Here is a 54597-nt window from a genome sequence, read left to right as displayed (position 1 = left end):
TCGCCTTCTGCCCGTTCTTGATCTCGTAGCTGCGCGAGTAGCTGTGGTCGTGGCCCTGCAGGACCAGGTCGACCCCGAGGTTGGAGAACGCGGTGGGGAAGTCCTGGCGGCGCTGCTGGTTGTCGGCGTCGTTGGCGTGGTCGGCGGGCGAGTAGATCGAGTGGTGGTAGACGAGCACGATGTGCTTGGCGTCCTTGCCGTGCTTGTTGACCACGTCAGTGACGTAGTCGATGTGCGCCTCGTCCGAACCGGCGGCGTAGGCGTTGCTGTTCAGGTCGACGAACAGCACGTCCTTGTAGATGTACCAGTAGTCACCGCCGGAGCGCGCCGCGGCGTCACCGTTGTAGAACGGCGCGGAGCGGTCCGTGTTCGGGGTCCAGAAGTGCTGCTCGTAGGCCTTGCCGCCGACGTCGTGGTTGCCGATCGTCGCGGCCCACGGGTACTGGCGCAGCTTGTCGGAGGCGAGGAACGCGTCCCACTGCGTCTCGTTGTTCGCCGACTCGACCTGGTCGCCGCCCGACACGAGCAGCTCGGCGTCCGGGTTCGCGGTCAGTGCCACGTTCAGCGTGTCCGCCCAGCCCGCGCCGTCGCGGGCGGTGTCGCCGGACGAGCCGATCTGCGGGTCGCCGAAGAACAGGAAGTCGAAGTCGCCCTTGAACTTCTGCGTGCGGAACGTGTAGACGGGCGACCAGCCGCCCTCGGTGCCCACCCGGTAGGCGTACTCGGTGTTCTGCTTCAGGCCGTCGATGGTGGCGTGCCCGTTGAAGCCGCCGTTGACCGTGTTCGCCGCGACGGTGGCCGGGAACGTGGTGGCGTTGCGGGGGAATTGCCCGTTGCGCACCTTCGACGCCGGGGCGACCTGCACGACCTGGGCGGTGTTCGCCGAGGCGTACCAGCTCACGACACGCTGCGATTCGGTGGCGCCGACGCCGAGGACGATCCCGGCCGGCTTGGCGGTTTCGGCGGCGCCGGCCGTGGTGACCAGACTGCTGCCGAAGACCACCGTGACGCCGAGGACCGCCGCGGCGGCGCCGCGGGCCACGCGACGCCGATCGCCCGATCTGGAGTTTTTCATCAGTTCCGTCCGTTTCGGATTCGACGGGGTTGGGAAGATCGACTGGAGCGTCGTCCGCCTCCGTGTGCCGCAGGTGAACGGAACCGGTCGCACCGGTGTCCGGTCCTCGAAGAACATGAGGTCACAGACCGGAAATCCGCTCGCCGAACCACAAAAGCCCCATCACCGTCACGCCCATGGCGATCGCCCCGGTGGCCCAGCGGCCGACGACCGGCGAGCGGCGGCGCAGCAGCGCCAGCAACGGGAAGGCGACGGCGATGATCGCCAGCTGCACCACCTCGATGCCGACGTTGAACACCAGCAGCGACCACAGCAGCGGCCACGACCACGCCTGCTCGATGCCCAGCGCACCGGCGAAACCCAGCCCGTGCACGAGTCCGAAGCAGAACGTCACCCCGAGCCGTGCCCAGCCGGTGCGGTCCAGCGCGAAGCGGCCGGACGCCTCCAGGTCGATCGCGTCCGCGCCGCGCCGCCACCAGCGCCACAACGGCCAGGCGGCGACGATCGCGATCGACAACGCGATCGCCGGCTCGACGAACGCGTCCGGCAGCCGCACGGCCCCGAGCGCGGCGAGGATGAACGTGATCGAGTGGGCGAGCGTGAACGTGGTGGCCGCCAGCACGATCTCCCGCGGACGGCGGGAACCGGCGATCAGCGCCAGCAGGAACAGGATGTGGTCGATCCCGGTGAGCAGGTGCTCGGCGCCCAGCCGGAAGAACTCCCAGAACCGCCGCGCCCCGGACTGTTCCGTGGAGAACGACGGGTGCGCGGCGTCCAGCCCGGCGCTGCCCGAGGTCAGGTCCAGGTCGTAGGTCACGATCGTCTTGGTGTCGCGGACGTAGCCCTCGGCGTCGGGAAACAGTCCACTCCGGACCTCGTGCACGGTCGACACCGGACACCGGACATCCAGGACGAGACGGGCGTACGGGACGCCTTCCCGTTCCTCCATGGTGAATCCGCCGTCCCGCACCGGGGTGCACGCGCTGCCCTGCGCGGTCACGGCGAAGCGCTCCGCCACGTACTTCAGCACGGTGCCGGCGTGCGCGTCCAGCGCGGCGGCCTGCGCGACGGGGTCGCGGGCCTCGAACGCCGCGGTGCCCTGGCGGAACAGCGGGTCGTCGTCCTCGTAGTCGGCGGCGGAGACGACCAGCAGGTCGTACTCGAGTCCCAGTTCGACGCGGACGTGCCCAGGGCCGGGCGACGTGAACCCGGCGTAGACGGTCGAGGTGAAACCGTGCGCGGCGCCGGGCGCGGCGGTCAGGACGAGAGCCACGGCCGCGGCGGCGAAAGCGAAAGCGGCGCGTCTGAGGGGGCGGGACATGCCCGCACATTGCTCGCCGGAGGTGAACGGCCGACGGCTGCCGGGCGAACAGGCGGCGGACGGATCCCGACGACAGCCGCCGCGCCGCCGGTGATCGGGTAGGAATGAGACATCCCCTGTCCCCGTGGAGGAAGATTCCCGTGCGCGTTCCCGCTGCCGGCGCGATCGCCGCGATCGCCGTGCTGCTGAGCGGATGCGGCCCGGCCGACGACTGGTCCGGACCACACGCGGCGCCCGGTGCGGTCGGGACGCTCGCGCCCGGCTTCGTGACCGCGCCGCCCACCCCGGAGGCGACGATCACCCCGAGCCCCGGCTCGTGGGACGGCGTGCACCCGGCGCCCGGCTACCGCGTCGTCCTGCTCACCGCGGGGGACGACGCGCCGACGAAGACGCTCGCCGACGCCGTGACCGCGTGGGCGGAGGCGGAAGACGTCAGCCTGAAGACGGTCACGGCCACCGGACCGGACGACTACGTGCCGGGCATCGGCCGGGCGATGGACCTGAAGCCGGACCTGATCATCGCGGCGGGCAACGGGCTCGTCGACCCGCTCGCGCTGGTCACCGCCAACCACCTGGACCAGCAGTTCCTGGTGCTCGGCGCCGAACTGGCCGAGCCGACGGAGAACGTGACGGCGGCGAACTGGCCCGGCGCCTCCTTCCGCGGCGAAGGCCTGGACATGTCCTCCTCCTACGACGCGGCGTCGTTCACGCCCGCCCGGGCCGCTGCCGCGGTCCGGGCGGGCGTGGCGAGCGTGCTCAACCACCTGACGGGCATCGTCGTCCGGCTCCCGTAGGGTCACCGCCGCAGCTCGGCCACCCGGTCCAGCCAGCCCAGCTTGTGCGGGTTGTTGATCCCGTAGATGCGGGTGATCCGGCCGTCCTCGACGACGAGGCTCAGCGCGGCGGCGGAGCCCGACACGTCGAGCCGGACGCCCGGCATGCCGTTGACCCAGGTCGCGCTCGCGGTGAAGCCGGTGAGCTCCGCGGCGCGCGCGAGCAGCGCCGCGACCCGCTCGGCGCCGACGACCGGCTTGCGCGCGGCGGGCACCACGCCGCCGCCGTCGGAGATCACGACCACGTCCGGGGCGAGCACGTCGACCAGGCCCTGCACGTCGCCGTTGGACACGGCGGCCAGGAAGCGCTCCACGGCCGCCTCCTGCTGCGCCCGGTCGACCTGCATGCGCGGCCGCCGCGCGGCGACGTGCTCGCGGGCGCGGTGCGCGATCTGCCGCACCGCGGACGTGCTCTTGCCGAGCGCCTCGGCGATCTCGCCGTAAGGCACGTCGAACACGTCGTGCAGCACGAACACCGCACGCTCGGCCGGCCCCAGCGTCTCCAGGACGGTGAGCATCGCGATCGACACGTTCTCCGCGAGCTCCACGTCCTCGGCCACGTCGGGGGTGGTCAGCAGCGGTTCGGGCAGCCACTCGCCGATGTAGTCCTCGCGTCGCCGGGACACCGAGCGGAGCCGGTTCAGCGCCTGCCGCGTCACCACCCGGACCAGGTAGGCCCGCGGGTCCCGCACCTCCGCCTGGTCCACGTCGGCCCAGCGCAGCCAGGTCTCCTGCACGACGTCCTCGGCGTCGGCCGCGGAGCCGAGCATCTCGTAGGCCACGGTGAACAGCAGGCTGCGGTGGCTGACGAACGGGTCGGTCAACGTTCCTCCTCTGGTCGTTGCCCATGCAGACACCGGCCGCCGCCCGGATGTGACATCACCGGTCCCGCCAGCCGCGCTGCCCGTCCGCGATGATGTCCGGCTCCGTTCAGTCGTCGCTCACCCTAATGAGCACCTCCGACTACAGCACCACCCGCACGATCGACGCCCCGGTCGGGAAGGCTGGCGACGCTCGCCGTGGACGGCGGCAGGTCCCGCTCTAACGGCGGGCCCGCCCGCCGCGACGTAGGAGCATGGACGACGCCGACCGGTGGCGGGCCGTCGACACCCAGCGCGTGGCGATCGCGGACCTGCTGGACGACCTGACCGACGACGAATGGGCCCATCCGTCGCTGTGCGAGGGGTGGACGGTGCGGGACGTCGCGGCGCACCTGGCGAGCCAGTACCGGATCCGGTTGCGGGACGCGCTGGCCGGGGCGATCCGGGCGCGCGGCAACATCGACCGCGCGATCCACGACGCCGCCTGCGCCTACCGCAAGCCCACCCCCGAGCTGGTGGCCGAGATCTGGGACCTGGCCGGGTTCCGCCGCATCCCGCCCGGCATCGGCCTGGAGGAGGTGCTGATCGACATCCTCGTCCACGGCCTGGACATCGCACTGCCGCTGGGCCGTCCCCTCGCCGTGCCGCCGGACGCCGCCGCGCACGTCGCGCAGCGGTTGTGGGACAAGCCGCGCATGTTCCACGCGCGCCGGCACTTCGGCGGCCGCCACTACCGGGCCACCGACACCGGCTGGTCGGCGGGCGACGGCCCCGAGGTGAGCGGCCCGGCGTGGGCGATCATGCTGCTGTTCGCCGGGCGCCCGGCCGCGCGGGCGCACCTCACCGGCCTGCGGTAGTCAGCCGGTGACGTCGAGCGCGGCGCGGACGATGCTGTCGCTGTCCAGGCCGTGGTGCCGGTAGACGTCTTCGAGCGAGCCGGACTGGCCGAAGCCCGTCACGCCGAGCGCCGTCGTCCGGACGCGGTTGATCGTGGCGAGGAACGCCAGCGTGTGCGGGTGCCCGTCGAGGACGGTCACCAGCGGAGCGGCGCGGTCGGCGGGGAAGACGGCGTCCAGGATCCAGGTGTCGGCCCGCTCGTGGCCCTGCCGGGCGCGGACCGCGCGGTGGAGCAGGTCGGGGCTGGTCACGCACACGACGTCGGCGGGCACGCCGATCTGGTCCAGCCGGGCCGCGGCGTCGAGGGCCTCGGGGACGAGCGCGCCCATCACGGCGATGGTGACGGCCGCGGCGTCCGCGCGGCGCAGCGGATACGCGCCGGCGACGACCTGGCGGCGGCGCCGTTCGCGGGCGGCCGGGTCCGCAGGCACGTCGGCGAGGGTCTGGTCGACCGGGCGGGTGGACAGCCGCAGGTAGGCCGAGCTGCCACCGGGCTTGCCGAGCTGGGCCATGGCCGCGAGCAGCGTCCACTCGGCGTCGATCGCGAACGCGGGCTCGTAGGTGAGGCAGCCGGGCTGTTCCAGTCCGATCGACGGGGTCTTGATGGACTGGTGCGCGCCGCCCTCGGGGGCGAGGGTCACGCCGGACGGGGTGCCGATGAGGATGGACTGGCCGCCGGCGTAGATGCCGTAGGACCACGGTTCGAGCGCGCGCTCGACGAAGGGGTCGTAGAGCACCCCGATGGGCAGCAGCGGCTGGCCCCAGCGGCTCCAGGTGGCGCCGAGCTCGCCGAGCAGGCCGACGAGGTTGGTCTCGGCGATGCCCAGTTCGATGTGCTGACCGGTCGGCCGTTCCCGCCAGTGCAGGATGGTTTCGCTGTCGTCGGCGAACCAGTCCGGCCGTTCCTGCACGGACCAGACGCCGACCTTGTTGACCCAGCCGCCCAGGTTGGTGGTGGAGCTGACGTCGGGGCTGACCGTGACGACGCGGCGGGCGGTGTCCGGCGCTTCGCGCGTGAGGTCGAGCAGTGCGCGGCCCAGCGCGGCCTGGGTGGTCGCGGTGCCGGTGGGGGTGCGGCCGAAGTCCGACGGCACCGGCGGGGGCGTCGCGGCCGGGATTTCCGGGCGGCGCAAGCGTTTCGCTGTGGCCCGGCACAGCTGTTGTTCGGGGCTGCCGTCGGCGAAGGCGCGCCAGGGGTCGTCGAGGTCGGTGCCCAGGCGGTCGGCGAGTTCCCGCATCTGGGCGTCGGTGAGCAGGGCGGAGTGGTTCTGCGGGTGGCCCTTGGTGGCCAGGCCGTGGCCCTTGATCGTGTAGGCGAAGACGACGGTCGGGCGGGTGTCGTCGATCGCCGCGAACGCCTGGTCCAGCGCGGTGAGGTCGTGGCCGCCGAGATTGGCGATCGCGTCGGTGAGGGTGGTGTCGTCGAGCTCGTCGAGCAGGGCCGTGATCGCGGGGCTGTCGCCGGGGAGGCGGCGGCGCAGTTCGGCGGCGTCGCAGCGCAGCAGGCGCTGGTACTCCGGGTTGGTCATGGCGTCGATGCGCTGCCGCAGTTCCGCGCCGCCGGGGCGGGTGAACAGTTCTTCCAGCAGGCGGCCGTACTTGAGGACGATGACCTGCCAGCCCGCGGCGGCGAACATGCCCTGCAGCTTGTCGGCGGCGATGTTCGGCACGACGCGGTCCAGGGACTGGCGGTTGAGGTCGACGATCCAGACGATCTCGCCGAGCTCGGCCACGCCGGGGTCGAGGACGGCCTCCCACACCGCGCCCTCGTCCAGTTCGGCGTCGCCGACCAGCGAATACTGGCGGCCGGTGCCCGCGCCGCCGAACTTCGTGTCGACATAGCGCCGGGAGACCGCGCCCCAGATCGGGGCGGTGGCGCCGATGCCGACCGAGCCGGTCGAGTAGTCGGCCGGGTCGGGATCCTTGGTGCGGCTGGGATAGCTCTGCAGCCCGCCGAACTCGCGCAGCCGCGGCAGGTAGGACGCGTCCAGCTCGCCGAGCAGGTAGTTGATCGCGTGCAGCACGGGCGAGGCGTGCGGCTTGACCGAGACGCGGTCCGCCGGGCGGAGGTGGTTGAACCACAGGGCGGTCATGATCGAGACCATTGACGCCGACGACGCCTGGTGGCCGCCGACCTTCAGCCCGGACGGGTTCGGCCGCACGCGGTTGGCGTGGTGGATGATCGCGCTGGACAGCCACAGCACCCGGTCCTCGACCGCGCGCAGCACGTCGATGGCGGGCGGGGAGACGGCAGGCTCGGTCATCGGTTCGTCCTTGCTCCGGGGTGCAGGTTGCTCACAGTGAAACAACCTGCTGAACTGATGCTCAACACCCCGGCCGGAAATTGAGCAATCTGCCCAGCACCGGAGCTGGTGTGCGAGGGAGAGGCGAGCACAATGCCCCAGGACGGCTTCGTCGACGCGGTGGACGCCCGGATCCTGCTGGAACTGGCCGAGCACCCGCGCGCGACGACGCTCGCGATCGCCGACCGGGCCGGGATCTCCCGCAACACCGCGCAAACCCGGATCGCGCGGCTGGAGGCCGGCTCGCTGGACTCGTTCGAACGGCGGATCTCACCGGCCGCGCTCGGGTACCCGCTGACGGCGTTCATCACGGCCCAGGTGACGCAACGGCTGCTGGACGAGGTGGCCGCCGCGCTCGCCGGGGTGCCCGAAGTGCTGGAGGTGCAGGGGATCTCCGGGCCGGTCGACCTGATGGTGCACGTGGTGGCGCGGGACGCCGACGACCTCTACCGGATCGCCGGGCTGATCCTCGCCATCCCCGGCGTCGAGCGCACCAACACGGCCCTGGTGATGCGCCAGCTGGTCGACTACCGGATCAAGCCGCTGCTCCACCAGGCGGCGGGGCCTGGCTAGCGCCCCGGGCGGCCGCGCTCGCGGCGGATGCGCAGGAGTACGCCGAGCACGAAGCCGAACACCGCGCTGCTCGCGACGGGCAGGAACCACGGGGCGCTCGGGTAGATGCGGAACCCGAGGATGACGCAGACGACCAGCACCACCGCGCCCACCGCGCCCACCGCGGCGGCCGTGAATGAGCGCCGTCGAGCCACGTGCCCTCCCGCGCCTGGGCTACCTCACGCGGGCTCGGCGGAAACCAGCGCGGCGGCCGGGTGTGCGCGAGGGCGAGCCACCTGCCCGGGTGGTGTCACGCCAGCTCGGCGGAAACGACCGCGGGCAGCTCGCGCAGGCGGGCCAGCAGCTGGTCGATCTCCTCGCCCGGCAGCAGGACCGCGCAGACCATGCTGCTCTCCCGGACGCCCTCGCGGATGTCGACCGACAGTTCGTGCACCGGGCGGCCCTGCTGGGACAGGGCGCTGATCAGGGCGGGAACCTGCGTGGCGCCGCCGGTGAAGTAGGTGGCGATGCGGCGCCGGACGAGCATCGTCGAACGCGGGGCCGGGGTGTGGAACGTGCTGACGGACATGGCGGATCTCCAGGAAGATCGAGAAACCGGACGGATCCGGGCCAGGTCCCGAAAAGAGCGACCGCCGACACTGCGCGCCGGCGACCTGGGTTCAGCCGGCGCGCCGGGCTACGAGTCGCTGGGACGTCAGGCGCTGCACGGCGACAGGCTAACACGACACCTCTCGGATCGACGAGACCCTTGATCGTGAACGCCGCGTGGGGCAGGTCCTGGTCGGCCCTCGGCCACCACCCAGGACCGGGCCACGCGCCGAGCCACGCGCCCGCCCTGGTCAGCGCACCACCTGGTAGCGCAGGTGGGTCGCGTCATGGCCGTCGAGCCGGCGGACCAACCGTAGTTCGGCGGCGTGGCCGTCGAACAGGCGGCGGCCCTCGCCGAGCAGGACCGGCACCAGGTGGATCTCCAGTTCGTCGAGCTGCCCGGCGGCCAGCAGCGCCTGCGCCGCGCCCGCGCCGTGCACCAGGATCGCGTGATCGCCCGCCGCGGCACGGGCGTCGGCGACGCAGGCGGCCACCTCGGTGTAGTAGCGGGCGCTTCCCGGGGGCTCGTCGTCGGGGTGGTGGGTCAGGACGTGGATCGGCACGCCGTCGTGGTGGTCGCCCTGCCACCGGCCGGCCAGCTCGAACGTCCGCCGCCCGGTGATCACCGCCCTGGTGGCCATCGCCTCGGCGACCACCTGGCCGTCCGGGCCGGGTTCGTTCCGGTGGTCCAGCCAGTTGAACAACCGCCCGCCGCCGCGCCCCAGCTCCTGGCCGGGGCGATCGTCGGGGCCTGCGATGTAGCCGTCCAGCGACATGGCCATGTACAGCCGGGTCAGTGCCATCGGACCGTCCTTCCGCTCGGGTGTCTCACCACCACGTCGGACGGCGGCGCCGGTTTTCGACAGCCCGCTACGCCTCGTTGCCGGGGGAGAGGTCGCGCACCGACTGGAACCCGAGCTGCGGGCCGAGGCCGGTCGCGCTGGTGCCCTCGACCGGGCGCAGCAGCAGGCCGACGTGGTCGCCGGTGTCGTGCCGGGACAGGATCTCGCCCGCGAACCAGCCGGCGCAGTCGTCGAGCACGGGGACGCCGCCCGGGCCGGGGTGCCAGGCGCAGCGGGTGAACTTGTCGGTGTCGAAGCCGGTGTGGCTGCCGAACAGCTCGGCCAGCCCGGAGACCGAGGTGTCGAGCCGGTGCACGACGACCGTCGACGCCCCGACGGCGACCTCGAAGGTGTGGTTGTTCTTCGACAGCCACACCATGAACCGCGGCGGATCGATGCTGCACTGCGCGGCGAACCCGACGAGACACCCCGCGCGCCGCCGCCCGTCGGTCGTCGTCACGACGAACATCGGGTAGTCCAGCGCGCCGACGACCGTCTCGAACCCCTCAGCTGCCACGGCTCAGTTCTACCCGACCGGACAGGTGGCGGGGCGCCGCGCACCCCGCCACCCGGCACGTCAGCGGCCGAGGAAATCCAGCAGCGCGGTGTTGACCTCGTCCGGGTGGGTCCACGCGATGTTGTGCGGCCCGCCGGGCACGGTGACGAACTCGAGGTCCTTGACGAGCCCCGGCAACCGCGCCGCGGTGGCCTCGTACGGCAGGATCCGGTCGGCGTCGCCGTGGATGAGCAGCACCGGCACGTCGATCCTGGGCAGGTCGTCCCGGAAGTCGGTCAGCCAGGTGTCGACGCAGGCGTACGCGGCGTGCGCCGAGGCGGCGACCGCCACGTTGAAGCTGTTCTGCCACGCCTGCTCGCTGATCCGGGTGCCGGCGTAGGTGTCGACGTTGTAGAAGTTGTCGAGGAACTCCTTGAAGTAGGCGGGCCGGTCCTTGACTACTGCCGCCTTGATGTCCTCGAACACCGACTTGTCGACACCCTCGGGGTTGTCGTCGGTCTTGAGCAGGTACGGCGGGATCGCGCCCATCAGGACGGCCTTGCGCACCCGGTCCGAGCCGTAGGTCCCGAGGTAGCGGGTGACTTCGCCGGTGCCCATCGAGAAGCCGACCAGCACCACGTCGTCGAGCTCCAGGTGGTCCAGCAGTGCCTTCAGGTCCGCGGCGAAGGTGTCGTAGTCGTAGCCGACGGTAGGCTGGCTGGACTGGCCGAACCCGCGCCGGTCGTAGGTGATGACCCGGTACCCGGCGGCCAGCAGCACCCGTTCCTGCTTCTCCCACGAGTGCCCGTTGAGCGGGTAGCCGTGGATCAGCACCACGGGCGTGCCGGTGCCGTGGTCCTCGTAGTGGATCTCGATGTCCTCGGAGTTCTCACGGCCGACGGTGATCTTCGACATGGTGTTCTTCCTTCCTGTGACGGGACTTTCAGGCCACCGGGGGCACGTACGGGAATCCGGCGGTGGGCTTGCTGGTGACCGATTCGCGGCCGATGCCGAGGCGGATCGGGGTGTTCGCGGCGGTGGAGAACATGACGTCCGGCGCGTTGTCCGTCAGCGCGCGGCCGTTCCACTCCGCGAAGCCGAACGACGCCGGCGTCCCCACGGTGTAGGGCAGGACGTTCGGGAAGAACCGGTGTGCCAGCTTCTCCCCGTAGGCCTGGGGGTCCTCGGCCGTGCCGTACGCCGCGACGACCCCGGCGATCTCCTTGCCGACCAGGTCGCCGTAGGTGGTGTAGTCGTCCGCGGGCACACCGGCGTTGAGGCGGTCGCCCAGGTCCTCGTTGTACTGCGTGAACAGCGGGTGGATCATCGGCAGCCCGACGCGGTTGATCGAGCGCCAGCCCCCGGCGTCGGTGGCCAAAGTGGACACCGCCCACACCCCGACGCGGCCCGCGCCCAGCTCGGCGTCCGGCACCTCCAGCACGATCGAGTACACGGTGTGCCCGGCGAACAGGTTGGCCGCCCGTGCCTCGGTCCAGTCGCCGAGGTCGACCGTCGTCCCGTCCTGGAACGCGTGGCCCACCGCGTGCAGCACGTCCGGCTCGATCCAGAACGGGTCGCCCGCCTTGCCGGTCCACACGCGCAGCCCGCCCGCGCCGGTGACCGTCTCGCCGGTCACCCCTTCCGCCACGACCTCGCCCGGCGCGAACGGGTCGGCGGCCGCGGCGCCGGTGATCCGCCGTAGCACCCAGGTCTGGCTGCCCTGCTCGTCCCGCTCGCCGAACACGAACCGGTACGTCAGGTCCTCCACGACGTCACCGTTCGTGTCGACCTTGAACTCGTACATCCCCTCCGGGTGGTAGCCCGGCTCCGGGATGTCGCCGGCGATCGAGTGGCACACGTTGATGACGAACACGGTGCCGGTTTCGCCCCGGAACACGTACAGGTCGGTGATGTCGAGGCGGACGTCCTGACGGGCGATCGGCGAATCGAGGTGGTGCGACATGAGTTTTCTCCTTTGTGGACTTTCGGGTGACGGTGGTCAGGCGCGCGGCGACCAGCGCTGCTCGATGCGGCCGTACCGCCAGATCAGGGCCGCCACCAGCCAGGTGATGGCGAACAGGCCCGCGACGGCGAACCCGAGTGTGTTGAGGTCGAGGCCGGCGTTCCACGACCAGAACCCGCCCGACCAGCCGAACTGCCCGGCCAGCACGGACAGCAGTTCGGCGGCGCCGATCAGCACGGCCACCGCGACGGACAGCCCGGTGACCGTGAGGTTGTAGTAGATCCGGCGCACCGGGCTGGTGAACGCCCAGCCGTAGGCGAGGTTCATGAACGACCCGTCGATCGTGTCGAACAGGGTCATGCCGGCGGCGAACAGGACCGGCAGGCACAGGATGGCGTACCAGGGCAGCCCGGCGACGGTGGCGCTGCCGGCGAGGACGAGCAGGGCGACCTCGGTCGCGGTGTCGAACCCGAGCCCGAACAGCACCCCCAGCGGGTACATGTGCCACGGCCTCGAGATGGCCCGGGTGAACCGGCCCAGTAGCCGGTTGAGCAGGCCGCGGTGCGCCAGCTCGCGCTCCAGCGCAGCCTCGTCGAACTCGCCGGACCGCAGCCCGCGCAGCACCTTCAGGATGCCGGCCAGGATCACCGCGTTGACCGCGGCGATCAGGACCAGGAACGTGCCCGACACCGACGTGCCGATCAGCGACGTGTAGCGGTGCAGCGCCGAGCCGTCGTCCCGCAGCGGTCCGGCGATCGTCCGCACGCCCAGCGACAACAGCAGCGCGAGCCCGAACACGACCGTGGAATGGCCCAGCGCGAAGAAGAACCCGACCGACAGCGGACGGTGGCCCTCCTGCATCAGCTTGCGGGTCGTGTTGTCGATCGCCGAGATGTGGTCGGCGTCGAAGGCGTGCCGCATGCCCAGCGTGTAGGCGGTGACGCCGACCCCGAGCCCGAGTGCGGGCGCACCGGCGTGACCGTGCGCGACCAGGAGCAGGGCGCCCCAGCCCAGCACGTGCAGCGCGGCGATCACGGCGGCCATCCCGCCGGCGCGGCTCCACTCCCGCCGCGACAACGGTCGCCGGGACACCCGGGTCAGCGTGGTCGTCATGCTCTTCCCTCCGGCCGATCCACTTCGGACTCGATGACTCCGAGCCTGCTCGCCGGCGGCCGCCGGAGCCATGACGCCGCCTCCACAACGCGGTGTGGGGTTTTCCCCACACCGCAGCGGAGCCCGCCCGACCGGGCTCTCGGGAGCACCTCATGGCGCGCCCCGGCCGCCGCGGTGACGCTGAGGAGGAGACGGGCAGACGCCCGCGCGAACCGGAGGTAGTCATGACCCGAACAACCGAGAAGACCCGGCGGATCCCCGCCGCGGGAGCCGTGGGCTTCACCGCCTCGCCGGCGCTGGCCCGCGACCTCCAGCTGGTGCTGGCCGACCTCGTCGAACTGCACCTGCAGGCCAAGCAGGCGCACTGGAACGTGGTCGGCCCCGGCTTCCGGAGCCTGCACCTGGAGCTGGACGACATCACCGCCGCGGCACGGGAAGCGAGCGATCTGGTGGCCGAGCGGCTGCGCGCGCTGCACGGTGTGCCGGACGGCCGGTCCGGCACGGTGGCCGCCACCACGACGCTGGCCGCCTTCCCAGGCGGCGAGCGGTCCACCGGGGAGGTGATCGAGGCGATCACGAACCGGCTGCACGGTGTCGCGTCGACGATCCGCGTGCTGCGGGGTTCGGTCGACGCCGAGGACCCGGTCACCACCGATCTGCTGCACACGGTCGTGGAAACGCTGGAGAAGCACGCGTGGATGCTCGGCGCGGCGGGGCGGGAACCGCGGCGCTGACCGGAATCCGTTATATGCTCGGCAAATGAGGACGGACATCACGGTCGTCGTCGGCGAGGACCAGGCGCTGGTGCGCGAAGGCATCGTGCGGATGCTCGAACGCGCGGGCTGCACGGTCCTCGCCGCGGTCGGCACGGCCACCGAGCTCGTGCACGAAGCCCGGCGGCACAAGCCGGACGTGGTGATCACCGACATCCGCATGCCGCCGCAGTTCGACGAGGCAGGCCTGCGCGCCGCGATCGAGATCCGCGCGAGCGAACCGGGCATCGGCGTGATCGTGTTGTCGCAGTTCCTCGACGACACCTACGCCATCGACCTGGTCGGCGATCGCGCCGAGGGTGTCGGCTACCTGCTCAAGGAGAAGGTGGCGAGCCCCGAGCTGCTCGTCGACGCGGTCCGCCGGGTGGCCGACGGCGGTTCGGCCCTCGACCCGGACGTGATTGCCCGTCTGGTGGGCCGCAAACGGGTCGACAGCCCGCTGGACGGCCTCACCCAGCGCGAGCGCGAGGTGCTCGCACTGATGGCCGAAGGCCACTCGAACTCCGGGATCGCCGCCCGGCTCGTCGTCACCGTGCCCGCGGTCGAACGGCACGTCACCGGGATCTTCAGCAAACTCGGCCTGACCGACGCCGCCTCCGGGCACCGCCGCGTGCTCGCGGTGCTCAGGTACCTGGGGCAGTGAACAGCGCGGCCAGATCGGTTCCGACCAGCTGGTCCTTGGGCACGAACGCGCGCACCCCGGCGCCGGTGAGGGTCTGTTCCGGATAGCCGTGGTGGTCGGTGGAGGTCAGGACCACCGCGGGCGGCGCGGGTTCCCGGTGGATCTCCCGCGCGAGGGTGAGGCCGTCGGTGTCGGGCAGGTTCACGTCCAGCAGCACCCCGCCCGGACGGTGCGCGCGGATCGCGGCCATGGCCTCGCTGCCGTCGGCGGCGGCGTCGACCACCTCGAACCCGCGCACGGCCAGCAGACGGCCGGCGACGCGGCGGAAGGCCGCGTCGTCGTCGACCACCAGCACCGTGAATCCCATACCGCAAGCCTCGCCCGCCACCGCCCAACCCGCAATGGGGAAAACCCCACGATCATGGAACCGGGATCCGGGCGCGCAGCCGGGTGCCCCGGCCGGCCGGTGAGGACACCGCGAACTCGCCGCCGAGCGCGGCGATCCGGTCCGCGAGCCCGGGCAGGCCGCTGCCGGTCCCGGTCGTGCCCGCGCCGCCGATCCCGTCGTCGCTGACGCCGATCTCCAGCACGTTCCCGTCCGCAGTCAGGGCGACGGTGGCCCGGGTGGCGCAGGCGTGCTTGACCACGTTGGTGAGCGCCTCGGAGACGAAGAAGTAGGCGTGGGCCTCGACCGCGGGCGGCAACCGGCCGGGCAGCGTGCTCACGACGTCCACGGGCAGCGGCAGGCGGCGGCCCAGCGCCTCGGCCGCCGCGGGCAGACCGCATTCGGCCAGGACGGCGGGGCGGAGACCGGCGACCAGATCGCGCAGTTCGGCGATCGCCGTCCGCGCCTGTTCCACGGCCTCGTCGATGAGTTCCGCTTGACGCGGCGGCACGCGCTCGCGCGTCAGCTGCAGTGCGATGAGGACGTTGACCAGCCGGGCCTGCACGCGCTCGCGCAGCTCACCGGCCAGTCGCAGGCGGAACGCGGCCGTGGACTCGGCGATCCGGTGCTGTGCCACACAATCCGGCACCCGAGGTCGTGTTGCTCCACTGTGGACCGCGCTCGTCTCCGTCAGCTGCATGCTCCAAGCCTCCACCGTGGCGGGGCGGCCGGGTAGCGGGCGAGTCCTATCAGCTCATAACCGCTGCCTATGTCCCGCCGGTGAGCGGGATGGTGGCCCGCAGCGAGGTGCCGCTTCCCGGCGGCGAGGACAGGGCGAAGTCGCCGTCGAGCGCCGTGACGCGGTCGGCGAGGCCGATCAGGCCGCTGCCCGTGCCGTCGAGGTTCGCGCCGCCCGCGCCGTCGTCGCTGACGTCGAGGGTCAGCGTCGCGCCGTCGCAGCGCAGGTCGACCGTGATCCCGGTGGCGCCGGCGTGTTTCACCGCGTTGGTGATCGCCTCGGACACCACGAAGTAGGCGTTGACCTCGATCGTCGGCGGCAGCCGCCGGGGGAGGTTACCGGTGATCACCACCGGCAGCGGGGTGCGCGCCGCCAGCGCCTCGACCGCGGGCAGCAGCCCGCGCGAGGTCAGGATCGCGGGGTGGATGCCGGCGACGAGGTCCCGCAGGTCGTCGATGGCGGCCTGCGCCTGCCCGACCGCGTCGTCGACCAGGTCACCGACGCCGGGCGGCAGCTCCTCCCGCGCCAGCTGGAGTCCGATGAGGAGGGCCACGAGCCGTTGCTGCACACCGTCGTGCAGGTCGCGCGCCATCTGGCGGCGCACCTCGGTCGTGGTCTCCACGATCCGCCGCTGCGCCGCCCTGGACTCCACCGCGCGCACCTGCGCCGCGTCGCGTTCCCGGACCATCCGCTCGGTCGCGTGCCGCTCGGTGAGGTCGGTGAAGGCGTAGACCAGGCCGGGCCCGTCGTCGAGCTGGAGCGGCGCGGACCACCACGCGATCGGGAACATCGTCCCGTCCCGCCGCACGAACCAGTCGTTGTCGCCGTGCGCGGTCTCGCCGGTCAGCCGGGGCCGGAGCATCGGGCACTCCGCCGCCGGGTACGGCTCGCCCGTCACGCGCTTGTAGTGCACGGTTTCGTGGCTCGGCCGGCCGCGCAGCTCCGACACGTCGTCGTAGCCGAGCGCGTCCAGCGCGGCCTGGTTGGCGAACATGATCAGGCCCTCGGCGTCCACCACCCACACCGGTTGCGGCACGCTGTCGAGGACCAGCGGCAGCAGCGCGTCAACCGACCTCATGGCCACGCCCGCGCGCCCGGTCGCCGTCGGCGCTCTCGGTGGTCCGCAGCGAGCCCAGCAACGCGAGCCGCTCCTCGGTCGCGCTGCCCGGCTGAGCCTGGAAGACCTTGAGCTGCTGGCCGGGCGCGCTGTTCACGGTGAACGAGTGGTAGCTCAGGTCCAGCTCGCCCACCTGCGGGTGCCGGATCCGCATCGGCTCGTGCTTCTTCTCGCGCACGTCGTGCCGGGACCACAGCCGCACGAACTCCGGGCTCTTCACGGTCAGCTCGCCGACCAGGTCGGTCAGCCGCTGGTCGTCCGGGTCCGCACCGGCGGCCACCCGCAGCGCCGCGACACCCTTGGCCGCCACCGAGTCCCAGTCGCGGTAGAACTCCCGCGCCGCCGGGTCGAGGAAGCAGAAGCGGCCGAGGTTCGGCTCCGGCCCGGCCGGCGCGTACAGGGCCTGGCCGAGCGGGTTCGCGGCGAGCACGTCCAGCAACGGGCCCACGACCATTGCCGGGGTGTGCGTCCAGGTGTCCATCAGCCGCCGCAGATCCGGGTCCACCTGGCGGAAGCGGCGACGCCGCGGCCGGGGCCGCGCGAGCCGGTACAGGTGCTCCACCGCCTCCTGGTCCAGCCCGAGCACCGCGGCCAGCGATTGCAGGACGTGGTCGGACGGGTTGCGCTCCCGGCCTTGTTCGAGCCGGGCCAGGTAGTCCGTGCTGATCCCGGCCAGCGTCGCCACCTCCTCGCGGCGCAGGCCACCGCGGCGGCGACCCGAGTCGGCGAGACCGAGATCGGCCGGGGTGACCACGTTGCGGCGAGCCCTGATGAACTGGCCGAGCCGGTTGTCGTCCTCCACGGATCGAGGGTAAGCGCACCGGGGCCGCGAACGGTAGGAGTGCCACTCCTACCCAGCGCGTCGATTACCCTCCCGCTCTCGTGCTCAAGAAGGCCTCGTTCGCGGTGTCGCGCCTGATCGAATTCGCGTTGCTCGCCCTCGGCGTGCTCGTGTTCGTGTTCGACGACCCGGTGTTCGTGATGTGGTGGGACCTCCTGGCGGCCGTGTACCTGGGCGTCCGGATCAGGCGCGTGGCGCGGAAAACGGCGGGCACGGACTGGCGGCGCAGCCTGCTCGGCGGGCGCGGCGGGCTGTTCTTCACGGTGTTCACCAGCGTGGTCGGCATCACCTGCGGCCTGACCATCGTGCTCGGCACCGGCGACGACCTGGTCGCCAGGGTGTTCGGCGTGCCCGCCGTGCTGCTCGCCTGGGCGATCCTCCACTTCGGATACGCCGAGCGGTACGCGCACGCCTACTACCGGGCGCTGCCGGAACGGCAGTTCGCCTTCCCGGACACCGAGACACCCGTTTTCGCCGACTTCGCGTACTTCGCGTTCACCGTGGGCACCACGTTCGCGGTGTCCGACGTCGAAACCCGCACGACGGCGGCGCGGTCGCGGGTACTCTCGCACGGGGTGCTGAGTTTCCTCTACAACACCGCGACGCTCGGAGTCGCGATCGGCGTGATCACCGGGAGTTGACGTGTTCGGCGCACTGGCCTTCGACCTGGATTCGGTCGCCACCCTGCGGTTGTGCAGCTGGCGGGACAACGGCTGGCGCTCCCTGCTGATCCGGTCCTACGCCAACGACCCGGTCGCCGAGGAGGTCCTGCTGCCTGCCACCGCCGAGCAGACCCTCGTGCTGATCATCTCGGGCACCAAGACCATCGAGTCACGGGCAGGCGCGCGCTGGCACAGCGCCGAATACGGGCCGGGCCGGATCGGGATGACCGCACCGCACCAGGAGGCGCACCTGCGCTGGCGCGGCGCGGCCACGACGAGCACCAACGTGTACCTGCCCGCCGGGCTGCTCGAACGGACCGCCGCCGAACTGTTCGGGCGCGGCGCGTCGCGGGTGAGCCGCCCGGACGCGCTCGCCGCCGACGATCCGGTGCTCGCGGCCGTGCTCACCGGGCTCGGCGACGCCGCGCTGACCGGGGCGGACGAGCTGTACGCGGAGACTGCGGCCGCGTTCATCGCCGCGCACCTGCTCACCCGGCACGCCTCGGCGCCCGAACCGGCTCCGGTGCGCGCCGAGGACATCCGGGTGCGGCAGGCCGTCTCGTTCATCCACGACAACCACCACCTGCCGCTGACGCTCGCCGAAATGGCGGCCGCGGTGGAGTTGAGCCCGTTCCACTTCCTGCGGGTCTTCAAGGCCGCGACCGGGACGACCCCGTACCGGTTCCTGAACACCGTGCGGATCGACCGCGCGCGGCGGTACCTCGGGCGGACCGACCTGCCCGTCAGCGACATCGCGCACCTGTGCGGGTTCACCTCGCCGTCCCGGCTGGCGACCGCGTTCCGCCGGGAGACCGGGGTGTCGCCCACCACGTTCCGGGAGCAGCAGCAATAAACGGCCTGCCACGCAGCAAGCAGGGGAAGGCGCGCGCCCGCCGCGGAACCTAGCGTGGCCGGCATGGCCACTAACGACCCGACGGTGGAGCTGTCCTGCGTCCTCAACGGACAGTCCGTCCGCCTCCAGGTGGATCCCCGTGAATCGCTCCTCGACGTGCTGCGCGAGCGGCTCGTCCGCACCGGCACGAAGAAGGGCTGCGACCAGGGCCACTGCGGCGCGTGCACGGTGCACGTCGACGGCCGCCGGGTGGTGTCCTGCCTGACCCCGGCCGTCCAGGTCGCGGGGCAGGAGGTGACGACCATCGAGGGCGTCGCCGGGCCCGACGGCGGGCTGCACCCGCTGCAGCAGGCCTTCATCGACCACGACGCCCTGCAGTGCGGCTACTGCACGCCCGGCCAGATCATGTCCGGCCTGGCCTGCATCGCCGAGGGCCACGCCGGCGACGACGACCAGATCCGCGAGTACCTCAGCGGCAACATCTGCCGCTGCGGCGCCTACACCGGCATCGTCGCCGCGGTCCGCGAGGCCGCCGCGCGGAACGGGGCGTGAGGTCGTGCGAGCTTTCCGCTACCTCGTGCCGGACAGCGTGGACGCCGCCGTCGACGCGCTGCGGTCGGCGCGGCCGGGCACGAAGATCCTCGCCGGCGGCACCACCCTCTACGACCTGATGAAGCTGGGCATCGAAGCCCCGCCCGCGGTCGTCGACGTGCACCGACTGCCCGGTTTCGACGCCGTCGGGACCGGACCGGACGAGCTGTCCTTCGGCGCGGGCGCGCGGATGGCCGACGTCGCCGACCACCCCGTGATCCGCGCGGACTACCCGGCGCTGTCGGAGTCGCTGTGGCGCGCGGCGTCGCAGCAGCTGCGCAACATGGCCACGGTGGGCGGCAACCTGTTGCAGCGCACCCGCTGCGCCTACTTCCGCGGCGGCCCGGAGTTCCCGTGCAACAAGCGCAACCCGGGCAGCGGCTGCGCCGCCATCGGCGGCCACGACCGCGCGCACGCGCTGCTCGGCGGTTCGGAGTCGTGCATCGCGACCTACCCCGGCGACTGGGCGATCGCGCTGCTCGCGTTCGACGCCGTCGTGGACGTGGCCGGCCCGGGTGGCGAGCGCCAGGTGCCGCTCGCCGACCTGCACGTCGAACCCGGCGACGACCCCACCCGCGAGCACACGCTCGCCGCGGACGAGCTGATCGTGCGCATCCGCGTGCCGGCGAGCGCGGCCGGCCGCGGCTCGACCTACCACAAGATCCGGGACCGGGAGTCCTACGCGTTCGCGCTCGCCTCGGCCGCCGTCGCGGTGACGCTAGACGGTGGCGTGATGGGGGAGTGCCGCATCGCCCTGGGTGGCGTCGCCACGCGACCGTGGCGGGCGGCCGAGGCCGAAGCCTTCCTGTCGGGCCGGGCGCTGACACCCGAGAACGCCCGGCGGGCCGGGGAAATCGCCTTCGACGGCGCCCGCCCCGGCACCTACAACGGGTTCCGAGTCGAACTGGGCATCCGCACGGTCGCTGACGCGGTGCGCATTGCCGGAGAGCGAGCCAGCAGATGACCGCCATCGACAACCGCCGGGTCGACGCCCGCGACAAGGTGACCGGCCGCACCGCCTACGGCGCCGACCGGGTGCCGGAGGGCCTGGCGTACGCGATGTTCGCGACCGCCCGGATCGGCAAGGGCCGGATCGTCTCGGTCGGCACCACCGCCGCCGAGGCGGTGCCCGGCGTGCGCATGGTGGTGACCCGGTTCGAACCCGGTGAGCTGGGCGAAGGCAGCTTCGTCATGGGCGGCGGGCACGGGTTCCAGAGCTTCCAGCCGCTGCTGGGCGACCGGGTGGCCTACCGCGGGCAGCCGATCGCGCTGGTGGTCGCGGACACGCTCGTCGCGGCGACCGAGGCCGCCGATCTGGTGACCGCCGAGTACGAGGTGGAGCCGTTCGCGGTCGGGCTCGACGCCGACGGCGCGACCACCGTCGTCCAGGAGGAGGCCATCCCGCTGCCGTTCCTGGCCGACGTCAAGGTGGGCGACGCGGACGCCGCCTTCGCCGCCAGCCCGGTGCGCGTGGAGGGCACCTACGAGCACGCCCCGCAGCACCAGGTGCCGATGGAGCTGATCAGCAGTGTCGTGGAATGGCACGGCGACCGCGTGATCGTGCACGAGGGCACCCAGAACGCGGGCGCGCTGCGCCACGGCCTGGCCCGGCAGCTGGGCATCGACGCGGCGAACGTCGAGATCCGCTCGCCCTACGTCGGCGGCGGGTTCGGGCAGAAGAACTCGCTGCAGCCGCACCTGGGGCCGCTGGCCGTCGTCGCGCGCCGCCTCGGCCGTCCGGTCAAGCTGGTGCTGCCGCGGCCGCAGACGTTCCACGCGGCCAGCTTCCGGCCCGCGTCCCGGCACACCGTGCGGCTGGGCGCCGACACCTCCGGCAAGCTGCTGGCGGCGGTGCACGAGGTCGACCAGCAGACCTCCCGGCACGACCTGTTCCCGTGCACGGCCACGGAGGTCACCTCGAGGCTGTACGGCGTGCCGGCCTTCCGCGGCAGGCAGCGGCTGGTGCGGACCGACGTGCAGACCCCGGGGTACATGCGCGCGCCGTTCGAGAGCCCCGCGACGTTCGCGTTCGAGTCCGCCGTGGACGAGCTCGCCTACGCCACCGGGCAGGACCCGGTGGCGCTGCGGCTGGCCAACGACACCGCGGTCGACCCGGTGAGCGGGCACCCGTTCTCCAGCCGCTACCTGGCCGAATGCCTGCGGCGGGGCGCGCAGCGGTTCGGCTGGGCGGACCGGAACCCGGAGCCCGGGTCGATGGTCGCCGCGGACGGGGCGTCGATCGGCTGGGGCGTGGCGGCGGGGGCCTACCCGTGCAACGTCGCGCCCGCGGTCGCGCACCTGTCGGCGAGCGCGGACGGGCAGGTGACGGTGAGCGTCGACGGGCACGAGATGGGGCAGGGCATCCGGTCGGCGATCGCGTTGACCGTGGCCCGCGACCTCGGGATGGCGGCCGCGGACGTGGTGGTGCTGGTCGGGGACACCCGGGTGGCGCCGCAGCACCTGACGGCTGGTTCGTGGGGCACCGCGACGGCGCTGCCCGCCGTCCAGAGTGGACTGGCGGAGCTGCGCAAGCACCTGGACGTCCCGGCGTCCGGGGACGTGGACGTCGCGGCGGCGGTCGCGGCGACCGGGCGGGACGCGGTGGAGGTCGAGGTGACCTCGCAGGCGCCGGAGATGCTGGAGCGGTCCCGGGCCGGACTGGTCGCGATCGCCGGGCCGGAGTTCGGCGAGTTCAGCTCGTTCAGCTGGATCGCGCACTTCGTCGAGGTGCGGGTCGAGGCGGGGACGCGGCGGATCCGCGTGCCGCGGGTGGTCAGCGTCGCGGACTGCGGCCGGGTGGCGAGCCCGGTCACGGCGGCCAGCCAGGTGCGCGGCGCCGTGGTGTGGGGTATCGGCGCGGCGCTGCGGGAGGAGAGCGAGGTGGACGACCGCTTCGGCGGCTTCCTCAACACCACGCTGGAGGAGTACCCGGTGCCGGTGAACGCCGACGTGCACGACATCGACGTGTCCTTCATCGACGAGCCGGACCCGCTGTTCAACTCGGCCGGGGTGAAGGGGCTGGGCGAGGTCGCGATGGTCGGGGTGGCCGCGGCCATCGCGAACGCGGTGCACCACGCGACGGGCCGTCGTCCCCGGCGGCTGCCCATCCGGCTCGAGCACGTCCTCTGACGTGGCCGTGGTGTCCCGGCCGGCGGTGAGCGCGCCGGACGCGCTGAGCCCGGCCGCGCTCGCCGACGCTCGCCGATCCCAGCCTCGGCGCGGGCTGGCCGGGCTGGTGTTCGTGCTGCCGGTCGCCGGGTTCCTGGCGGCCGGCGCGGGCGGCCCCGCGCAGTCGGCCGCGCTGCTCGGCCCCGTCGTGGCCTTCGCGCTGCCGCTGGTGGCGATGATCGCCTTCTGGTGGGACGACTGGCCCGGCAGCCTCGCGCGTCCGGGGTGGTCCGGGCTCTACGACACCCTGCTCGTCGCGGCCGGCGGGCTGGTGCTGAGCCTGCTCGGGCGGGCCGTCGCGGGCGCGGCGAACCCGTTGCCGCTGGCCGGCGGATCTTCACGGTCATGCTGCAGCTGACGCTGGTGTGTGAACGGTGGCCGCTCGCCGGTTCCGGGCGGATCCGCTCCGGCCTCGCCGCACTGGCCGGGTGCTGGGCGGCAGGCGCGGTGGCGTACCTGCTGCTCGTCCGGTCCGGCGCCGTGCCGGGGGAGGCCTACGGGGCGTGGTTCACGGCGCTCGGCGCGTGGCAGATGGTCTGTTACGTCGCCCTGCGGGGGTGGCCGTTCGCCCGCATCCGGCGGCGTGCCGTCCGGTTGGTGACCGCGAACGTGGCCGTGGTGGCGTGCGGTTCGGTGAGCTGCCTGATCGCGGAACCGGGCCGCGTCACGGCGATCGCCGCGGCGGTGGTCGCGTCGGTCCTGCTCGTTTCGATGCAGTTCGAGGCGTGGCCCGCGGTGCGGCTCGGTCCACTGCCCGGGCGGAGCGTGGCGCTGGTGATCGTGGCCGTGCTGGCGGTGTCGCTGTCGTGGCTGCTCCCGCTGCTCGCCCGCGTGGCCGGTGTCCCGGAGTCCGAAGTGGACGGTTGGGTCACGCACGCGTTGCTGAACGCGCTGAGCCTGGCCGTCATCCTGCACGTCGCGGTGTGGCGCCGCTGGCCCCGCCGCGCGTGATCCGGGTCACCGGGTGTCACGGCTTTCGGTCGAGCGGTGTCTTCAGGGCGAGTTGCTGTGGACGGAAGGGAAAACCCATGAACATCGCCCTGTGGATCGCCGCCGGGATGCTCGCCGCGGTCGCCCTCGCCGGGGGCTTCACCAAGTCGTTCCTGCCGGTGGAAAAGCTGGGCGCGGCGACGCACGGCGGGGAGTGGACCGGGGACGCCGCGCCCGCGTTCGTGCGGACGCTCGGCGTGCTGGAAATCCTGGCCGCGATCGGGCTGGTGCTGCCCGCGCTGACCGGGGTCGCGCCGGTGCTGGTGCCGGTGACCGCGGTGTGCTGGGTCGGGCTGATGATCGGCGCGATGATCACGCACCTCCGCTACGCGGGCGGCGCCCGGTTCGCCGGCCTGAACCTGATCTACCTCGTGATCGCGGTGTTCGTCGCGTGGGGCCGCTTCGGGATCGCGCCGTTCGCGGGGTGAGCGGGCCGATTTCCGCGTACCGTGCGGACCGGGGTTGTCGAGGACAGGAGGATGGGATGCCAGCGAGCGTCATCGACCGCCGTGACGGCCGACCGGACGGCGAGAACTGGACCGAGAACTTCGAAGAACTCCCCGGCGGCGCGGGGATCTCCATCATCCTGGAATCGACGTCGGAAGCCGGTGCGGGCCCGCGCCTGCACCGGCACCCGTACGCGGAGACGTTCGTGATCCGCCGCGGCAGCGCGGTGTTCACCATCGGAGCCGACGAGGTCGCCGCCAGGGCCGGTCAGGTGCTCGTCGTCCCGGCCGGGACGCCGCACAAGTTCACCACCGGCCCCGACGGCTACGAAGCTGTGCACATCCACGCCGGCCCGCGCTTCGTCACCGAGTGGCTGGAGTAGGGGGCACGGTCAGCACCAGCTTGCCGAACTGGTCGCCCGCCTCCAGTTCGGCCAGTGCGCGCGGGCCCTGGTCCAGCGGGAAGGTGCGGTGGACCACCGGCCGGATCCGGTGCTCGGCCACCAGGGCGAGCATCTGCCCGAACTCGCGCGCGCTGCCCATCGACGTGCCCAGCAGGCTGATCTGCCGGAAGAACATCTCGCGCAGCGACAGGGTGACGTCCGCGCCCGTCGTCGCGCCGAGCGACACCAGCCGCCCGCCCGGGCGCAGCACCGACAGGCACCGGCCGAACGTGGCCGAACCGACGCTGTCGATGACGAGATCCACCGGCTTTCCCAACGCCTCGCGCCAGTCCTCGGCGCTGCCGATCGCCCGGTCCGCCCCCAGTTCGAGCGCCCGGCGGCACTTCTCGGGACTGCGCGAGGTCACGCTGACGGTGGCGCCGGCCGCCTTGGCCATCGCCAGTGCGAAGGTGGCCACCCCGCTGCCGATCCCGGGCAGCAGCACGTGCTCGCCCGCGCGCAGCCCGCCGCGCGTGAACAGCGCGCGGTACGCCGTCAGCGCGGCCAGCGGGAGGGCCGCCGCTTCGTCCCAGCCGAGGTGCGCCGGTTTGGGCGCCACGTTCTTCGCAGGCACCACGACGAACTCGGCGAACGTGCCGTCGGTTGGCACGCCCAGGATGGCGGGGACCTCCGGCACGTCGCCGGGCTCGTCCCAGTCCAGCGAAGGGTTGACGACGACCTCGGTCCCGGGAGCCACATCCACGCCGGGACCAGCCGTGGCGACCACGCCGGCGCCGTCGGAACCCAGCACGACCGGCGCGTCGCCGGCACCGCGCGCGTCGACGAGGAACAGGTCGCGGTGGTTGAGACCGGCCGCGCGGAGAGCGACCACGACCTCGCCCGGTCCAGGCCGCGGCGCGGGCACCTCGGCCACCCGCACACCCGTGAGTCCCGTCGCGTTCCCGTGCACCACCGCCGTCATCGTTGTCACGTCCGCGAAGCTAGCAGCGGCCCGTCGCGCGCCTCCAATGATCGCGAACCGTGTCACAGCACGGGTTTTTCAGATCGTGAACCGCCGTCACTCGAGCTCGGCGTCGAGGGTGATGGTGGTGCCCGCCAATGCGGCGGAGACCGGGCACGTCTCCTTGGCGTCCTCGGCGATCTTCCGGAAGTCGTCCGGGCTCGCGCCCGGCACCGTCGCGCGTACCGCGAGCGCGATGCCCTTGATCTCGTACCCGCCACCGGACTTCGGGCCGAACGACACCGTCGCCGTGGCCCGGATCCGCTCCGGCGGGGTGCCCGCGCGTCCGAGCAGGCCGGACAGCTGCATGCAGTAGCACGAGGAGTGCGCGGCGGCGATCAGCTCCTCGGGGCTGGTCTTGCCGCCGGCTTCCTCGGCACGGGCGGGCCACGAGACCGCGAACGTGGTCAGCTCCGACGTGTCGAGGCTGGTCTCCCCGGACCCGCTCGGCAAGTCGCCGGTCCAGGTCGTGGTGGCTTGACGGTCGGTCATGGCGGACCTCCTCCGGTTCGTGCGCTGCACACGGGCGAGGCCGCGGCGCGGCCAGGGCGGTCACGGGTGGCCGGCGTGGGCGGCTGGAGCGCGCGCCGTGCACACCTGACCTGTCTCCGGCCCGGTCAGCAGACGCTCCAGATTGTCCTCGAACCCGTCCGCCATGCGCCAGTCCGCCGCGAGCGTGAACAACGTCCGGCCGTCCGCGCCGCCCAGGGCGCACGCGAACCCGGCCCGGTCCAGTGGGACGGTGGCGAGCACCGCGCCGCCCTCGGTGACCCGCAGGCAGGCCGGTCCCCGCTCGGTCCAGCCCGGCGTCCACACGGCCGGTGACGACGATCTCGTTGAGGCACGGATTTCCACCCAGGCGCGGGACAAGCGCCCGGGTTCGTCGCCCTGATCAGGGCGGACGCCAACCCGGTCAGCAGAACGTCGCTCGTCGTTGCCGCTCCTCACGGTCGAGGGAACCCGTTCACCGGCTACCCGGACGGCGGCCGGCCGGATCGGAGCCGATCAGCGACATCCCGCTCAGGTCGCCGTCCACCGCCCGCACCTCCCGCAGGCACAGCTCGCGCAGGTCGATCACCATCGGACCGGGATCCCGGGTGACGTCGCGGCGGGTCAGCACCGCGAAGGCGGCCGCCACGTCCGCCGGCGTCGGCGGGCACGGCTCACCCTGGGCGCGCGGGCTGGTGGAGCGCAGGAACGCGGACAGGACCTCGACGATGGTCGCCTGGTCCCGCGGCGAGTCGACCGCGATCCGCTCCAGCGCGTAGATCCCCCCGAGCCGCCGGTGCAGGTTCGCGACGCCCTCGGCGCCCAGCTGGTCGACGGCGCGGGTGTAGCGGTCGGTGATCTGTCCCTGCCGGGCCACCTCGATCTGCTCCCGGGTGGCCTGCAACGAGATCGCGGTGAACACGAGCGCGCCGACCGCGGTCACCGTGGTGACCATCCCGCCGATGCGGGACCAGCGGTCCGCCGCGCGGGAGCCGGCGGCCGCGGGGCGTGGCAGGCTCCGCGACCACAGCACCCCGGCGGCCACCAGCGCCACGACGGCCGCCACCAGCGGCCACCACTCGGTGAGGAACGGCCACCACGACGTCGCCGCCGGAGTCAGCTGCCAGCCGAGGGCGGCGACCGCCAGCACGACCAGAGCCGGCGCCGTGCGGCGGGCCCGGCGCCGGGTCCGGAGGTCGCGCTCCCGGCTCCGCAGCGCGTCACGCGCGAGATCTTCGTCCACGTGCGGTAGTCGCCACGCCACAGCCCGGCGTAACCGGCCGGGTCGTCAGACCTTGACCGACGGGCGCCCCGGGGACAGCGCGCCCGCGGCGATGGCGGCCACCGCGGCCGTCACGGCGAACACCAGGAACCCGCCGCGGAAGCCGGCGAGCGTCTCCGCGACCAGGCTCGCCGCCGCGACGCTCGACACCACCGCGGCCCCCAGCGAAGCCCCGAACTCGTGGAACGTGCTCACGATGCCCGACGCGATCCCGGCCTCGTGTGGCGCGACCTGCCCCAGTGCCGTCGCCGACGCCACCACGAACAGCACCCCGGTGCCGGCGCCCGCGACCGCGATGCTGATCGCGACCACCGCGGCGTTCATGACCAGCGCGGGCACCGTCAGGCCGATCGCGGCGACCAGCAGCCCGGCCACCGCGAGCGTGCGCGCGCCGAACCGCCCGATGACCCGCCCGGTGAGGTTCGCCGCGGCCATCGTCAGCAACGCCACCGGCAGGAACAGCAACCCGGTCACCAGCGCGTTGAACCCGCGCTCCTGCTGGAAGTAGAACGTCCCGAGGAAGAACACCGCGACCGTCAGCGCCGTCGCCATCAGGATGAGGAACGTGCCCGTCGCCACCGGGCGGCGGACCAGCAGCCGCACGTCCATCAGCGGCGCCTTCGTCCGCCGCTGCCACGCCACGAACGCCACGTACCCGACCGCGGCCGCCAGCACCAGCCACCCGGTCGTCGCGGTCAGCCAGCCCTGGTCCCCGGCGTTGATCAGGGCATACACCAGCGCCCCGGACGAGGCGGTGACGAGCAGCGCGCCCAGCACGTCCAGCCGCGCGCCTGGGACCACCGGCGCCGAGCCGGGCAGCATCCGCGCCAGTGCGACGACGATGAAGAGCCCGATCGGCACGTTGATCCAGAACACCCACGGCCAGCCCGGGCCCGCGGTGAGCAGCCCGCCCAGCAGCACGCCGAGAGCCGCGCCGCCGCCGCCCAGCGCCGACCACACGCCCAGCGCCTTGTTCCGCTCGTCGCCGTCGAAGAGCCCCACGACCAGCGACAACGCCGACGGCGACAACAGCGCCGCGCCGACGCCCTGCGCGATCCGGCCGCCCAGCAGCACGGCGGACGACCCGGCCAGCCCGGTCACCAGCGAAGCGACCGTGAAGACCACCAGCCCGGCGAGCGCGATCCGCTTGGCGCCGGCGAGGTCGGCGAGCCTGCCGCCGAGCAGCAGCAGCCCGCCGAAGGTGAGCGTGTACGCGCTGACCACCCAGGTCATCGCTTCGCGGCTCATGCCGAGGTCGGTCTCGATGTGCGGCAGCGCGATCGCCACCACCGTGACGTCGAGGATCAGCATCAGCTGGGCGACCCCGAGGAAGCCGAGGATGCGCCACCGCAGCGGGTGCGCACCGGGTCTTGCGAACGAATCCGACATCATCTTCTCCGGTTAACTCGTACGACGAAGTACGACTTACAACCGTCATGCTAACTCGTACATTCCCGTACGAGCTAGACTTCGGTGGTGAGCACTTCCGCACGACCGCGCCGGCGCGCCGACGCCGAGCGCAGCATCGCCCGCATCGTCACCGCCGCCAGGGAGGTGCTCAGCCGGGATCCGGACGCGAGCATCGACGACATCGTGAAGGCCGCCGGAGTGGGCCGGATGACGTTGTACGGGCACTTCCCCAATCGCGCGGCGCTGGTCGAGGCCGCGCTCGCCGACGCCATCCGGGCAGGCGAGGAGGTCCTGTCGGAGGTCGACCTCGACGGCGACGCGCGGGACGCACTGGCCCGGCTGATCGGGCCCAGCTGGTCGCTCGTGGCCGAGTCGACGAAGCTGCTGCAGGCCGCCGAAGGTCTCCTGCCCGCGGCGCGCATCCGCGAACTGCACGGCGATGCCGCGAACCGGGTCGAGGACCTCATCCGGCGGGGCCGGCGGCAGGGCGTGTTCCGGACGGATCTGCCGGTCACGTGGCTGGTCAACGTAGTGCACTACGTCCTCAACGGGGCCGCCGAGGAGAACCGCGCCGGACGGCTGAGCGCGACGGAGGCGCCCGCCGTGGTGAGCGCGACGGTCCGGTCGTTGCTGGCGCCGCCGGATTTGCGTTGACGTTCGCGTCAACCCGCAGAATCGCGCCCGTGTTCACGGAAGCAGAACTGGATTACCTGAAGTCCCAGCCGCTCGGCCGGCTCGCCACGGTGTCGCCGGGCGGGCAGGTGCAGAACAACCCGGTCAACTTCTTCGTCGCCGACGGCGCGATCGTCATCGGCGGGCACGCGCTGGGGGCGTCGAAGAAGTTCCGCAACGTCCAGCGGGGCAGCACGGTGTCGTTGGTGGTGGACGACCTGGCGACGGTGGATCCCTGGGCGCCGCGCGGGGTGGAGATCCGTGGCAGCGCGGTGGCGCTGACCGACCAGGAGCCGCCGGTGCCGTACTTCTCGCGGGAGATCATCCGGATCACCCCGGCGCGGATCATCGCGTGGGGACTGGACGGTCCCCGGGCGAGCCGGTCGGTGGGGTGATCACGGCCGCTAGGCTCGACCGCCACCGGCGAAGGGAGTCCAGTGCCGATCGAGCACGAAGCCAAGGTCCTCGACATCGACCCCGGAAGCGTCGCGGCGCAAATCCTGCGTGCGGGCGGGGAGCGGGCCGGCGAACCCCGGCTGATGCGGCGCTACGTCTACGACGTCACGCCGGGGGACCGGTCGAAGTGGGTCCGGTTGCGCGACACCGGCACCGAGACGACGTTGTGCGTCAAGGAAATCCGCAGCGACGCCATCGACGGCACGCACGAGGCCGAGGTGACGGTCGGCGACTTCGCCGGCGCTCGTGAGTTGCTCGGCCTGCTCGGATTCACGCCCAAGTCCTACCAGGAGAACCGCCGCACGAGTTTCACCCTGGACGGGGCGCGGCTGGAGATCGACGAGTGGCCGCTCATCCCGCCCTACCTCGAGATCGAAGCCGCCACGGTGGCCGACGTCGTGCGGGTCGCCGGGTTGCTCGGCTTCACCGAGGACCGGTTGACGGGCGAGAACACGATCAAGGTGTACGCGCGCTACGGGATCGACCTGGCATCGATCCCGCGGCTCCGCTTCTGAAGAGGAGTTGGCGTGGGCGGCTCGCCACTCCCGTCCGGCACACCACCCGCCCGTCACAAGCCGGTCACGCGACCGGCCTTCCGCGGCCGTCGCGGGGCGGTGGCGGATGCTCACACGGGCTGGCCTTCCGCGATCAGGTCGTCCAGCGCCAGGCGCGCGCCGCGGGTGTGTTCGGCGGCGTAGGCCTCTTCGCCGAGGGCTGCGCGCGCCTTGGCCTCGATGCGGTCGACGTCGCCGCGTTCGGCTGGGGGGAGTGGGGTTCCGACGGAGCGGCGGGCGTGGTCCGCGGCCCCCAGCAGCCGGGCCGCCAGCGTGGGGGCTCCGGTCAGGGCGTGGGCGCCGGCGAGGCCTTCGAGCGCCAGCGCGACTGCCCGCGGGTCCGTGGCCCGCCGGGCGATGTCCAGTGCTCGCCGGTGCCAGGTGAACGCCCCGTCGGCGTCGCCGCGGAGTTCGGCCACGAAACCCAGCTCGGCGCACACCAGGGTGTTGCCTGGCTCGTGCTCCACCAGCCCGTGCCAGTCCAGCAGCACCCGCAACTGCCGCTCCGCCTCGTCCAGCGCGCCCTCCCGGCGCGCGCCCAGCGCGAGGCCCGTCCGCGCGTACATCTCGCCCGGCGTGAAACCGCTTTCCACCGCCACCCGCTCCGCCCGCTCGTGCAGGCGCCGCGCCTCGGCGAAATCCCCCGCGAGCAGCGCGGTGCGGCCCAGCCACGACAGCTGGTAGGACACCTCCGGCCACAACCCCAGCTGCTCGGCCCGCCGCAGGCTCTCGGTGTGCAACCGCTCGGCGTCGGCATAGCGGCCCTCGAACTCGGCCAGTGTGCCCAGCGCGAACGACGCCTGCACCTGGCCCCACCGGTCACCGACCTCCGCGAAGATCGCGGCGCTCTCCTCCGCGGCCGCGTGGGCCTTCGCCAGCTCACCGCGTGCGATCAGCTGACTGGCCGAATCGGCGAGCCCCGCCGCCGTGCCCCACCTGTCACCCAGCGACGCGAACCCGTCCAGCGCCGCGCAGGTCAGCCTCGACGCCCCGGTCAGATCCGCGACCGTGCCCAGCACGTACCCCAGGAACCACAGGGCCCGCGACCGCACCGCCACGTCGGGGATCGTCGCGGCCTCCTCGGCCACCGCCGGGTCGACGCGCCCGCCGGCCAGCACGCCGAGCCCCGCCAGCCAGGCCCGCGCCGCGGCCCGGCGGCCGGGCGCCACCTCGCCCGGTACCGCCAGCGCCGCCCGTAACGAACGCAGCGCCTCGCCCAGCCGCCCGCGCAGGAACCAGTACCACGACAGGCTCGTCACCAACCGCAGCGCCTCGTCCGCCGCGCCCTGGCGGACCAGCGTGTCGAGCGCCGCCCGCAGGTTCGCCGACTCCGCGTCCAGCGTCTCCAGCCAGTGGCACTGACCGGTGCGGCGCAGCAACGGGTCCGCGCGCTCCGCGAGCGCCGTGTAGTGCCGCGCGTGCCGGGACCGGACCGGCTCGGTCTCGCCTGCCTCGGCCAGCCGCTCCAGGCTGTACGCGCGCACCGACTCCAGCAGCCGGTACCGCGGGCCCAGCTCCACGTGCTCGCACACCACCAGCGACCGGTCGACCAGCCGCCCCAGCACGTCGACCACCGTGCCCGGCTCGCCCCCGCACACCTCCTCGGCCGCCTCCAGCCCGCACCCCTCGGCGTGCACCGCGAGCCGCCGCAGCACCTCACGCTCCGATGTGGACAGCAGCTCCCAGCTCCAGTCGATCATCGCGCGCAACGTCCGCTGGCGCGCCGGCGCGTCCCGGGCGCCGGTGGCGAGCAGGCGGAACCGGTCACCCAGGCGCGCCAGCAGCTCGTGCACGCCGAGCGCCCGCACCCGCGTGGCGGCGAGTTCCAGCGCCAGCGGCAACCCGTCGAGCGTGCGGCAGATCGCGGCGACCGCGTGCACGTTCCCTTCCGTGAGCGCGAACCCCGGCGCCGCGGCCGCGGCTCGCGCGACGAACAGCCGCACCGCGCTGAACTCCCGCACCGACGGCAGCACTTCCGCAGCCGGCCGTTCCCGGTCGGCGTGGCCCTCGGCGGGGATGCCCAGCGGCGGCACCGTCCACAATGTCTCGCCGGTGAGCCCGAGCGGTTCCCGGCTCGTGGCGAGGATCCGCAGGCCCGGCGCCGCGGCGAGGAGCCGGGCCGCCAGCGCGGCGACCGGCTCGACGAGATGCTCGCAGTTGTCCAGCACCAGCAGCAACCGCCGGTCCCGCACCGCGTCCGCCAGCCGCGCCGTCAGATCGCCCGCGTCGTCCCGCACCCCGAGCACCGCCGCGACGGCCTCGGCCGGGCGCGCCGGACCGCGCTCGCCGAGCCCGGCGAGCTCCACCAGCCACACCCCGTCCGGCACCGCGAGCCCACCGGCGGCCTCCAGCGCGAGCCGCGTCTTGCCGACCCCGCCAGGCCCGGTCAACGTGACCAGCCGCGCGTGCTCCAGGGCCTGCCGGACCTCGCGCACCGCCGCCTCACGCCCGACCAGATCGGTCAAGGGCACCGGCAGGTTCGACCGCGGACCCGGCGGATCCGGCGCCGGATCCAGGGCCGGGTCCTGGCGCAGGATCGCCTGCTGCAACCGCACCAGCTCCGGCCCCGGCTCCAGACCCAGCTCGCCGGCCAGCCGCTCCCGCAACGCCGTGTAGGAGGCGAGCGCCTCGCTCTGCCGCCCCGACCGGTACAGCGCCCGCATGTGCAACGCGCGCAACCGTTCCCGCAACGGGTGCTCAGCCACCAGATCGCCCAGCTCGCCCGCCAGCTCCACGTGCTCGCCGAGCGCCAGCCGGGCCTGCGCCAGCTCCTCGACCGCCGCCAGCCGCTCCTCCTCCAGCCGCTGCGCGTACCCGGCGGCGAACGGCTCCTCCGCGAAATCCGCCAGCGCCGGCCCCCGCCACAGCGCCAGCGCATCCCGCAGCAGCGCGGCCGTCCGAGCCGGATCCCGCCCGGCCTTCGCCCGCCCCACCAGCGCACGGAACCGGCGGGCGTCTACTGCGTCCTCCGGCGCCCGCAACGCGTAACCCGGCGGCTGCCGTACCACGAGCGCGCGGGCGCCCGGCTCGGCCGCCTCGAGCGTGCGGCGCAGCTGCGAGATCTTCGTCTGCAACGTGTTGGCCGGGTTGCCCGGCAACCGCTCGCCCCACAGGTCGTCGGCCAGGCGCGACACCGGGACCGGCCTGCTCTCGTGCACCAGCAGGTCGGCCAGCAGCGCGCGCACCTTCGCCTCCGGCACCGCGACCGCGGCGCCGTCGGCCGCCTGCACGGCGAGCGGACCCAGCACTGAAAACCTCACGCGACAGACAGTAACGACGGGCACCGACAGAAAATCGTGCGCGAACCGTGCGAATGCTCCGGCACCTTCACGACATGACCACTGACACGCCATCCACCACGGTGCTGGGCCTCGGCGCCATGGGCACCGCGCTCGCCGGAGCGCTGCTGTCGGCGGGCCACCCGGTGACCGTGTGGAACCGGACCGCCGCCAAGGCCGACGCCCTGGTGGCCCGCGGCGCCGCGCGCGCCGCCAGCCCCGCCGAGGCCGTCGCCGCGAGCCCGGTCGTCGTCGCCTGCCTGCTCGACTACGACTCCGTCCGCGAGGTGCTCGGCACCGGGAACCTGCAGGGCCGCACGATCGTCAACCTCACCAACGGCACCCCCGGCCAGGCTCGCGAGTTCGCCGAATGGGCCGCCTGCCAGGGCGCCGACTACCTCGACGGCGGCATCATGGCGGTGCCGCCGATGATCGGCGGCCCGGCCGCGTTCGTGCTCTACAGCGGATCCCGCACGGCGTTCGACCGCGCCCGCCCCGCACTGGACGTCTTCGGTGAAAGCGTCTACCTCGGCGAGGACGTCGGCCGTGCCGCGCTGACCGACATCGCACTGCTCACCGGCATGTACGGCATGTTCGGCGGCATCCTGCAGTCCCTCGCGCTCGCCACGTCGGACGGCGCGCCCGCCACCGGCTTCGCGCCGATGCTCACCCGCTGGCTGCAGGCCATGAGCGGCTTGGTGGACACCGCCGCCAAGCAGATCGACAGCGGCGACTACGCCACCGGCGTCGTCTCCAACCTCGGCATGCAGGCCGCCGGTTTCGACAACCTCCTCCGCACCGCCGACGAACAGGGCGTCAGCGGCGAACTGCTCGCCCCGCTCGGCAGGCTGATGCGGCAGCGGGCCGCCGACGGGCACGCCCACGAGGACGTCGCAGGAATCATCCACCACCTCCGGAAGGACAACGCATGACCAGCGCGACAGTGATCGGCCTCGGCCCGATGGGACAGGCCATGGTGCGGGTGCTGCTCGAGCACGGCACCGCAGTCACCGTCTGGAACCGCACGAAGAGCCGCGCCGACGACGTCGTCGCCCGCGGCGCCGTCCTCGCCGGCACGCCAGCGGAGGCGCTGAAGGCCGCCGAGCTGGTGATCCTCAGCCTCACCGACTACCAGGCGATGTACGACGTGCTCGGCGACGCCGGCGAGGCGCTGGCCGGACGCGTCGTGGTCAACCTCAGCTCGGACACCCCGCAGCGCACCCGGGAAGCCGCGGCCTGGCTCGCGAAGCGGGGCGCGACGCTGGTGGCCGGCGGGATCATGGTGCCCGCGCCGCTCGTCGGAGCCGAGGCCTCGTACGTCTTCTACAGCGGCCCGCGCGACGTCTTCGCCGAGCACGAGCCGGTCCTGCGGCACATCGGCAGGCCGGAGTACCTGGGGGAGGACCACGGCCTGGCGCAGCTCTTCTACCAGGCGGAGCTGACGGTCTTCCTCACCTCGCTGTCGGCGTACCTGCAGGCCTTCGCGCTGCTGGCGGCCGAAGGCGCCGACCCGGCGCGGCTGGTGCCCTTCGCCAGGGAGGTCTCGGGCCTGGCGGCGTCGTATCTGGACGAGACGGTGAGCCAGACCCGGGCGCGCGCCTACCCCGGGGACCTGAGCACGGCCACGATGATGGGCGCGACCGCGGAGCACATCCTGCAGGCGTGCCGGGACGCGGGCGTGGATCTCGCCCTGCCCGAGGCGGTCAAGTCGCAGTACGACCGCGCGATCGCCGCCGGCCACGGGGGCGACAACTGGACCAGCCTGTGGGAGGTCGTCGCGAAGCGGTGAGCGCGGCGCGGTGCTCGTGCCCGGCACGAGCACCGCGAGACCGGCGTCACCTTGATCGCCAAGACGAGCGTCGTTCGCCGGGCATGAGCCGGCCACGCCGTGGACGCGGCTGCAGCTGGCCTACTTCTCCGGCTGGACCTACCTGACCGAGCCGGTCTCGCTGACCTTCCCCGGGGTGCGGGGCCGATCCGCTGATCGTCGCACGGGACGACGGCACCGTCTCCCGCGGATGGCCCGGGAACGACCGACATCCAGCCGAGCGTCGGCCGAGCACCTCGGGCGTCGGGTGGCGGAGCAGGCCCTGGTGCTCGCGGCGGGCCGGGCCGCGCCGGCCGTCTGAAAAAACTTCGCGGGAGGTGTCGAATCCGGCGATGCTCGATCGATGCATTGACGAAAGCACCGTCGGATGAACCGAAGGAGTCCTCCATGCGCACCCTGATCACCACCGCGTTCGTCTCGCTCGACGGCGTCGTCGAAGCCCCCGGCGGCGAGCCGGGCTACCGCAACGCCGGCTGGACCTTCCAGGGCATCGAGTTCGACGAGGCGGCCTACGAGATCAAGGCCCGCGAGCAGGGCGAGGCCACGGCGATGCTGCTGGGCCGCGTCAGCTACCAGGTTTTCGCCCCGGTGTGGCCGGGCATGACCGAGCAGTTCCCCGGTTACAACGCGATGCCGAAGTACGTCGTGTCGACCACGCTGAAGGACGAGGAGCTCGTCACCAACTGGGGCGAGATCACCATCCTGCGGTCGCTGGACGACGTGGCGGCGCTGAAGGAGACCGAGGGCGGGCCGATCATCGTGCACGGCAGCGCGACACTGAACCGCAACCTGTCCGACGCGGGCCTGATCGACCGCTACCACCTGCTGGTGTTCCCGGTCCTGCTCGGCGCGGGCAAGCGCCTGTTCAGCGACACCGACAAGGACAAGCAGGGCCTGAAGCTGCTGGAGAGCGAGTCCTACTCGAACGGCATCCAGAAGCTGGTCTACGACGTGGTCCGCTGATCCACCCGCGGGCGGGAAGCACCTGCCGGTGGCCGGCTCCTCGGCGAAGGCGGTTTCGCCGAGGAGCCGGCCACCCCGAGCCCGCCCGCACCAGGTTGACCCCGGTTCGCAGGCGTGCTCCGAGGCCGGCCGCAGGGCCCGGCGGGACAGGTCCCCCCGCGGCGGCGTGGTCGGTGTGACTCGCGCCGACTTCCGTTCAGGACGCGCCGTGCCGGCCGTAGGGCACCGCGCGGAGCAGCGTCACCCGCACCGTCGCGCCGCTCGGCACCGTGTAGGTGCGGGTCTCGCCCTGGCGGGCGCCGGTCAGGGCGCGGCCCAGCGGCGAGCCGGGGGAGTACACCTCCAGGTCGTCGCCCGCGCCGTCGCGCACGCCGAGCAGGAACGTCTCCGGCTCCGGGTCGTCGTCGAACCGGACCGTCAGCACCATGCCCGGTTCGGCGACGCCGTCGTCGGGCGGCGTCTGCCCGACCACCGCGCGGCGCAGCAGGTCCTCCAGCTCACGCGTGCGCGCCTTTCGCTGCCGCAGAGCCATTTCCCGGTCTTCCGGATCGTCGTCCTCCGGGCCGCGCAACGCGGACAGCTCCGCGCTCAGGCGCGCGTACGCCTCCTCGGTCAGCCACACGGTGTCCATCGCGTTACCTCCTTCGTTCGGCCGGGCGGCGGTGCGCCGCCGGAGCAGCGTGGCGTTGGCGTCGTCGGCGAAACCGGCCGCGACGCGCAGCAGGATGTCCCGTTCCACGCGCAGCAGCGCGTTCTCTGCGCGCAGGAACTCCAGGTCCTCGGTGGATCCCATGGCTCACCGCAGCGGGTCGAACGGCCGCAGGGACTCCGGCTGCTTGCCGGTGACGACGTGTTCGGCGAGCAGCTTCCCGGTGACCGGCCCCTGCGTGAGGCCCCACATGCCGTGCCCGCCCGCGACGTACACGCCCGGCTCGGCGGTGGCGCCGATGAGTGGGAGCCCGTCGCTGCTCACCGGTCGCGGGCCCACCCACGTGTCGCTGCGCTCGGCCCACCGCACACCCTCGAAGAACGGCGCCGCGGACCGCACGATCGCCTCCACGCGCCGCTCGTCGGGCGGGTCGTCGGGGCCGCGGAACTCCATCGTCCCGGCCACGCGCATCGCGCCGCGGTAGGGCGTGCACGCGACGCGCACCGTGGGCAGGTACACCGGTTGCCGCAGCGGCGTCTCGGTGGGCACCGTGAAGGAGTAGCCGCGCCCGGCCCGCACCGGCACGCGCACGCCGAGTTTCCCGGCCAGGCGGCTGATCCACGCCCCCGTCGCGAGGACGGCGACGTTCGCCGAGAAGCTCACGTTGTCGCGGGACACGACCGTCACCGCGTGCCGGTGCGAGCGGATCGACCGCACGTCGAACCCGGCGCGGATGGTGCCGCCGCGGTGGCGCACCGAGTCCGCGAGCGCCCGCACGAACCGGCCCGGGTCGACGTAGCGCTGGCCGGGCAGGTCGATCCCGGCGCCCGCGTGCCCGGACAGTTGCGGCAGTCGCGCGCGGACCTGCGCCGAGGTCAGGCCGGTGTGGTCGGCGCGGGCCCCGGCCGCGGTGAAGCGCCGCAGCTCGGCCAGCAGTCCCGCGGCCGCGCCTGCGGATTCGAACACCGCGGTGATCGGGGCCTCGACGGTCTCCGCCGCCACGCCACCGCGGACAAGGGTGTCGAAGGCGTCCAGGCAGTCGTCGTTCAGCGCCAGGTTCGCGGCCACCACGCGGCGCCACGCCGGCCAGGTGCAGTGCGCGGCGAACCGCAGCAGGAACGACCAGAGCGCCGGGTCCGCGGTCGGCGGCACGTGCAGGGGAGCGTCCCGCCGGACGAGCGAGGCGAGCCCGGTGCGCCGCACTCCCGGTTCGTTGAGCGGGATCGCCAGCCCGGGCGAGAGCCAGCCCGCGTTGCCCCGGGACGCGCCGGCCGCGACGCCCGTGCGGTCCAGCACGGTCACCCGCACCCCGTGTTCCTGCAGGAACCACGCCGTCGACAGCCCGACGATCCCCGCGCCGACCACGACGGCGGAGCGTGGTCCCTGAGCGCTCTCGTCCACCGGCAACCTCCCTGACTTTCGCCTCCCCCCGAGCATCGCCCGCCCACGGGAGCCACCGGATGTCCGGATCGCACAATTTGCCGGGTCGTGCTTGTAGGGTGGGCACATGGTCAAGCTGGACCGTCTGATCACGATCCTCGGCAGCTACGGCGCCCGCCTGTGCGGATCCGCCGACCGCGAGGCCGGGCTGCGCAGCGTCGCGCTGCACGACCCGGTGCGTCAGGAGTCGCCGGCCGGGGACATCTTCCTCGCCGTCGGCGTGGCAACGGTGGCCGAGGCGATCCGGCTCGCGCGGCAGGCCAGGGCGGTCGTGCTGGTCGTGCGGACCACCGAGGACCCGGCGCCGGACCTGCTGCGCGACGCGGACGGGATCGCCGTGCTCGTGGTCGAGCCCAGCGTGTCCTGGAGCCAGGTCGCCGGCGTGGTCTACGGGCTGGTGCTGGAGGGGCGGGAGACCGAGTCCGGCCGCGGCCCGGCCGACCTGTCCGCGCTGGCCGACACGATCGCCGCCGCGGTCGGCGGGCCGGTCACCATCGAGGACCAGCTGTCCAGGGTGATGGCGTACTCCAGCGAGCAGCGCGAAGCCGACCCGGTGCGGCAGGACACGATCCTGGGCCGCCGCGTGCCGGACCGGGTGCGGGCGCTGTTCGAACGGCAGGGCGTGTTCACCCACCTCGCGCGGTCCGACGAGCCGTTGTTCGTGCCTGCCGCGCCCGAGCACGGTCTGCACGGCCGCTCGGTCGTCGCGGTCCGCGCGGGCCGGGAGCTGCTGGGATCGCTGTGGGTGTCGTGCACCGCCCCGCTGGACGCGGCGCGCGCGAGCATCCTCGTCGACGGGGCGCGCACGGTGGCGCTGCACCTGCTGCGGTGGCGGGTCAGCGCGGACCTCGAACGGCAGGTGGAGTCCGAGCTGGTCATCCAGCTCCTCGAAGGCGACCCGGACGCGGACGCGGTCGTCCGGAAACTCGGCCTGCCCGCGTCCGGGCTGCGGGTCGTCGCCGTGCGGGCGCACACCGAGGCCGAACGCAACGCCGGGCTGCTGCTGGCGTTCGAGCGGGCCACGACCGGGTTCGGGTGGTCGCGGGTCGGGCGCAGCACGTTGTTCGGCAACACCGTCTACACCGTGCTGCCCGCCGCCGATCCCGCGCCGGCGTTCCACTGGGTGCGGCAGCTGGTCGCCGGCCTGCCCGCGCACCTGCGGATCGTCGCCGGGGTGTCCGGGGAGTGCGAGGTCGCGGAGCTGCCGTCCGGGCGCCGGGAGTCCGACGAGTGCCTGACCCTGCACGACCGGCTCGGCCGCGGGGAAGCCGTCTGCTACGACGAATCCTGGCACCAGGTGCTGCTGCAACGCCTGCGGTCCGCCGCGGCGACCGGCCGGATCCCCGCCCGGGGTCCGGTGGCGCGGCTGGCCGGGCACGAGGCGCCCGAGTTGCTGCCGACGCTGCGCGCCTGGCTGGAGGCGCAGGGCGACCTGGGCCGCGCCGCGGCGGTGCTGGGCGTCCACCAGAACACGGTGCGCAACCGTTTGCGCCGCGTCACGGCGGCGGTGCCCGGCCTGGATCTGGACGATCCGGCGCAGCGCCTGGCGATGCTGATCGCCATGGCCGTGCACGAATAGTTCAGCAGCAGTGCTCGCCACGCCAGGCTTCGCGGCCTTCCTTCACCGCGACCACGGCGATCACCAGGGCCACGACCGGATCGGCCCACCCCCAGCCGAGCAGCGAGTTGAGCAGCAGGCCCACCAGCAGCACGCCGGACAGGTAGGTGCACAGCAGGGTCTGCTTGGAGTCGGCGACGGCGCTGGCGGAGCCGAGCTCACGGCCCGCGCGGCGCTGCGCGTAGGACAGGAACGGCATGACCACGAGCGACACCGCGGCCAGTGCGATGCCGACGGTCGAGTGCGCGGCCGGTTCCGCGCCGGTGAGGCTGCGCACCGACTCGACGGTGACGTAGGCGGCGAGCGCGAAGAACGACACCGCGATCACCTTCAGCGCCGTCCGCTCGCGGGCCTCGGGGTCGGCGCCGGAGAACTGCCACGCCACGGCGGCGGCCGAGGCGACCTCGATCACCGAGTCCAGCCCGAAGCCGATCAGCGCCGTCGACGACGCGACCGTGCCCGCGCAGATTGCGACCACGGCTTCGACGACGTTGTAGGTGATCGTGGCCGCGACGAGCAGCCGCACCCGGCGGGACAGCACGGCCCGCCGCCCGGTCAGCGCGGTTGTTCGGCGCCGTGTGGGATCGGCGAGCACCCTGCCCAGCCAGGCCTGCGCCGCGCCGCGCGTCAGCATGGGGAGAACGGTACAGCGATGGCTGACCTATTGGAAACGACGGGCCCGCGAGGCTACTTAGGATGGTCCACAAAGGTCTGGACCGGGCCGGCGCGGCGACCGCTGTCGACCAAAGTCCCGTCAGGTACCGGGTCCAACGGCCGTGGTCGCCGCGCCGGGGGCGGGCCAGGCTGGTGGGGTGAAGCAGGAACCGGAACCGCATCCCAGCCCGGCCGGCGAGCAGCCCGGCGACCACGACCTGGAGGTCGTCGAGGCGATCCTGGAGGTCGTCGCCCGCCACGGGGCCGGGCCGTACCCCGTCGACGACCTGGCGAGCCTCACCGGCCTCGACGCGGACGAGGTGTGGCGGGTGATGGAGCAGCTCGTCGAGGCCGGCCTGGCCACCCGGCACGGCCCGGCCGCGTGACGGGAGTGACGTTGCCGGCACGCGGGCGGTGTGTGCGAGGCTGCGGGTAGCCAGCGCACCAGCACCGGAGGAACCGAGCGTGACCGACCAAGCCACCACCACCTTCGCCGACGTCAGCCGGGTCGAGGAGGTCGCCCCGGGGCGCTTCACCGCCGCCGCTCACCCCGAGTGGACCATCGGCGGCAAGCCCAACGGCGGCTACCTGCTGGCGATGCTCGGGCGCGCCGCGACCTCCTCGGCGTCCCACCGGGACGTGCTCGCGGCCAGCGCGCACTACCTGCGCGCGCCGGAGCCGGGCCCGGTGGAGCTGGGCGTGGAGGTGCTGCGGACCGGCCGGTCGGCGAGCCAGGTGCGGGCCCGCCTGACCCAGAACGACACGTCGTGCGTCGAGGCGATGTTCACGCTCGGCGCGCTCGACGCGGAGTCGAAGCCGTACTGGAGCGAGGGAATGCCCGAGCCGGAGGGGCGCGAGTACGCCGACTGCGTCCCGGTCACCGGCCCGGCCGGAGGTGGTCCGGGGCCGGTCATCATGGACCAGGTCGACCTGCGCATCCAGCCCGAGGACCTGGGCTTCGGCCGGGGCGCCCCGAGCGGTGCGGGCGTGCTGCGCGGCTGGCTCGGCCTGCCCGGGGGAGCGGATTTCGACCCGCTGTCCCTGCTCTACGCCGTGGACGCCTTCCCGCCCGCGACGCTGGACATCGCGCTCACCGGCTGGGTGCCGACGCTGGAGCTGACCGCCTACGTGCGCGCGCTGCCCGCTCCCGGGCCGGTGCGGGTGCTGCACAAGGCGCAGCTCATCGAGGGCAACCGCGTGGACGAGGTGTGCCTGGTGTGGGACAGCCGCGGCCGCCTGGTCGCCCAGGCCACCCAGCTGGCCGGCATCCGCCTCGACCCGCCCGCCTGAGGGGCCGTGCTCAGCCGGCGAACGAGCGGCTGAACCGCTGTCCGGACTCGACCAGTTCCCGCGCCCGTCCCAGCGAGCGGTCCTGGTAGCTGCGCAGGGCGGCGGGGATCGCGTCGTCGCGGGCTTCGGCCACGGCCTTGGCCACCTCGTCGGCGAGCACCTCGGCGTCGGTGAGCGCGACGCCGAACCCGCGGCCGGTCATCGGGGTGGACACGTGCGCGGCGTCGCCGACCAGCGCGATCCGGCCGCGCACGAGCCGGTCCGGGACGTACTCGGCGACCGGGGTGCCGGTGACCCCGCGGCGGCGCAGGCAGGCCCGCACCGCGTCCCGCCACGCCGCCGGCCACTGCGCGGCCTCGGCGTCGAGTTCGGCGATCAGTCTTGCCGGCAGGTCCGCCGGCCGCAGGGAGTGCTGGACCACGTCGCCGTCGACGCACCCGATGGTGCGCAGCAGGTCGTTGCGGCGCCGGTCGAACCAGGCCCAGCCCAGGCGACGGCGGCCGGGCGGCGCGGACTCGGCCAGCGGGTAGCCGAGGAGGCAGTCGGCCCCGGCGTCGAAGATGTCCATGCCCGGCGGCCAGGCTTCGACGTCCAGTTCCGGCTCCTCGGCGATGCCCAGCCAGATGACGTACCCGGCGAAGGTCGCGTCGGGACGCTCGGGGGCGACGACGCGGCGGACCACGCTGCGGTGCCCGTCGGCGCCCACCACGAGATCACCGCGGTGGATCGCGCCGTCCGCGGTCCGCGCCCACGCCGACGTCTCGTCCTGCCCGGCCTCGACGACGCGGGCGCCGTGGACGAGGTCGATGTGCGGGTCCGCCGCCGCGGCCCGGCGCAGCAGGTCGTGCGCCTGTGCCCAGCTCTGCAGGTGGGGGCGCGAGCCGTTCAGCGCGGCGGCGGTGGCCTCCGGGCCGGCAAGGCCGTCCGGGCCGACGAGGCGGTGCAGGTTGCTCTCGGCGCCGCCCAGGGCCGCGCCGCCGCGGGGCTGTGAGCCGGAGCGTTCGAGGACCGTCACCGCGATGCCGAACTTGGCCAGACCCAGGGCGGCCATCAGGCCGGCGAGCGACCCGCCGACGACGACGGCCGCTGCCTGATCAGTGGTTCGCATGACTCCAGTCAACGGCGGTGGCCCGCGCCGTGGCAGGACTGTTCTTGCCTGGGACCGGCACTACCAGGCAAGCACGGGTGGCGTTCGGGTCGTGCGGCGAGCCGCTCGCTCGGTGCCGCATGATCAGTTCAGGCTGTGCCAGGCGGTCACGGGCGGCGCCCGCGCCGTGGGGCGAGGCGCTGGCCCAGTGGCGCGGTGATGTCGCTGGCGGTGGCGAGTTGGTTTGGGCTGTGTCCGCGGTTGTCGGTGGGGCTGTTTTTCCGTTGGGTCAGGCTGCGCGAGGCGGTCGCGGGTGGCGCCCGCGCCGTGGGGCGAGCCGCTGGCTTAGTGGCGCGGTGATGTCGCTGGCGGTGGCGAGTTGGTTTGGGCTGTGTCCGCGGTTGTCGGTGGGGCTGTTTTTCCGCTGGTTCAGGCTGTGCCAGGCGGTTGCGGGCGGTGCCCGTGCCGTGGGGCGAGCCGCTGGCCCAGTGGCGCGGTGATGTCGCTGGCGGTGGCGAGTTGGTTTGGGCTGTGTCCGCGGTTGTCGGTGGGGCTGTTTTTCCGCTGGTTCAGGCTGCGCGAGGCGGTCGCGGGTGGCGCCCGTGCCGTGGGGCGAGCCGCTGGCCCAGTGGCGCGGTGATGTCGCTGGCGGTGGCGAGTTGGTTCGGGCTGTGCCCGCGGTTGTCGTTGGGGCCGTTCTTCCGCTGGAACAGGCCACGCCAGGCAATCACGGGCGGCGCCCGCGCCGTGTAGCCAGCCGCTCGCCGAGCGCCGCAGCGATCTCGCCGGCGGCGGCGAGCTGGTCGGGGCTCAGGGCGTCGACGAAGAGTTCGCGTACCGCGGTCAGGTGCGGGACCGTGGCGGCGCGGAAGGCGGCCGCGCCCTCGTCAGTGAGGACGACTTCGGCTCCCCGGCTGTCGGTGGTGCAGTTCTCCCGCCGGATCAGGCCGCGCCGCTCCATCCTCCCCAGGTGGTGCGACAGCCGGCTGCGTTCCCAGCCGACGCCGGCGGCCAGTTGCGAGGACCGCAACCGCTGCCCGTCCGCCTCGCTCAGCGCGAGCAGGACCGTGTAGTCGCTGGACGACAGGCCCGCCTCGCTCTGCAGCCGCGAACCGAGCTCGCCGCGCAGCGCCTCCGCGGCTTCGATGAACCCGCGCCACACCCGCAGCTCGTCGGTGGTGGGCAGGACCCGATGCCGTCGTGCTGGACTCATGACCCCTCCTGGTTGACACGTCAATCATACCGGCGTATGACGGGAGAAGATAGATTGACGTGTCAATTACTTGGCGCTCGCGGAGGAGCCTTCTCATGTCTGATCTGCTGTTCGGGCTCGACACGTTCGGCGACGTGCCCGAGGACGACGACGGCCGTCCGCTGTCGCACGCGCAGGCGATCCGGCAGGTCGTGGACGAGGCCGTGCTGGCCGACGAGATCGGCGTGGACGTGATCGCGCTCGGCGAGCACCACCGCCCCGAGTACTCGATCTCTTCGCCGGAGACGGTGTTGGCGGGCATCGCCACCCGCACGTCGCGGATCCACCTGTCCTCCGGCGTGACGGTGCTCAGTTCGGACGACCCGGTGCGCGTGTTCCAGCGGTTCGCCACGGTCGACGCGCTGTCGAACGGGCGCGCCGAGGTGATCCTCGGCCGGGGTTCGTTCACCGAGTCGTTCCCGCTGTTCGGCTACGACCTGGCCGACTACGACAAGCTGTTCGAGGAGAAGATCGAGCTGTTCGCGCGGCTGCTCGACGAGAAGCCGGTGACCTGGAGCGGCACGCTCCGTCCCGCGCTGGAGGACGCCGACGTCTACCCGAAGACGGAGTCGGGGCGCCTGACGACGTGGGTCGGGGTGGGCGGCTCGCCGCAGTCGGTGGTCCGCACCGCGCACTACGGCCTGCCGTTGATGCTCGCGATCATCGGCGGCCCGCCGAAGCGGTTCGCGCCGTACCTGGATCTGTACCGCAGGGCGGCGGCGGAGTTCGGCACGACCGCGCACCCGGTCGGCATGCACTCGCCGGGGTTCGTCGCCGACACCGACGAGCAGGCCCGCGAGGTGTTCTGGCCGCGGTACCGGGTGATCCGCGACCGGATCGGGCGCCAGCGCGGCTGGTCGCCGATCCGCCGCGAGGAGTACGAAGCCGAAATCGAGCACGGCTCGCTCTACATCGGATCGCCGGAGACGGTCGCCCGCAAGATCGCCCGCGCGGTGACCGACCTGGGCGTCGGCCGATTCGACATGATCTACAGCAGCGGTTCGCAGCCCGCGAGCGCCCGCCTGCGGGCGGTGGAGCTGTACGGCACCAAGGTGATCCCGATGGTCCGCGACATCCTGTCGGAGGCGAAGTGACCACCATCGGCATCCTCGGCGCAGGCAAGGTGGGCACGGTGCTGGCACGGCTCGCGCTCGCGGCCGGGTACCGCGTGCTCATCGCGGGCTCGGGCGCTCCGGAGAAGATCGCGCTCACCGTCGAGGTCCTCACGCCGGGCGCGATCGCGACCACCGCGGCCGAGGCGGCCGGACAGGCGGACCTGGTGATCCTCGCTCTGCCGCTGGGCAAGTACCGCGAGATCCCCGCCGAGGCGCTGGCGGGCAAGCTGGTCGTGGACGCGATGAACTACTGGTGGGAGGTCGACGGCATCCGCCAGGACCTCGACGACCCGCGCACCTCGTCGAGCGAGACCGTGCAGTCCTTTGTGGCCGGTGCCCGGGTCGTGAAAGCCTTCAACCACATGGGCTACCACGACCTCGAGGACGGCGCCCGCCCCGCCGGCGCCCCGGACCGCAAGGCGATCGCCATCGCCGGGGACGACCCGGCGGACGTCGCGGCGGTGGCGAAGCTGGTCGACGCGCTCGGCTTCGACCCGGTCACCGCCGGGCCGCTCGCCGAGGGGGTGCGCCTCGAACCGGGTTCGGAAGCCTTCGGAGCCAACGTCACCGCCACCGAACTACGCGCGATCCTCGACCGTTTCCCGGACTCCGAACGGGGACGGCAGGTCACGAAGGCACGCGCGATCGACGCGTGAACCCGGTTGGGTTCGACTGGCTCGTGCTGCAGTGTGCGTGGGCCGGGCTCAGCCGCGGGTCAGCTCGATGACCGTGACCTCCGGGCGTGCGCCGACGCGCATGGGCGGGCCCCAGTAGCCCGCGCCGGCCGTCACGTAGAGCTGCGTGTCGCCGTGGCGGGACAGGCCCTCGACGGCCGGCTGGTCGAGCCGGATGGCGTAGTCGAAGGGCCACAGCTGCCCGCCGTGGGTGTGGCCGGACAGCTGCAGGTCCACGCCGGCCGCGCGGGCCTGTTCGACCTGCACCGGCTGGTGGGCCAGCAGCACGAGCGGGACGCTGTCGTCCCGGCCGTTGAGCGCGGCGTCGAGGTTCGCGCCGTGGCCGGGGACTCCGGAGCGCGCGGCGGTGCGGTCGTCGATGCCGGCCAGGTCGAAGGTCGCGCCCCCGCGGCCGAGCGGGACCCGTTCGTTGCGCAGCACGTCCACCCCGAGCGAGGGCAGGTGCCGTAGCCAGGCCTCGGTGTCCACGAAGTACTCGTGGTTGCCGGTGACGAAGTAGACGCCCTGGCCGCTGACCAGGTCGGCCAGTGGGGCGACGTCCTCGCGCAGCTCGTGCAGCTCCCCGTCGACCAGGTCGCCCACGATCGCCACGGCGTCCGGCCGCTGGGCGTTGACCGTCTCGACCAGGCGCTCGAACCGGCTGCCGCCGTAGGTGGTGGACAGGTGCCCGTCGGAGAAGGTGACGATGCGGTAGCCCTCCAGCGCGGGGTCGAGACCGGCGATCGCGATGGGCACCCGGCGTACGACGGGCGCGGAGTTGGCCAGCACGGCCCCGGTGCCCGCGGTGCCGATCGCGACCGCCCCGGCGGTGAGCGCCAGCGAGCGGGCCAGGAACAGCCGCCGGGACGGGTCCGGCGGGGCCTGCGCGGCGCCGGGCCCGGCAGGCGTTTCCTGTCGCCGCGGGTTCAGCAGCCAGCGCACCGGTTCGAGCGCCAGCAACGCCAGGAACGCGTAGAACGCCAGGCCGAGCCAGCTGTAGGCCACCCAGTCCAGTGGCACCTGCGCGGACCAGGGCAGCACGCGGCGCCCGGCCACGGCGGCCGCGGGCAGCACGGCGAGGACGACGGTGAGCACGGTCAGCCGCCGCCGCGCCCGCCCGGCGACGGTGGTGGCGCGGACCAGCCGGAACCACAGGTAGCCGTGCAGCACGAGCATCGCGGCGAGGACGACGAGGCCGAAGAGGATGGCGGTCAGGACGTGCTCCAGGCGGCTGGGACGGACACGAACAGGTCAACCGTATCGGCGTGGTCCGCGCGTCCGGGCCCCGGTGCAGCACGGAACCAGGCCGGCCGCGGCGGGGGTCGGTCAGTCCGGGCGGTAGGACTTCTCCGGCCAGAACGGCCACTCCTCGAACGCCCGGCACCGGCCGTCCCCGGCGAAGCGGATGATCCACAGGTCCCGGTACTGCTGTCGCGTGGGTTCGCCGTAGGTCACCTCGACCCGCACGACCGCGGTGTCCCCGTCGAGGGCCACCGGTTCGCTCGTCATCCGGAAGTCCTCGTCGGGGCCGGTCCGCTCGGCCTCCCACATCGCGGCGATGGCGGGCAGTCCCCGCACCGGTTCCCGGTACGGGGACTGCTGGTAGGTCCGGCTCAGCGCGGCGGCCGCGCGTCCAGCAGGACCACCACCGTGACGAGCGCGGCGAGGACCAGCAGCGTGATCAGGGCCGCGTCGACCAGCAGGCCGGTCACGACGGGCTCCGCTCCGCGGCGCGATTCCCGGACCGCAGGCTCGTCACCGTCACGGTCGCCAGGATCACCACGATGACCAGCAGCGAGACCGGGGTCGGGATGGTCGGCACCGCGGGCCACACCTCGTGCGCCCAGTGCAGCACGAGCTTGATCCCGATGAACGCCAGGATGACGGCGAGCCCGTGGTTGAGGTGGGTGAGCTTGGCCAGTGCGGTGTGCAGCACGAAGTAGAGGGCACGCAAACCGAGCAGCGCGAAGGCGTTGGTGGCGAAGACCAGGTACGGGTCCTCGGTGATGCCGTAGACCGCGGGCACCGAGTCGACGGCGAACACCACGTCGGTGGCGAAGACGGCCACCACCACGAGCGTCAGCGGGGTCAGCGCCCGCCGTCCGCGCTCGCGGACCACCATGCGTGTGCCGCGGTAGTCGTCGGTGACCGGCATCAGCCTGCGCAGCAACCGCACCGAGCGCATCCGCGACACGTCGCGGTCCGGTTCCGGGCCGCTGACCGCCTCGTGCAGGATCTTGACCGCCGAGGCGAACAGGATCAGGCCGAACACCAGGAACGCCCAGGTGCCTGCCTGCAGCAGCGCGGCACCGGCGGCGATGAAGATGCCGCGCAGGACCAGCGCGCCGACGATGCCGTAGAGCAGCACCCGTTGCTGCACCTCGGCGGGCACCGCGAACGCGGCCAGCAGCAGCATGAACACGAACAGGTTGTCGACGGAAAGCGATTTCTCCACGACGAACCCGGTGGCGAACTCCAGCGCCTGCGCGCCGCCGAACGCGGTCCACAACCAGAGGGCGAACACCAGCGGCAGGGTCAGGTAGAACACCGACCACCCGGCGGCCTCGCGCAGCGACACCTCGTGCGGCCGCCGCGTCACGAGGAAATCGGCCGCCAGCAGGGCCAGCAGCACCGCGATGCTGATCACCCACAACCACGGGCCGCCGATCGACGACGCGGGCGCGGCAGCGGCGACCGCGGACTGGTGCGACATGGGGCCTCCTCGAACACCGTCAGCGTTCGAGGTCTCCTTCACCCGCCGTCGCGGGCGCCCTGCCGGGGACACGCCGGGTGTCCGTACTGACCGGTCAGGGACCTTGGGAAGTACTCCCCTCGCGACCGAGTATCGGACAAATCGGACACATTGTAAAGGGTGGTCACCTGGCAGTGGCTCCGAGCGTCCACAACGGACCACTCGCCGGCCGGCGCGTGCCGGCCGGCGAGCCCCGTGTCACAGGCTGTGGGCGGCGATGTCGCCCTGGGACGTGGTGGCGCGGATGGTCAGCTCCGGGCTGCCGTTGTTCTTCAGCGCGTTGCTGATCCGGCCGTGGTCGGTGCCGGCGTCCAGGGTGGCCGAGACGCCGGTCGCCGCGCCGACGGTGATGTCGCCCGCCTGGGTCCGCAGCACGACCGTGCCGCTGACGGCCTCGGTGAGGCGGATGTCGCCGCGGGCGGTGGTGATCTCCGTGGCGCCGCCGACCCGGCCGACCGTCACGTCCCCGTCGGTCGCGGTGAGCCGCAGCGTCGCGGCCTCGTCGAGGTGGATGTCGCGGTAGGCGCCCTCCACCGTGACGTCGCCGAAACGGCCGGTGGCGCGGAGCTCGGCGGCGGAGCTGGTGACGTCGACGCGGGAGCCGGCGGGCAGCCGCACGGTGACCGCGACCGAACCGGACGGGCCGAAGAACTGGTTGCGGGACTCCGGCGCCTCGACCCGCAGCACCCCGTCGGCGTAGGTGACGGTGGTCTGTTCGGCCAGCTGCACGTCGCGGCTCTTGCCCGGATTGGCCGGGGTGACCTCCACGGTGGTGTCGGCGCGGTCCGCGGCGGTGAGGTGGATGCGCCCGGCGGGGACGGTCAGGACGGCGGCGATCGGGGCGGTGGTGGCGAAGTTCTGCATCGGTCTCTCCTTGGTGAGCGGCTTGATGGGAACACCATCGCCCGCCGCACTGACACCGGACCGCCACCGCGCTGACGCCGCCGCTGACACGGAACGTCAGTGGCCGTGGAAGGCCTCCGCCAGCCACCACGACCCGCCGTCGTCGGTGATCTTCGCGTCCACGACCAGCGGTTTCTCCCGGGGACCGGTCAGCCACTCGGACACCTGCCGCAGGTCGGCGACGGTGCGGACGGTCACCCCGGCGCAGCCGAACCCGCGCCCGATCGCGGCGATGTCGGTCGGCGGGAACCGGACGGTCGTGTGGTCGCCGGCGAAGTGGTGCACCTCCGCGCCGTACGCGGCGTCGTTGTAGACGACCACCAGCAGCGGCAGGCCCAGTCGCACGGCCGTGTCGAGCTCCTGGGCCGCCATGTGGAACCCGCCGTCGCCGAGCGCGGCGACGGGCAGCCGGCCGGGCTGGGCGATCGCCGCGCCGATCGCGGTGGCCAGCCCCAGCCCGATCGACTGGAAGGCCTGGGTGAAGCAGAACCCGAACTCGTCCGGCACGTCCAGGAACGCGCTGGGGTAGCCCATGAAGTTGCCGGAGTCCACGGACACCACGCGCTCGGCGGGCAGGATGCGGTCCAGCTCCGCGGACAACGTGCGCGGGTCGATCAGGTCCGGGGCCGACTCGTCGCGGAAGTCGGCGGCCGACCAGCGGGCGCGCGCGGCGATCCGGTCCCGCAGCGCGGGGGAGCGGTAGCCGGATTTCCGTTGCCCACCCAGTTCGGCGAGCACCGCGCGGGCGGTCGCCGCCGCGTCGCCCACCGCGCCGACGTCGACCGGCCGGTGCGCGCCGACCGCGCTCGCCTCCAGGTCGACCTGCGCGAGACGCGCGCCGGGGCCGATCAGCTTGCCGTGGCGGGTGGTCCACCGGTTGAGCGCGCAGCCCCAGCCGACGACGAGATCGGCGTCGCGGACGAGTTCCGCCGCCAGCGGGGAGGCGAACCCGCCGGAGATGCCCAGCGCCCACGGGTCGCCGTGGAACAGGCCGTGCGCCACCGCGGACGTCGCGAGCAGCGCGCCGCACGCGTCGGCGAGCGCCCGGATCTCCGCGGCCGCGCCCCGGCCACCCCGGCCGGCGATGAACACCGGCCGCTCCGCGTCGGCGAGCAGCGCGGCCAGTTCGGCCACCGACGCGGCATCGGGCTCCGGCGTGGGAGGGGCGGGCACCGGCTCGACGGCTTCCAGCGGCGGTGCGGGCATGGCCTGCACGTCCAGCGGCAGGTTCAGCACGACGGTGCGGCGCTCGTGCAGCGCGGTCCGGTACGCGCGCACCGTGTCGGCCACCGCGGTTTCCGGGCTGTGCACGCGCTCGGCGACCGCGCCGACCGCGTGGGCGAGCGCGTCCTGGTCGATGCGGAAGTTGTTGAGCGGATCGGCGGCGGGCGACTCGGCCGTGAGGACGATCAGCGGGGTCCGGCTCTTCGCCGCCTCGCCGATGCCGGTGACCGCGTTGGTCAGCCCGCAGCCCTGGTGGGTCGACACGAGCGCGACGCGGCCGCTCATCCGCGCGCACGCGTCGGCGGCGGTGGCCGCGCCGCCCTCGTGGCGGGTGGCGTGAAAGGCGACCCCGGCCGCCCGCAACGCGTTGGTGACGTGGAAGTTGCCGCTGCCCACCACGCCGAACACCGGGCCGGCGCCCAGCTCCGCCAGGACGTGCCCGACCGCCTCGGCGACGATCACGCCCGCTCCACGAACGCGTACACGCGCGCCGGGCTGCCCGATCCGCCGACGATCGGCAGCGGCGAGACCACCAGCAGGGCGCCGGTCGGCGGCAGCTGGGCGAGGTTCCGCAGCTGGGTCAGCCCGCACTTGCCCGCGCCGAGCAGGCGGTCGTGGCACGGGAAGATCGGCTCCAGCTCGGCGGCGCGGCCGGCGTCGGTGCCCACGGTCTCCACGCCGAACCCCGCGATCGGGGCTTCCTCGGCGAGCCACTGCGCGCACTCCGGCGACACGCCCGGGGTGTGCGAGGCGCCGTCGCTGACGTTGAGGAAGCTGTCCTGGTCGCCGGAACGCGCGTCCCAGCCGGTCCGGTAGAGCAGCCAGCCGCCCTCGGGCAGCGGCCCGTGCTCGCGTTCCCACTCGCGGACGTCGTCGATGCCCAGCAGGAAGTCGGGATCGCCGGCGACCCGCGCCGACACGTCCAGCACGACGGCCGGTCCGATGAGCGTGCGCAGCGGGATCTGGTCGACGCTGTGCCCGTCCTTGCCGGACAGCCAGTGGTTGGGCGCGTCGACGTGCGTGCCGACGTGCTCGCCGGTGTGGATGTCGTTCCAGTACCAGCGCGGGCCCCGGTCGTCGTAGCGGCTGATTTCCTCCAGCCGGAAGCCCGTGGTGTTGGCGAACGGCGGCGGCAGCTGCAGCACCGGCGTGCTCGCCGAAAGCGGCGCGGTCAGGTCGACGACCTCGACGCGGCTGCTCCGCAGCGCGGACAGCAGATCGGCCAGGACGGGCATCGGAACCTCCTCGGATCGTGGCGCTCCGGCGGTCGTGCGCGGCCCGCGCTCGGAACGAGACTAGTCATCCGCGCAACGGTCCCCAGGCGCGACGAGCCGGCCGTCGGACGTGCGAGCCGGCCGCACGTCCGAGCCGCATAGCATCGGCTGGTGAACGGTGAGGTCCGTGTGATCGCCCGCGACGGGCAGCACGAGGTCGAGGTCAAGCGGTCCCGGTTCGTGTGCACCGTCGCGCGGGTCGATGACGTGGAGGCCGCCGCGGCGCTGATCGCCCGGGTGCGCAAGGCCGGGCCCGGCGCGAACCACCACTGCACGGCGTTGCGGATCGGCGACCCGGAGACCGGTGAGATGACCGTTCGCAGCAACGACGACGGGGAGCCCGCCGGCACCGCGGGTGTCCCCATGCTCGAGGTGCTCGCGCGCCGCAACCTGACCGACGTGGTCGCCGTGGTGTCGCGGTGGTTCGGCGGGGTCAAGCTCGGCGCGGGCGGGCTGGTCCGCGCCTACTCCGGCGCGCTGGCGGAAACCCTGGACGCCGTCGGGATGCTGCGCCGGGTGCGGCACCGCGAGCTGCTGGTCGCCGTGCCGCACGACCTCGCCGGCCGCCTCGAGCACGATCTGCGCAACTCGCCGTACCGGCTGCAGGACATCGACTACGGCGCGGACGTCACGCTGACGGTCGCCGTCACCGAGGCCGACCGGGACGCGTTCGGCGCGTGGCTGGCCGAACGGACCGGCGGCGAGGTCGAGGCCCTCGACGCGGGGACGAGGGACCTCCACCTCCCCTGACGGGTCAGACCCGCACCAGCTCGATCACCGGGATGACCCGGCTGGTCTTGCGCTGGTACTCGGCGAACTGCGGCTGCACGGCGGACTGCTTCGCGTAGATCTCGTCGCGCTCGGGACCCTCCAGCACGCGGGCGATCACCGGAAAGGTCTCGTCGCCCAGCTCGATCGTGGTCTTCGGGTTGGCCACCAGGTTGTGGTACCAGGCGGGGTTCTCGTCGGCGCCGCCCTTGCTGGCGAACACGAAGATCCGGTCGCCCTCGCGGTAGTAGACCAGCGGGGCGATCCGCTCGATGCCGGACTTCGCACCGACGTGGTGCACCAGGACCAGCGGGCTGCCCTCGAAGATGCCGCCGGCCTTGCCGCCGTTGGCGCGGAACTGGGTGATGACGTCGCGGTTCATCGCGTCGAAGTCGATGTCGGTCACGACGTTGATCATAAGCGCCCACGGCGACCTGATCGATGCTCGAAACGGTCGGATTCATATCCGATCGTGTCATCCATTGCTACTGTTGAGCGCATGGACGTGCTGGCTGACGCGCTCGAAGTCGCGGGGGTCCGCGGCGTCCTCGGCGCGCGCATCGCGGCTGGTGGCACGTGGGGCATCTCGTGGAGCCGGATCGGCGGCGCCGGGTTCTACGCTGTCACGGCCGGCACCGCCTGGCTCGGCGTGCCCGGCCGCCCGCCCGCGCAGCTGATGCCGGGGGACGTCGTGCTGCTGCCGACCGGGACCGAGCACACCCTGACCAGCGCGCCGGACGTTCCGGCGGATCCCTGCGACTGCGACGTCGCGGAACGGGCCCGGGCCGGCGGCGGCGTGCTGCGCTTCGGCACCGGCGAGGTCCAGACCCACATCCTGAGCGCCTCCTACGAGTACGACCCGGCGGTGTCCACCCAGGTGCTCGCCTCGCTCCCGGAGGTGGTGCACATCCGGGCGGACAACGGCGGCAGCTGCCTGGACGACACCGTCCGCCTGCTGGGCAGGGAACTCGCGCGTCCGCAGCTCGCCACCGCGGTCGTGCTCAGCAGGCTGGTCGACATCCTGCTGGTGCAGTTGCTGCGGGTGTGGGTGGCGCGGAACCCGGACGGGGCGCGCGGGTCCTGGCTCGGCGTGCTGTGCGACCCGCTCGTCGGCGCGGCGATCGCGAAGCTCCACGAGGATCCGGCGCGGGCGTGGACCATCGACCTGCTCGCGGCCGAGCTGGCGGTGTCGCGGACCACGCTCGCGCGCCGGTTCCGCACCGTCGCCGGCGAGTCCTTCGGAAGCTACCTGACGCGGCTGAGGATGGATCTCGCCGCGGTCCGGCTCCGCGACACCGACGACGCGCTGGAGGCCGTCGCCCGCTCGGTCGGCTACACCTCGGTGTACGCGTTCAGCCGCGCGTTCCGGCGGGATCGCGGTCACGCGCCGGGCAGCTACCGGAGATCGGCCCGGGTGTGACCCGCGGTGGGCCGGCCATGACCGCCCACCGGCGGCGGAGATCCCGAGCCGGCCGCCGGAGACGAACTCGGCGCCCGTGTCGGGGCTGCTTCGCGCAGAACACAAGGCAGCTGGGTGGTCATCCCGTCG

Annotated in this window: 60 protein-coding genes (1 of these 60 only partly in view); 27 read left to right on the top strand and 33 right to left on the bottom strand. The window is 73.1% G+C overall.

Translation table 11 applies throughout. The features are described 5' to 3' along the window. Together ACCP09_RS18810 and ACCP09_RS18805 are read right to left on the bottom strand one after the other, a co-directional pair. Window positions 1-1075: the 5' portion of a fibronectin type III domain-containing protein gene (locus ACCP09_RS18810; protein WP_433748366.1), read on the bottom strand. It extends 479 nt beyond the left edge of the window; the window shows 1075 of its 1554 coding nt (coding positions 1-1075); the start codon lies at window positions 1073-1075; its stop codon lies beyond the left edge, outside the window. Window positions 1076-1196: 121 nt separating this feature from the next. Beyond that, window positions 1197-2396: a HupE/UreJ family protein gene (locus ACCP09_RS18805; RefSeq protein ID WP_433748363.1), complete on the bottom strand. Its 1200-nt coding sequence runs from the start codon at window positions 2394-2396 to the stop codon at window positions 1197-1199. A 140-nt stretch (window positions 2397-2536) separates the two neighbouring features. Here ACCP09_RS18805 and ACCP09_RS18800 point away from each other — a divergent pair, with 140 nt between their 5' ends. After that, window positions 2537-3190: a hypothetical protein gene (locus ACCP09_RS18800; RefSeq protein ID WP_378335941.1), complete on the top strand. Its 654-nt coding sequence runs from the start codon at window positions 2537-2539 to the stop codon at window positions 3188-3190. Window positions 3191-3192: 2 nt separating this feature from the next. On the opposite strand, the gene ACCP09_RS18795 is transcribed toward ACCP09_RS18800, so the two are convergent. Then, a complete protein-coding gene (locus ACCP09_RS18795; protein WP_378363660.1) occupies window positions 3193-4053 on the bottom strand; it encodes an RNA polymerase sigma-70 factor in 861 nt (286 codons plus the stop codon). Window positions 4054-4304: 251 nt separating this feature from the next. Here ACCP09_RS18795 and ACCP09_RS18790 point away from each other — a divergent pair, with 251 nt between their 5' ends. After that, window positions 4305-4907 (top strand): maleylpyruvate isomerase family mycothiol-dependent enzyme, encoded by a 603-nt coding sequence (locus tag ACCP09_RS18790; protein ID WP_433748358.1) that lies wholly within the window; start codon window positions 4305-4307, stop codon window positions 4905-4907. On the opposite strand, the gene ACCP09_RS18785 is transcribed toward ACCP09_RS18790, so the two are convergent. Then, entirely contained in the window at window positions 4908-7211 is a 2304-nt protein-coding gene (locus ACCP09_RS18785) for a transketolase-like TK C-terminal-containing protein (RefSeq protein WP_433748355.1), read from the bottom strand. It lies immediately after the preceding gene. A gap of 132 nt (window positions 7212-7343) precedes the next feature. On the opposite strand from ACCP09_RS18785, the gene ACCP09_RS18780 reads away from it, so the two are divergent. Beyond that, window positions 7344-7823: an Lrp/AsnC family transcriptional regulator gene (locus ACCP09_RS18780; RefSeq protein ID WP_027931136.1), complete on the top strand. Its 480-nt coding sequence runs from the start codon at window positions 7344-7346 to the stop codon at window positions 7821-7823. Here ACCP09_RS18780 and ACCP09_RS18775 read toward each other — a convergent pair. The 7 genes from ACCP09_RS18775 to ACCP09_RS18745 all read right to left on the bottom strand — a co-directional run bounded on the left by ACCP09_RS18775 (window position 7820) and on the right by ACCP09_RS18745 (window position 12825). After that, window positions 7820-8017, bottom strand: a complete 198-nt coding sequence (locus ACCP09_RS18775) for a hypothetical protein (RefSeq protein WP_433748351.1) — start codon at window positions 8015-8017, stop codon at window positions 7820-7822. The genes ACCP09_RS18780 and ACCP09_RS18775 overlap by 4 nt on opposite strands. Before the next feature lie 95 nt (window positions 8018-8112). Further along, on the bottom strand, window positions 8113-8391 hold the full coding sequence (locus ACCP09_RS18770) for a hypothetical protein (RefSeq protein ID WP_027931135.1): 279 nt from the start codon (window positions 8389-8391) through the stop codon (window positions 8113-8115). A gap of 271 nt (window positions 8392-8662) precedes the next feature. After that, window positions 8663-9214, bottom strand: a complete 552-nt coding sequence (locus ACCP09_RS18765; RefSeq protein ID WP_431906536.1) for a dihydrofolate reductase family protein — start codon at window positions 9212-9214, stop codon at window positions 8663-8665. 67 nt (window positions 9215-9281) lie between these two features. After that, window positions 9282-9770 carry a flavin reductase family protein gene (locus ACCP09_RS18760; protein ID WP_433748347.1) on the bottom strand — a complete coding sequence of 163 codons (489 nt, stop codon included), beginning with the start codon at window positions 9768-9770 and terminating at the stop codon, window positions 9282-9284. 60 nt (window positions 9771-9830) lie between these two features. Beyond that, entirely contained in the window at window positions 9831-10664 is an 834-nt protein-coding gene (locus ACCP09_RS18755; RefSeq protein ID WP_433748344.1) for an alpha/beta fold hydrolase, read from the bottom strand. Window positions 10665-10692: 28 nt separating this feature from the next. Beyond that, a complete protein-coding gene (locus tag ACCP09_RS18750) occupies window positions 10693-11712 on the bottom strand; it encodes a DUF4331 family protein (RefSeq protein ID WP_433748341.1) in 1020 nt (339 codons plus the stop codon). Between the two features lie 36 nt (window positions 11713-11748). After that, the gene (locus ACCP09_RS18745; RefSeq protein WP_433748338.1) at window positions 11749-12825 is read right to left on the bottom strand and encodes a HoxN/HupN/NixA family nickel/cobalt transporter; all 1077 of its coding nucleotides are present in this window, start codon (window positions 12823-12825) and stop codon (window positions 11749-11751) included. Window positions 12826-13049: 224 nt separating this feature from the next. Between ACCP09_RS18745 and ACCP09_RS18740 the strand changes: the two genes are divergently transcribed. Together ACCP09_RS18740 and ACCP09_RS18735 are read left to right on the top strand one after the other, a co-directional pair. After that, a complete protein-coding gene (locus tag ACCP09_RS18740; protein WP_433748335.1) occupies window positions 13050-13559 on the top strand; it encodes a Dps family protein in 510 nt (169 codons plus the stop codon). 25 nt (window positions 13560-13584) lie between these two features. Beyond that, a complete protein-coding gene (locus ACCP09_RS18735; RefSeq protein ID WP_123682974.1) occupies window positions 13585-14241 on the top strand; it encodes a response regulator transcription factor in 657 nt (218 codons plus the stop codon). Here the strand turns inward: ACCP09_RS18735 and ACCP09_RS18730 are convergent. From ACCP09_RS18730 to ACCP09_RS18715, 4 genes are all read right to left on the bottom strand, one after another. Next, window positions 14222-14587 (bottom strand): response regulator, encoded by a 366-nt coding sequence (locus ACCP09_RS18730; RefSeq protein WP_378363652.1) that lies wholly within the window; start codon window positions 14585-14587, stop codon window positions 14222-14224. The genes ACCP09_RS18735 and ACCP09_RS18730 overlap by 20 nt on opposite strands. A gap of 52 nt (window positions 14588-14639) precedes the next feature. Further along, window positions 14640-15242: a sensor histidine kinase gene (locus ACCP09_RS18725; RefSeq protein ID WP_433748330.1), complete on the bottom strand. Its 603-nt coding sequence runs from the start codon at window positions 15240-15242 to the stop codon at window positions 14640-14642. 130 nt (window positions 15243-15372) lie between these two features. Then, window positions 15373-16422: a PAS domain-containing sensor histidine kinase gene (locus tag ACCP09_RS18720; protein ID WP_433748327.1), complete on the bottom strand. Its 1050-nt coding sequence runs from the start codon at window positions 16420-16422 to the stop codon at window positions 15373-15375. Next, on the bottom strand, window positions 16409-17263 hold the full coding sequence (locus ACCP09_RS18715) for a helix-turn-helix domain-containing protein (protein WP_123687052.1): 855 nt from the start codon (window positions 17261-17263) through the stop codon (window positions 16409-16411). The genes ACCP09_RS18720 and ACCP09_RS18715 overlap by 14 nt, the downstream gene beginning before the upstream one ends. Before the next feature lie 80 nt (window positions 17264-17343). On the opposite strand from ACCP09_RS18715, the gene ACCP09_RS18710 reads away from it, so the two are divergent. The 9 genes from ACCP09_RS18710 (at window position 17344) to ACCP09_RS18670 (ending at window position 24395) form a co-directional block, all read left to right on the top strand. After that, a complete protein-coding gene (locus ACCP09_RS18710; RefSeq protein ID WP_123682970.1) occupies window positions 17344-17943 on the top strand; it encodes a DUF1345 domain-containing protein in 600 nt (199 codons plus the stop codon). A gap of 1 nt (window position 17944) precedes the next feature. Then, the gene (locus ACCP09_RS18705) at window positions 17945-18817 is read left to right on the top strand and encodes a helix-turn-helix domain-containing protein (RefSeq protein WP_433748322.1); all 873 of its coding nucleotides are present in this window, start codon (window positions 17945-17947) and stop codon (window positions 18815-18817) included. Between the two features lie 63 nt (window positions 18818-18880). Further along, window positions 18881-19369 carry a (2Fe-2S)-binding protein gene (locus ACCP09_RS18700; RefSeq protein ID WP_433748319.1) on the top strand — a complete coding sequence of 163 codons (489 nt, stop codon included), beginning with the start codon at window positions 18881-18883 and terminating at the stop codon, window positions 19367-19369. A 4-nt stretch (window positions 19370-19373) separates the two neighbouring features. Continuing rightward, window positions 19374-20372: an FAD binding domain-containing protein gene (locus ACCP09_RS18695; RefSeq protein WP_433748316.1), complete on the top strand. Its 999-nt coding sequence runs from the start codon at window positions 19374-19376 to the stop codon at window positions 20370-20372. After that, complete coding sequence (locus ACCP09_RS18690; RefSeq protein ID WP_433748313.1) at window positions 20369-22537, top strand: xanthine dehydrogenase family protein molybdopterin-binding subunit; 2169 nt, start codon at window positions 20369-20371, stop codon at window positions 22535-22537. The genes ACCP09_RS18695 and ACCP09_RS18690 overlap by 4 nt, the downstream gene beginning before the upstream one ends. Before the next feature lies 1 nt (window position 22538). Further along, window positions 22539-22934 carry a hypothetical protein gene (locus ACCP09_RS18685; RefSeq protein ID WP_433748310.1) on the top strand — a complete coding sequence of 132 codons (396 nt, stop codon included), beginning with the start codon at window positions 22539-22541 and terminating at the stop codon, window positions 22932-22934. Next, on the top strand, window positions 22922-23527 hold the full coding sequence (locus tag ACCP09_RS18680; RefSeq protein WP_433748307.1) for a hypothetical protein: 606 nt from the start codon (window positions 22922-22924) through the stop codon (window positions 23525-23527). Before ACCP09_RS18685 ends, ACCP09_RS18680 begins: the two co-directional genes overlap by 13 nt. A gap of 77 nt (window positions 23528-23604) precedes the next feature. Beyond that, complete coding sequence (locus ACCP09_RS18675; protein ID WP_433748304.1) at window positions 23605-23994, top strand: DoxX family protein; 390 nt, start codon at window positions 23605-23607, stop codon at window positions 23992-23994. A 56-nt stretch (window positions 23995-24050) separates the two neighbouring features. Then, the gene (locus tag ACCP09_RS18670) at window positions 24051-24395 is read left to right on the top strand and encodes a cupin domain-containing protein (protein ID WP_051362693.1); all 345 of its coding nucleotides are present in this window, start codon (window positions 24051-24053) and stop codon (window positions 24393-24395) included. On the opposite strand, the gene ACCP09_RS18665 is transcribed toward ACCP09_RS18670, so the two are convergent. The 5 genes from ACCP09_RS18665 to ACCP09_RS18645 all read right to left on the bottom strand — a co-directional run bounded on the left by ACCP09_RS18665 (window position 24376) and on the right by ACCP09_RS18645 (window position 28579). Next, on the bottom strand, window positions 24376-25377 hold the full coding sequence (locus ACCP09_RS18665) for a zinc-binding dehydrogenase (protein ID WP_433748488.1): 1002 nt from the start codon (window positions 25375-25377) through the stop codon (window positions 24376-24378). The genes ACCP09_RS18670 and ACCP09_RS18665 overlap by 20 nt on opposite strands. 96 nt (window positions 25378-25473) lie before the next feature. Beyond that, the gene (locus tag ACCP09_RS18660; RefSeq protein ID WP_027931129.1) at window positions 25474-25908 is read right to left on the bottom strand and encodes an OsmC family peroxiredoxin; all 435 of its coding nucleotides are present in this window, start codon (window positions 25906-25908) and stop codon (window positions 25474-25476) included. A 60-nt stretch (window positions 25909-25968) separates the two neighbouring features. Further along, window positions 25969-26232: a hypothetical protein gene (locus ACCP09_RS18655; protein WP_433748299.1), complete on the bottom strand. Its 264-nt coding sequence runs from the start codon at window positions 26230-26232 to the stop codon at window positions 25969-25971. A 148-nt stretch (window positions 26233-26380) separates the two neighbouring features. Then, window positions 26381-27148, bottom strand: a complete 768-nt coding sequence (locus tag ACCP09_RS18650; RefSeq protein ID WP_433748296.1) for a hypothetical protein — start codon at window positions 27146-27148, stop codon at window positions 26381-26383. A gap of 45 nt (window positions 27149-27193) precedes the next feature. Further along, on the bottom strand, window positions 27194-28579 hold the full coding sequence (locus ACCP09_RS18645) for an MFS transporter (RefSeq protein WP_433748293.1): 1386 nt from the start codon (window positions 28577-28579) through the stop codon (window positions 27194-27196). 84 nt (window positions 28580-28663) lie between these two features. Here ACCP09_RS18645 and ACCP09_RS18640 point away from each other — a divergent pair, with 84 nt between their 5' ends. The 3 genes from ACCP09_RS18640 to ACCP09_RS18630 are packed head-to-tail and all read left to right on the top strand — an operon-like array spanning window position 28664 to window position 30240. After that, a complete protein-coding gene (locus ACCP09_RS18640; RefSeq protein ID WP_228684792.1) occupies window positions 28664-29251 on the top strand; it encodes a TetR/AcrR family transcriptional regulator in 588 nt (195 codons plus the stop codon). 29 nt (window positions 29252-29280) lie between these two features. After that, entirely contained in the window at window positions 29281-29664 is a 384-nt protein-coding gene (locus tag ACCP09_RS18635; protein WP_027931124.1) for a PPOX class F420-dependent oxidoreductase, read from the top strand. A gap of 42 nt (window positions 29665-29706) precedes the next feature. Continuing rightward, window positions 29707-30240, top strand: coding sequence for a class IV adenylate cyclase (locus ACCP09_RS18630; RefSeq protein WP_433748288.1), 534 nt, complete (start codon window positions 29707-29709; stop codon window positions 30238-30240). A gap of 110 nt (window positions 30241-30350) precedes the next feature. Here the strand turns inward: ACCP09_RS18630 and ACCP09_RS18625 are convergent, their stop codons facing one another. Then, on the bottom strand, window positions 30351-33539 hold the full coding sequence (locus tag ACCP09_RS18625; protein WP_433748285.1) for a BTAD domain-containing putative transcriptional regulator: 3189 nt from the start codon (window positions 33537-33539) through the stop codon (window positions 30351-30353). 74 nt (window positions 33540-33613) lie between these two features. Between ACCP09_RS18625 and ACCP09_RS18620 the strand changes: the two genes are divergently transcribed. The 3 genes from ACCP09_RS18620 to ACCP09_RS18610 all read left to right on the top strand — a co-directional run bounded on the left by ACCP09_RS18620 (window position 33614) and on the right by ACCP09_RS18610 (window position 36348). Further along, window positions 33614-34489 carry an NAD(P)-dependent oxidoreductase gene (locus ACCP09_RS18620; protein ID WP_433748282.1) on the top strand — a complete coding sequence of 292 codons (876 nt, stop codon included), beginning with the start codon at window positions 33614-33616 and terminating at the stop codon, window positions 34487-34489. Continuing rightward, on the top strand, window positions 34486-35346 hold the full coding sequence (locus tag ACCP09_RS18615; RefSeq protein WP_378363639.1) for an NAD(P)-dependent oxidoreductase: 861 nt from the start codon (window positions 34486-34488) through the stop codon (window positions 35344-35346). The genes ACCP09_RS18620 and ACCP09_RS18615 overlap by 4 nt, the downstream gene beginning before the upstream one ends. A 426-nt stretch (window positions 35347-35772) precedes the next feature. Further along, window positions 35773-36348: a dihydrofolate reductase family protein gene (locus ACCP09_RS18610; RefSeq protein ID WP_027931119.1), complete on the top strand. Its 576-nt coding sequence runs from the start codon at window positions 35773-35775 to the stop codon at window positions 36346-36348. Window positions 36349-36544: 196 nt separating this feature from the next. Here ACCP09_RS18610 and ACCP09_RS18605 read toward each other — a convergent pair whose 3' ends face one another. Further along, window positions 36545-37141: a GreA/GreB family elongation factor gene (locus tag ACCP09_RS18605; protein WP_123682957.1), complete on the bottom strand. Its 597-nt coding sequence runs from the start codon at window positions 37139-37141 to the stop codon at window positions 36545-36547. A gap of 3 nt (window positions 37142-37144) precedes the next feature. Further along, a complete protein-coding gene (locus tag ACCP09_RS18600) occupies window positions 37145-38434 on the bottom strand; it encodes an NAD(P)/FAD-dependent oxidoreductase (RefSeq protein WP_433748277.1) in 1290 nt (429 codons plus the stop codon). A 70-nt stretch (window positions 38435-38504) separates the two neighbouring features. Here ACCP09_RS18600 and ACCP09_RS18595 point away from each other — a divergent pair, with 70 nt between their 5' ends. Further along, window positions 38505-40016: a PucR family transcriptional regulator gene (locus ACCP09_RS18595; RefSeq protein ID WP_123682955.1), complete on the top strand. Its 1512-nt coding sequence runs from the start codon at window positions 38505-38507 to the stop codon at window positions 40014-40016. 1 nt (window position 40017) lies between these two features. Here ACCP09_RS18595 and ACCP09_RS18590 read toward each other — a convergent pair whose 3' ends face one another. Then, window positions 40018-40689 (bottom strand): cation transporter, encoded by a 672-nt coding sequence (locus tag ACCP09_RS18590; protein ID WP_433748273.1) that lies wholly within the window; start codon window positions 40687-40689, stop codon window positions 40018-40020. A 178-nt stretch (window positions 40690-40867) separates the two neighbouring features. Between ACCP09_RS18590 and ACCP09_RS18585 the strand changes: the two genes are divergently transcribed. Continuing rightward, window positions 40868-41095: a hypothetical protein gene (locus tag ACCP09_RS18585; RefSeq protein WP_027931111.1), complete on the top strand. Its 228-nt coding sequence runs from the start codon at window positions 40868-40870 to the stop codon at window positions 41093-41095. Between the two features lie 79 nt (window positions 41096-41174). Continuing rightward, window positions 41175-41999 carry a thioesterase family protein gene (locus ACCP09_RS18580; protein ID WP_433748269.1) on the top strand — a complete coding sequence of 275 codons (825 nt, stop codon included), beginning with the start codon at window positions 41175-41177 and terminating at the stop codon, window positions 41997-41999. A gap of 10 nt (window positions 42000-42009) precedes the next feature. Here the strand turns inward: ACCP09_RS18580 and ACCP09_RS18575 are convergent, their stop codons facing one another. Continuing rightward, complete coding sequence (locus ACCP09_RS18575) at window positions 42010-43107, bottom strand: FAD-dependent monooxygenase (protein WP_433748266.1); 1098 nt, start codon at window positions 43105-43107, stop codon at window positions 42010-42012. 706 nt (window positions 43108-43813) lie between these two features. Then, a complete protein-coding gene (locus tag ACCP09_RS18570) occupies window positions 43814-44299 on the bottom strand; it encodes a MarR family winged helix-turn-helix transcriptional regulator (protein WP_433748263.1) in 486 nt (161 codons plus the stop codon). Between the two features lie 95 nt (window positions 44300-44394). Between ACCP09_RS18570 and ACCP09_RS18565 the strand changes: the two genes are divergently transcribed. After that, the gene (locus tag ACCP09_RS18565; RefSeq protein WP_433748260.1) at window positions 44395-45432 is read left to right on the top strand and encodes an LLM class flavin-dependent oxidoreductase; all 1038 of its coding nucleotides are present in this window, start codon (window positions 44395-44397) and stop codon (window positions 45430-45432) included. Further along, window positions 45429-46109: an NADPH-dependent F420 reductase gene (locus ACCP09_RS18560; RefSeq protein WP_433748257.1), complete on the top strand. Its 681-nt coding sequence runs from the start codon at window positions 45429-45431 to the stop codon at window positions 46107-46109. The genes ACCP09_RS18565 and ACCP09_RS18560 overlap by 4 nt, the downstream gene beginning before the upstream one ends. A gap of 48 nt (window positions 46110-46157) precedes the next feature. Here the strand turns inward: ACCP09_RS18560 and ACCP09_RS18555 are convergent, their stop codons facing one another. The 6 genes from ACCP09_RS18555 to ACCP09_RS18530 form a co-directional block, all read right to left on the bottom strand. Next, window positions 46158-47303: a metallophosphoesterase gene (locus ACCP09_RS18555; protein WP_433748254.1), complete on the bottom strand. Its 1146-nt coding sequence runs from the start codon at window positions 47301-47303 to the stop codon at window positions 46158-46160. A gap of 150 nt (window positions 47304-47453) precedes the next feature. Beyond that, window positions 47454-47744: a nuclear transport factor 2 family protein gene (locus tag ACCP09_RS18550; RefSeq protein ID WP_433748485.1), complete on the bottom strand. Its 291-nt coding sequence runs from the start codon at window positions 47742-47744 to the stop codon at window positions 47454-47456. A gap of 91 nt (window positions 47745-47835) precedes the next feature. Then, a complete protein-coding gene (locus tag ACCP09_RS18545; RefSeq protein ID WP_433748251.1) occupies window positions 47836-48840 on the bottom strand; it encodes a TerC/Alx family metal homeostasis membrane protein in 1005 nt (334 codons plus the stop codon). Between the two features lie 237 nt (window positions 48841-49077). Then, window positions 49078-49743 carry a DUF4097 family beta strand repeat-containing protein gene (locus tag ACCP09_RS18540; protein ID WP_433748248.1) on the bottom strand — a complete coding sequence of 222 codons (666 nt, stop codon included), beginning with the start codon at window positions 49741-49743 and terminating at the stop codon, window positions 49078-49080. Between the two features lie 96 nt (window positions 49744-49839). Continuing rightward, window positions 49840-51468: a thiamine pyrophosphate-binding protein gene (locus ACCP09_RS18535; protein WP_433748245.1), complete on the bottom strand. Its 1629-nt coding sequence runs from the start codon at window positions 51466-51468 to the stop codon at window positions 49840-49842. Next, complete coding sequence (locus ACCP09_RS18530) at window positions 51465-52241, bottom strand: cyclase family protein (RefSeq protein WP_027931101.1); 777 nt, start codon at window positions 52239-52241, stop codon at window positions 51465-51467. The genes ACCP09_RS18535 and ACCP09_RS18530 overlap by 4 nt, the downstream gene beginning before the upstream one ends. A gap of 150 nt (window positions 52242-52391) precedes the next feature. Here ACCP09_RS18530 and ACCP09_RS18525 point away from each other — a divergent pair, with 150 nt between their 5' ends. Next, window positions 52392-53030 (top strand): IMPACT family protein, encoded by a 639-nt coding sequence (locus ACCP09_RS18525; protein WP_433748241.1) that lies wholly within the window; start codon window positions 52392-52394, stop codon window positions 53028-53030. Between the two features lie 4 nt (window positions 53031-53034). Here the strand turns inward: ACCP09_RS18525 and ACCP09_RS18520 are convergent, their stop codons facing one another. Further along, window positions 53035-53466: a nitroreductase family deazaflavin-dependent oxidoreductase gene (locus tag ACCP09_RS18520; protein ID WP_027931099.1), complete on the bottom strand. Its 432-nt coding sequence runs from the start codon at window positions 53464-53466 to the stop codon at window positions 53035-53037. A gap of 81 nt (window positions 53467-53547) precedes the next feature. On the opposite strand from ACCP09_RS18520, the gene ACCP09_RS18515 reads away from it, so the two are divergent. Beyond that, window positions 53548-54468 (top strand): AraC family transcriptional regulator, encoded by a 921-nt coding sequence (locus ACCP09_RS18515; RefSeq protein WP_433748238.1) that lies wholly within the window; start codon window positions 53548-53550, stop codon window positions 54466-54468. The last annotated feature ends 129 nt before the right edge of the window (window positions 54469-54597 follow it).

This window comes from Amycolatopsis sp. 3B14, from assembly GCF_050958625.1.
In the GTDB taxonomy this organism is placed as follows: Bacteria; Actinomycetota; Actinomycetes; order Mycobacteriales; family Pseudonocardiaceae; genus Amycolatopsis_E; species Amycolatopsis_E thermoflava.
This window is presented reverse-complemented; position numbering and strand designations above follow the sequence as displayed.

Excerpts from the sequence above, each read along its gene's own strand:
- ACCP09_RS18770 (WP_027931135.1), bottom strand. The coding sequence starts at position 8,391 with ATGTCCGTCAGCACGTTCCACACCCCGGCCCCGCGTTCGACGATGCTC.
- ACCP09_RS18765 (WP_431906536.1), bottom strand. The coding sequence starts at position 9,214 with ATGGCACTGACCCGGCTGTACATGGCCATGTCGCTGGACGGCTACATC.
- ACCP09_RS18645 (WP_433748293.1), bottom strand. The coding sequence starts at position 28,579 with ATGATGTCGGATTCGTTCGCAAGACCCGGTGCGCACCCGCTGCGGTGG.
- ACCP09_RS18545 (WP_433748251.1), bottom strand. The coding sequence starts at position 48,840 with ATGTCGCACCAGTCCGCGGTCGCCGCTGCCGCGCCCGCGTCGTCGATC.
- ACCP09_RS18665 (WP_433748488.1), bottom strand. The coding sequence starts at position 25,377 with ATGACGGCGGTGGTGCACGGGAACGCGACGGGACTCACGGGTGTGCGG.
- ACCP09_RS18610 (WP_027931119.1), top strand. The coding sequence starts at position 35,773 with ATGCGCACCCTGATCACCACCGCGTTCGTCTCGCTCGACGGCGTCGTC.
- ACCP09_RS18740 (WP_433748335.1), top strand. The coding sequence starts at position 13,050 with ATGACCCGAACAACCGAGAAGACCCGGCGGATCCCCGCCGCGGGAGCC.
- ACCP09_RS18530 (WP_027931101.1), bottom strand. The coding sequence starts at position 52,241 with ATGCCCGTCCTGGCCGATCTGCTGTCCGCGCTGCGGAGCAGCCGCGTC.
- ACCP09_RS18600 (WP_433748277.1), bottom strand. The coding sequence starts at position 38,434 with ATGCTCGGGGGGAGGCGAAAGTCAGGGAGGTTGCCGGTGGACGAGAGC.
- ACCP09_RS18785 (WP_433748355.1), bottom strand. The coding sequence starts at position 7,211 with ATGACCGAGCCTGCCGTCTCCCCGCCCGCCATCGACGTGCTGCGCGCG.
- ACCP09_RS18780 (WP_027931136.1), top strand. The coding sequence starts at position 7,344 with ATGCCCCAGGACGGCTTCGTCGACGCGGTGGACGCCCGGATCCTGCTG.
- ACCP09_RS18660 (WP_027931129.1), bottom strand. The coding sequence starts at position 25,908 with ATGACCGACCGTCAAGCCACCACGACCTGGACCGGCGACTTGCCGAGC.
- ACCP09_RS18605 (WP_123682957.1), bottom strand. The coding sequence starts at position 37,141 with ATGGGATCCACCGAGGACCTGGAGTTCCTGCGCGCAGAGAACGCGCTG.
- ACCP09_RS18570 (WP_433748263.1), bottom strand. The coding sequence starts at position 44,299 with ATGAGTCCAGCACGACGGCATCGGGTCCTGCCCACCACCGACGAGCTG.
- ACCP09_RS18805 (WP_433748363.1), bottom strand. The coding sequence starts at position 2,396 with ATGTCCCGCCCCCTCAGACGCGCCGCTTTCGCTTTCGCCGCCGCGGCC.
- ACCP09_RS18675 (WP_433748304.1), top strand. The coding sequence starts at position 23,605 with ATGAACATCGCCCTGTGGATCGCCGCCGGGATGCTCGCCGCGGTCGCC.
- ACCP09_RS18540 (WP_433748248.1), bottom strand. The coding sequence starts at position 49,743 with ATGCAGAACTTCGCCACCACCGCCCCGATCGCCGCCGTCCTGACCGTC.
- ACCP09_RS18730 (WP_378363652.1), bottom strand. The coding sequence starts at position 14,587 with ATGGGATTCACGGTGCTGGTGGTCGACGACGACGCGGCCTTCCGCCGC.
- ACCP09_RS18670 (WP_051362693.1), top strand. The coding sequence starts at position 24,051 with ATGCCAGCGAGCGTCATCGACCGCCGTGACGGCCGACCGGACGGCGAG.
- ACCP09_RS18790 (WP_433748358.1), top strand. The coding sequence starts at position 4,305 with ATGGACGACGCCGACCGGTGGCGGGCCGTCGACACCCAGCGCGTGGCG.
- ACCP09_RS18620 (WP_433748282.1), top strand. The coding sequence starts at position 33,614 with ATGACCACTGACACGCCATCCACCACGGTGCTGGGCCTCGGCGCCATG.
- ACCP09_RS18590 (WP_433748273.1), bottom strand. The coding sequence starts at position 40,689 with ATGCTGACGCGCGGCGCGGCGCAGGCCTGGCTGGGCAGGGTGCTCGCC.
- ACCP09_RS18575 (WP_433748266.1), bottom strand. The coding sequence starts at position 43,107 with ATGCGAACCACTGATCAGGCAGCGGCCGTCGTCGTCGGCGGGTCGCTC.
- ACCP09_RS18755 (WP_433748344.1), bottom strand. The coding sequence starts at position 10,664 with ATGTCGAAGATCACCGTCGGCCGTGAGAACTCCGAGGACATCGAGATC.
- ACCP09_RS18720 (WP_433748327.1), bottom strand. The coding sequence starts at position 16,422 with ATGAGGTCGGTTGACGCGCTGCTGCCGCTGGTCCTCGACAGCGTGCCG.
- ACCP09_RS18750 (WP_433748341.1), bottom strand. The coding sequence starts at position 11,712 with ATGTCGCACCACCTCGATTCGCCGATCGCCCGTCAGGACGTCCGCCTC.
- ACCP09_RS18515 (WP_433748238.1), top strand. The coding sequence starts at position 53,548 with ATGGACGTGCTGGCTGACGCGCTCGAAGTCGCGGGGGTCCGCGGCGTC.
- ACCP09_RS18520 (WP_027931099.1), bottom strand. The coding sequence starts at position 53,466 with ATGATCAACGTCGTGACCGACATCGACTTCGACGCGATGAACCGCGAC.
- ACCP09_RS18745 (WP_433748338.1), bottom strand. The coding sequence starts at position 12,825 with ATGACGACCACGCTGACCCGGGTGTCCCGGCGACCGTTGTCGCGGCGG.
- ACCP09_RS18615 (WP_378363639.1), top strand. The coding sequence starts at position 34,486 with ATGACCAGCGCGACAGTGATCGGCCTCGGCCCGATGGGACAGGCCATG.
- ACCP09_RS18555 (WP_433748254.1), bottom strand. The coding sequence starts at position 47,303 with ATGCTCGTGCTGCACGGCTACCTGTGGTTCCGGCTGGTCCGCGCCACC.
- ACCP09_RS18690 (WP_433748313.1), top strand. The coding sequence starts at position 20,369 with ATGACCGCCATCGACAACCGCCGGGTCGACGCCCGCGACAAGGTGACC.
- ACCP09_RS18565 (WP_433748260.1), top strand. The coding sequence starts at position 44,395 with ATGTCTGATCTGCTGTTCGGGCTCGACACGTTCGGCGACGTGCCCGAG.
- ACCP09_RS18735 (WP_123682974.1), top strand. The coding sequence starts at position 13,585 with ATGAGGACGGACATCACGGTCGTCGTCGGCGAGGACCAGGCGCTGGTG.
- ACCP09_RS18595 (WP_123682955.1), top strand. The coding sequence starts at position 38,505 with ATGGTCAAGCTGGACCGTCTGATCACGATCCTCGGCAGCTACGGCGCC.
- ACCP09_RS18680 (WP_433748307.1), top strand. The coding sequence starts at position 22,922 with ATGCTGCAGCTGACGCTGGTGTGTGAACGGTGGCCGCTCGCCGGTTCC.
- ACCP09_RS18700 (WP_433748319.1), top strand. The coding sequence starts at position 18,881 with ATGGCCACTAACGACCCGACGGTGGAGCTGTCCTGCGTCCTCAACGGA.